The sequence below is a fragment of the Nocardiopsis algeriensis genome, from assembly GCF_014203695.1.
Taxonomy (GTDB): Bacteria; Actinomycetota; Actinomycetes; order Streptosporangiales; family Streptosporangiaceae; genus Nocardiopsis; species Nocardiopsis algeriensis.
In genome coordinates, this window is sequence record NZ_JACHJO010000005.1 from 282,058 (window position 1) to 337,825 (window position 55,768).

Genomic DNA, 55,768 nt, shown 5'->3' on the forward strand with positions numbered 1-55,768 from the left:
ACCCCGGTCGCGGTCGGCCACCAGCCCCAGGGTGCCGCGCGGATCGGTGGAGTGCGTCCAGGGCCGGGCCAGCACCTCGGGCAGGTCGACCTCGGCGGTGGCCGTGTCGATCCCCCGCTCCTGCGCCTGCCGGGCGGTCAGACCCACGCCGGCGGTCTCGGGGAAGGTGAAGAGCACCCGGGGCACCCCCGTGTAGTCGGCGGTGTGCGCGGCGCCCAGGATGTTGTCGGCCACCACCCGGCCCTGGTACTTGGCCACGTGCGTGAACATCGACACGCCGGTGACGTCGCCGACGCCCCACAGGCCCGGCCGCACCCGGCAGTGGCGGTCCACCGGCAGGGCGGCGCCCTCCAGCTCCACCCCGGCCTCCTCCAGTCCCAGGCCGTCGGCGCGGGGCCTGCGCCCGGTGGCCAGGACGAGCACGTCGGTCTCCACGCAGCCGCCGCTGTCCAGGGCGGCGACGACACCGCTGCCCTCGCGTTCCACCGAGGCGACCTCGGTGCCCAGGTGCACGGTGACACCGTCGCGTGCGAGCTGTTCTGCGACCAGCTCACCGAGGCGCGGTTCCTCCCGGTCGACCAGGTGCTCACCGCGCTGGACCACGGTGACGGCGCTGCCGGTCCGGGCCAGGAGCTGGGCCAGCTCCACGGCCACCGCGCCGCCTCCGACCACCAGGGTCCGCCGGGGGACGTCGGTGAGGGTGGCGGCCTCCCTGCTGGTCCACAGGGTGGAGGCGTCCAAGGTGTCCAGGCCCTCGATCGGCGGGCGCACCGGTTCGGAGCCGGTGGCGACCACCACGTGATCGGCGGTGCACTCCCGGCCGGCCACCTCCAGGCGCCAGGGGTCGCGGCCCGCGATCCGGGCCCGCCCGCGCAGCACCTGGGCCCCCCGGTCGCGGTAGCCCCGCTCCTGGGCAGAGTCGTCCAGGTGGCGGATCATCTCGTCCCGGTGGCCGCGCAGCTCCGGCCAGTCCAGGCGGGGGCGGTCGAGTCCGGGGGCAGTGGCCGCCTCCTCGCGCACCTCGGGAGACCGCAGCAGCGTCTTGGTGGGAATGCACGCGTAGTAGGCGCACTCTCCCCCGATGAGGTTCTCCTCGACCACCGCCACGCGCCGACCCGCCCGCAGCAGCCGGTCGGCGACCGTCTCGCCACCCGGTCCCATCCCGACGACGACCGCATCCAGGTGTTCCATGTCCACTCCGCTCCCCCGTGGTCCGCACACCCGATGGTCGCTCCTGCCCCGGGCGGCGGGGCGGCGACACGCGGTCGCGCCTCCGACCTCCTGTGCGCCGCACCACGGCCCCTGACGTGCTCCGGGCCGGGGGAACGTGATGGAATTGCGGGTCGTCACCCCCGTTCCGAGAGGAGACGCCGCACCGGCGCGCCATGTCCACGAAGACCCTGATCCTGGCCCTCGATCTGCTGGGGACCTTCGCCTTCGCCGTCGACGGCGCCCTCACCGCCATACGCACCGCACGGGTCGACATCGTCGGGGTCCTGGTCCTGGGCCTGATCACCGCCATCGGCGGCGGCGTCATCCGCGACGTCCTGCTCGGGGTGACCCCGGCGACCTTCCAGGACTGGCGCTACCTCACCACGGCCCTGGTGGGGGCGGGCGTCGCCTTCTTCCTCAGCCGGCAGCTCACCCACCTGGCCAAGCCGATCCTGGTCTTCGACGCGATCGGGCTCAGCCTCTTCGCGGTGATAGGGGCGACCAAGGCCCTGGCGGCGGGGTTCGGCCCGCTCCAGGCCGCACTGCTGGGCATGATCACGGGCGTGGGCGGCGGCACGATCCGCGACGTGCTGCTCAACCGTGTGCCCACGGTGTTCAGCGCCAACTCGCACCTGTACGCCGTCCCGGCGCTCCTGGGCGCGCTCCTGGTCGCGATCCCCCACACCTTCGGCCTCACGTGGGGGTGGATCGCGGTGGTCGGCGCACTCGTGTGCTTCGGCGTGCGCATCCTGGCCCTGCTCTACCGCTGGAGCGCGCCCGTACCGCCCGGCAGCCCTCCGCTGTAGGGGGCCAGCGCGCGTGCGGCGGCACGGCGCAGCAGCGCGACCACCGACCGGACCGGTTCCGAGGGCCGGCGGCGGTGGACCGCGTAGACCTCCCGTGCCAGGTCGGCGCCCCGCAGGGCTCCGGCGACCCAGCCGCCGCGGCAGGCGGTGCCCAGAACGCTCAGGGGGACCAGGGCCACGCCCCGGCCGGCGCCGATCAGGGCCAGGGCCACTTCGTAGTCGTGGGTCTCGTAGGTGACGTCGAGGCGCACCCCCGCCTTCTCGGCGGCGGCGTCCAGGGTGGTGCGGTCGTGGATGCCCGGGGGCCCGCAGATCCATTCCTCGTGCGCCAGGTCGGCCAGGGTGGGGCCGCGGCCCACGACGGGGTGCCCCGCGGGGGCGACCACCACGAGCGGATCGACCAGGACGCGCTCGCGGTGCAGTCCCGCGGCACGGGGCAGCGGGACCCCGGGATAGCGATGGGTGACGAGCAGGTCGAGTTCCCCGGAGGCCACCAGGCCGTGTCCGCCGGGCGGTTCGACGTCCGACAGCGACAGGCGTACCTGGGGGTGCTCGTCACCGAAGGCCGCGAGCACGCCGGGCAGCAGGGTCTTGGCCGCGCTGGCGAAGGATCCCAGGGACAGGCGCTCGGGCGGGCGCCCGGCATGGGCGCGCATCGCCGCCTCCGCGTCGCGCAGCTCCCCCAGGACGCGCTCCCCGTGTTCGAGCAGCAGCCGCCCGGCGTCGGTGAGGGTGGCCCCCGTACGGCCCCGCTCCACCAGGGTGCACCCGGTCTCGCGCTCCAGTTTGGTCAGCTGCTGGGACAGGGCGGGAGGGGTGAAGGAGAGGCGCTGCGCCGCAGCGGCGATCGAACCGGCGTGGGCGATCTCCACCAGCACGCGCAGACGGTTGGCATCCAGCACCGCGGCCCCCTCGAACACAACATGGTGCAAAGTTTTTCTTCACGTTCTTTAGCAGACCCAACTTTAAGTTAACCACCGGTAGGGGCAGCATGGGAGGCATGAGCCCCGAGACCGCACACGCGCTGCGCACGCCCACGGCCACCGACGTCCGTGCCGCGGCCGAACGCATCGCACCCCATGCCCGCCGCACACCCGTCCTGCGCACCGAGGTGGACGGCCGCCCGCTGACGCTGAAGCTGGAGCACCTCCAGCTCACGGGCGCCTTCAAACTCCGCGGGGCGCTCAACGCCCTGCTGGCCGGGGAGGGCACCGACCGGGTGATCACCGCCTCGGGCGGCAACCACGGGCTCGGCGTGGCCACCGCCGCACGCCTGCTGGGCGTGCACGCCACGGTGTACGTCCCCGAGACCGTCCCCCGCGCCAAGGCCGCCCCGCTGGCCGCGACCGGCGCCGAGATCGTCCGGATCGGCGACCACTACGCGCAGGCCGCCCTGGCCGCGCGCGAGCACGCCGAGCACGAAGGGGTGCGCTACCTGCACGCCTTCGACGACCCCCTCGTGGTGGCAGGCCAGGGCACCATCGGCCTGGAGATCGCGGCGGACGCCCCCGAGTGCGACACGATCGCCGTGGCGGTGGGCGGCGGAGGTCTCGTGGCCGGGGTCCGGCTGGGGGCCGGGGGCCGTACGGTCGTGGGGGTGGAACCCGAGGGCTGCCGGAGCCTGCACGCCGCCCTGGCCGCCGGGCAGCCCGTGGAGACACCGGTGGACTCGGTCGCCTCCTCCGCCCTGGGCGCCTCCACCCTGGGCCGGGTCCCCTTCGAGGTGCTGGAGGGCAACCCCGTCACCCCCGCCCTGGTGAGCGACACCGAGATCCTGCACGCGCAGGACCGGCTGTGGGAGGAGTTCCGCATCGCCACCGAACCGGCCGCCGCCGTGCCCTTCGCGGCCTGGCTGGCGGGACGCGTCCCGGGCGAGCACCCGTGCCTGGTGGTGTGCGGGGCCAACACCTCGTGGGAGCGCACCGGCTGACCCCTTTCCGGCAGGTCACCCCCCACCCCCGGGCGGGGAGTGACCTGAAGCACTTCCCCTCCGCCGCGTTCCTCGTTACCGGCCGGTCACCCCTACAGTTGGGGCTCGTACCGGGAAGCGGCGAGGGGAGAGCACATGTTCTACAGTGCGTTGCGGCAGGCGACATCACTCCTCGCCAGGGCCCTGTGCCGTCCCACCGTCGAGGGCCGCGACAACGTCCCCGCCACGGGACCCGTCCTGCTGGCCAGCAACCATCTGTCGTTCATCGACAGCGTCGCCATCCCCCTCTCGGTCACCCAGCGGCCGGTCCGCTTCCTGGCCAAGAGCGACTACTTCACGGGCACCGGGGTCAAAGGGCGCCTCACCAAGACACTCTTCACCTCCCTGGGCGCCGTCCCGGTGGAGCGCGGCAACGCCCGCGACGCCATGCTGTCGCTGGAGATGATGCTGGAGCGCCTGCGCAACGGCGAGGCCTGCGTGATCTATCCCGAGGGAACCCGTTCACGTGACGGCCGCCTCTACCGCGGCCGCACCGGCGTCGCCCTCCTGGCCCTGGAGTCCAAGGCGCCGGTGGTGCCGGTCGCCGTCTCGGGCACCCAGCACGTGCAGCCCGTCGGTACCTCCCTGCCCCGGCCCCACCCCTACACCGTGCGCTTCGGCGCACCGATGGACTTCTCCACCGGCTACGACCACCTCGCCCCCGGCAAGGCCCGCCGGATGATCACCGACGAGGTCATGGACGCCATCCACGCCCTCTCCGGCCAGGAGCGGGCCGACCACTACAACACCCTCGGCGCCTGACCGGGGCCGAGCGCGGGCACCCGCGGAGGGTGACCCCGGTCGGCGGCGTACCGCCGGTGGCGCCCTGCCTCCTACCCGGCGCGCGAACCGTCGGCGGAAGAGCCGGTGCGCTCCCCCGCACCCCGGCGCAGCGCCAGGGCGGCCGTCCCGGCCCCGGCCGCTGCCATGACCGCCCCCAACAGCACCCAGCCGAGAGTCCCCGCGGCCAGGATCAGCGGCAGCACCAGCGCCGAGCCCGTGATCCGCGCCAGGGAGCCGGCCATCCCGAACACCGCCTGGTACCTCCCCTGGAGATGTGAGGGGGCCTCGCGCAGGGCCAGGTGCCAGGCAGGCGGCCCGGCCGCGACCTCACCGACCGTCAGCAGTGCCACCGCCGCCAGGGCGGTCGCCGCCGCAGCGGCCGCACCTCCGAGGGAGGAGGCCGCCAGCAGCGCACAGGAGGCCAGGAGGGCGGCTCCCGCGACGGCGGCGGAGCAGGCGGCCGCGGCATGCGTGGTCACCCGCGCCGACCACGGTCCCTGCAGGGACAGGACCAGGACCGTGTTCAGCCCCAGGCAGGCCGCGGACACCCACAGCGGTGCACCGGTGCGCGTGCTCAGCCACAGGGGCAGGATCACCGACAGCACGGGCATGTACAGCTGCAGGAGGCAGGCCAGGGCGGTGACCGCCACCAGGCGGCGGTCGCGCAGCGCCACCGCCGCGCCCGCCCGGCCCTGCGGACCCCGTGCGCTGTCCAGGCCGCGCGGCAGTCCGGCCAGCAGCACCGCGCAGGCGAACACCGTCCCGGCCCCGGCCGTGTAGAGGAGGAGGAAGGCGGACTCCTCCCCGTACGCCAGCACCAGGGCACCGGCAACGGTCCCCGCGCCGATGCCCGCGTTGAGCAGCATGTGCATGTGCGACCGGGCCCGGACCCTCGCTCCGGGGGCGACCTGCGCCGCGACCAGGGCCTGCCGTACGGCGCCCAACCCCGCCTGGGCCACCACGAGGACGACCGTGGCCGCGGCGTACGGCCCCAGGCCGTCCGCCGCCAGGTAGCCCAGAAGGGCCCCGCACACCAGGAGCGTGTGGGCAACGGCGGCACGGCGGAGGCCGACCGCGTCGGCAAGCGCGCCCATCGGGGCCGAGAGGGCGAGGGCGCACATACTCGCGGCTGCCATGACCAGGCCTATCTCCTCCGCAGCCAGGCCCACCCGTGAGCTGAAGTAGAGGGCCGAGGTGGCCAGCACGGAACCGTCGACGACGGCCCCGACGAGCTGGGCGGTGTACACGCGGCGCACGGTCGAGGGCACCCGGCTGCGGAGGGTCTCTGCGGTCATGGGCCAAAGCTAGGGAGTGTCCTGCTCTGCCCTACAGTGCAATTCCATGTCGGGAACACGGGCCATTTCAGGAATCGACCTGCACGTCGATGTGTCGGGGACACGGGTGTCGAGATCGCTGGAGAAGGCCCTGCGCGAGGCTGTCACCGGTGGCCGTCTCCCGGCCGGGACCCGGCTGCCCTCCGCGCGTACGCTCGCCGCCGACCTGGGTATCGCTCGCAACAGCGTGGCCGAGGCCTACGGGCAGCTGGCGGCCGAGGGCCGGCTGGTGTCCCGGGTGGGGGCCGGGACGTGGGTGGCAGAGAGGCCGGGGAAAGCCGATCCGGCGCGGCTTCCCGAACCGGCGCCGGCGCCCGCCCTGGACCTGCGCGGCGGGATCCCCGACACCTCGGCCTTCCCCCGGGAGGCGTGGGCGGCCGCCGTGCGGCGGGCCCTGGCCCGGACCCCGTCCGCCGACCTGGGCTACGGCGGCCCGCAGGGCTCCCCCGTGCTGCGCGAGGCACTGGCCGGCTACCTGGCCCGCACCCGCGGCGTGCGTTCCGCCTCCGCCGGCATCCTGGTGGGAAACGGCTTCGGCGACCTGCTCGCCGCCACCTGCCGCCTCCTGTACGACACAGGGGTGCGCAGGATCGCGGTGGAGGAGTACGGACACGGGCTCCACCGCAGGATCGCCCGCGCCCAGGGGTTGGAGACCGTCGCAGTTCCCGTGGACGAGGAGGGCGCCGACGTGGGCCTCCTCGACCGGCTCGGGGCCGGAGCCGTCCTGCTCACCCCGGCGCACCAGTTCCCCACCGGGGCCGTGCTGTCGGCGGAGCGCCGCAGGGCCCTGGCCCGGTGGGCGTGTGAGACCGGGGGACTCGTGCTGGAGGACGACTACGACGGGGAGTTCCGCTACGACCGGCGCTCGGCGGGCGCGCTGCAGGCGCTGGCCCCCGACCGCGTGCTCTACTTCGGTACGGCGAGCAAGGCACTGGCGCCGGCGGTGGGGCTGGCGTGGGCGGCCGTGCCCCCGCACATGTGCGACGGGCTCGCCCTCCAGCGGGAGCTGTCGGGCGGCGGGCACAACCTGCTCGGCCAGCTCGCCCTGGCCGAGTTCCTCTCCTCCCACCAGTACGACCGGACCGTGCGGCGGCTCCGCGGCCGCTACCGGGCCCGCGGCCGGGCTGTGGCCTCCGCCGTCTCGTCCTTGGAGGGGTTCTCCGTCCGCGCCCCGGAGGCAGGCCTGCACTGCCTGGTCGTCCTCCCCCCGCGGGTGCGGGAGGAGGACGCCGTGGCCGAGGCCGCCCGCCGGGGCCTGCTCCTGGAGGGCCTGTCCTCCTTCGCCGACGGCGGCAGCGGACGGCACCGGGGCGCCGTCGTGGTCGGCCACGGCGCCTCGGCGCCCCACCTGTTCTCCCGGGCCCTGGAGGTGTTCTCCGCGGCGATGGCCGCCGCAGGGCGGGCCTGACGTCAGGGCCTTCTGCCCGTGAGGGCCAGGAGGCGGTCCTGGTCCCCGGCGCCGTCGCCGGGTTCGACCGGGGCGTCGAACATCGCACCGGGGCCGAACTCCTGGCCGCGCGCCCACACCAGCAGCTCCTTCGCCAGCTCCGGGTCGACACGGTCGTCGGTCCCCAGGGCACGGGCCAGGTCCCAGGCGTGCACGGCCAGGTCGAAGGTCATCTGCCACAGGTAGAGCTCGGCGGGAACCTCGCCGAAGGACAGGTGGACCGTGCCCTGCAGCGCCGAGGGGGCGAGCCAGGCGGCACGCGCCTCGCGGGAGGCCACCTCCCACGAGACGAGGGGCTCCTCCCCGAGGTTGTCCCCCTCCATGCGGTCCCCGACGTCCTCGACGCGGGCGCCACCCAGCAGGGACGGCACCCACAGCTGCTCGGTGGTCAGATGGTTGACCAGGTCGTGGACGTCCCAGTCCTCGCACGGCGTGGGCAGTGCCCAGTCGGTCATCCGCACCCGGCGGACCCTCCGGTCGAACTCCTCCATGGCCGTGCCGTGCAGATCGATCAGCTCTGGCATGGGTACCCCCTTGTCGCGTCCCCTCGGGCACTACCCGGCGGGGCCGGGCGCACACGAGGCCCCCGCCGGCAGTGCTCCTGCCGACGGGGGCCTCGTGCGGGTGCCCCTCCCGGGACGGGACGCGGATCAGTGCGCGGCCGGGGCTCCCACCGCGTTATCGGGGCGCCGGACGAAGAACGCCGCGGCGACGGTCACCAGAGACAGGACCGCGCCCACGAGGAAGGCGGTGTGGACACCGCCCGCCATCGCCTCGACCTCGGCGACCCCCTCGGCGACCAGCCCCGCGGTGGAGACCGACATGAGGGCGACGAACGCCGCGGTGCCCGCCGCACCCGCGACCTGCTGCACGGTCCCCACGACGGCACTGCCGTGCGAGTACAGCTCCGGGGTCAGCGATCCCAGCGCGCTGGTGAGCAGCGGCGTGAACAGGAAGGCCAGGCCGAGGCTGAGCACCAGGTGGGCGGCCACGATCATGCCCAGCGGTGTGTCGGCGTCGAACAGGGTCATCCCCCACAGCGCCGCGGAGACCACCATCGCACCGGGGACGACCAGCGGACGCGGCCCCAGGCGGTCGAACAGGCGGCCCACCACCGGGGCGAGCAGGCCCATCAGCAGACCGCCGGGCAGCAGCGTCAGCCCCGCGGCGAGCGTGTCGTGCCCGAGCACGTCCTGCATGTAGACCGGAAGCAGGATGATGGAGCCGAACATCGCCATGAAGCTCACGCAGACCATGGCGATGGCGATCGCGAACTGCCGGGAGGTGAACACGCGCAGGTCCAGCAGCGCCCGGTCCCCGCGCTGCAGGCGCAGCTGGCGCCACACGAACAGGGCCAGCGACAGGGCGCCGACGGCGACGGCCAGGGCCGGCGGCACCGGGGCGGACCCGCTGTCCCCGCCCATGCTGGAGAAACCGTAGACGAGACCGCCGAAGGCCAGCGCCGACAGCACCACCGACAGCATGTCGATGTCGGCCGGGCGCGGCCGGGTGACGTTGCGGATCATCAGCGCGCCCAGACCGAGTCCCAGCAGGGCGATGGGCAGGACCAGGCCGAACATCCAGCGCCAGTCGAGCACGCTGAGGATCAGGCCGGCCAGGGTGGGGCCGACGGCGGGCGCCACGGAGATGACCACGGAGATGTTGCCCATGGTGCGGCCGCGCCGCTCGGGCACGACCATGTTGAGCACGGTGGTCATCAGCAGCGGCATCATGATCGCCGTGCCGGCGGCCTGCACGATCCGGCCCAGCAGCAGGAACGTGAAACCGGGTGCCAGGAAGCACATCAGTGTTCCGACGCTGAAGAGCGTCATGGCGGTGACGAACACCGGCCGCACGTGGAAGCGCTGGAGCAGGAACCCGGTCACCGGGATCACCACGGCCATGACCAGCATGAAGGCCGACGTCAGCCACTGCCCCGTGGCCACGGAGATGCCCAGGTCGTGGTTGAGGGCGGGCAGTGCCACGCCCATGATCGTCTCGTTGAGGATGACCACGAACGCCGACACCAGGAGAAGGGGGATGACGAGACGGTCGGAGCTGCCTTCCTTGCCCTCCTTCCCGTCACCGTCTCGGGTCGCCGGCGCACCGCCGGGTTCAGGTGGTGTGGGTTGGCCTTTCAACAGGTGTCCTTGTCCTCGTGGAAACGGCGCTCCGGTCCGCGCCGGGGGCGGGCACGTCAGCGTCTTTACAGAGGTTCTCCAACCTTCCTCACGACACGGACATTCCCGGGAGCGGCGTCGTCCTCCTCACAGGAGACACGGACGGGCCGCCCCTCCGAGGGGCGGCCCGCAGGTGTGCCGGGTCAGCGGGGCAGGCGCTCGGCCAGCCAGGCCTCCACCTCGGCGGAGGAGCGGGGCAGCGCGGACGAGAGCACGCGGCGCCCGTCCTCGGTGACCAGGACGTCGTCCTCGATGCGCACACCGATGCCGCGCAGCTCCTCGGGGACGGTCAGGTCGTCGGGCTGGAAGTACAGGCCCGGCTCCACCGTGAGCACCATGCCCGGCTCCAGGTCGCCGTACAGGTGGACCTCCTGGCGCGAGACGGCGCAGTCGTGGACGTCCATGCCCAGCATGTGGCCGGTGCCGTGCAGGGTGTAGCGGCGCTGCAGACCCAGCTCCAGGACGCGCTCGACCGGGCCCTCCAGCAGGCCCCATTCCACCAGGCCCTCGGCCAGGACACGCTGGGCCGCCTCGTGGAAGTCCGTGAACGGCCGTCCCGGGGCGACGGCGGCGATGCCCGCCTCCTGGGCGGCGTACACCAGGTCGTAGACCTTGCGCTGCACGTCGGTGAAGGTGCCCGAGACCGGCATGGTGCGGGTGATGTCGGCGGTGTAGAGCGTCGTGGTCTCCACACCCGCGTCCAGCAGCAGCAGGTCGCCCTCGCGCACGGGCCCGTCGTTGCGGACCCAGTGAAGGGTGGTGGCGTTGGGGCCGGAGGCGGCGATGGTGCCGTAGCCGACGTCGTTGCCCTCCACGCGGGCGCGCAGGAAGAAGGTGCCCTCCACGTAGCGCTCGGAGGTGTCCTTGGCCTGCGGCAGGGCGCGCACGACGTCCTCGAACCCGCGGGCGGTGGCGTCGACGGCCTTCTGCAGCTGGGCGATCTCCCACTCGTCCTTGACCAGGCGCAGGTCGGCCAGGAAGATGCCCAGCTCCTCGTCCAGGCGTGCGGACTTGGCGCGGGCCTCCTCGTCGGCGTCGCCGCGCACCTGGTCGACCAGGGCGTCCAGCTCGGCGTCGTGGCCGCGTACGATGCGCACCGCGGTGTCGGTGGCGCGCAGCACGGTCGGCAGGGTGGTGACGTCGGCGGTGGCCAGGCCCAGCAGGTCGGCGGCCTCGCCCAGGCTGTTGCGGCGCCCGGTCCACAGCTCGCCGTAGGCGCCCAGCCAGAACTCGCCGTTCTCCCGGCTGGAGCGCGGCTTGAGGTGGAGGACGGCGTCGTGGCCGCCGCCGGCGCGGGGGGTGAGCACCAGGCAGCCGCCGTCGGAGGTGTCACCGGTGAGGTAGGCGTAGTTGGTGGCGGCCCGGAAGGGGTACTCGGTGTCGTTGGAGCGGGTGAGGAGCCGGCCGGCCGGGATCACCAGGCGTTCGCCGGGGAAGGCCGCGCTCAGGGCCTCGCGGCGCCGGGCGGTGTGGGCGGCCTGCTCGACGGGCTCCAGGTCGCGGCGCTCGGTGTCGGCCCACCCGGTGGTCATCCACGCGGCGAGCTCGTCGGAGACGGTCTGCACCTGGCCGTTCTTGCGCGGGGTGTGCACGAAGGTGCCCGACTCGGCCCCGGGGTCCTGCTGCTCGCTCACGTGGTGTCTCTCCTCGTCGCGTGGTGGACGGTCGCCTGCGGGCGACCGGACACGGCCGCTCGTGACGGCCGTCGCCGCCTATCGTACGGGTGGGTAACCCTGTACCGGCCCCGCATGGGCATAGCCTCCCCCATAACACACGGGAGGGACTCCTTATGCCCCGCGCCGCCGGTCAGAGGTCGTGGGCGAAGGGGATGGCCTTGGGGTAGGGCAGGTCCTCGACGGTGGCGGGGTCCACCCACCGGTAACCGATGCGCTCGTACAGGGCCACCGCCTCGGGCTGGCTGGGGCCGGTGAACAGGATGACGGAGCTGTAGCCCAGGTCGCGGGCGGCCTCCTCCAGCGCGGCCATGACCTTGCGCCCCAGGCCGCGGCGGCGGTGCCGGTCGGAGGTCCAGATGCGCTTGAACTCCGCGACGGCGGGCCGGTCGGCGCGGTAGGGGCGCAGCGCTCCCCCGGCGACGACCTCGCCGTCGATCTCGGCGAGCACGACGCGTCCGCGGGGCGCGGCGAACTCCGAGACGGGGTAGCGGCTCAGCTCGTCGGCCGCGCCGTCGGCCCCGTAGCGCACGGTGTACTCGGCCAGCAGTCCGGCCAGCAACCCCTCCACACGGGGATCGTCGTGGCGGACCCGCAGCATCCGCACCCGGTCGGTCGTCCGCTCCGTCCCGGTCCTTGTCACCGCTGCCCCCGCTCCGTGTCCGCCCGCCGGGCCTCTCGGCGCCCGGTTCCGCTGGAATGCTACCTGCCGTGTCCGGGGCACCGGGGGACTCCGGGGCGGGATGCCGACCGGTGGAACAGCGACCGGAGGAACTGCGGGACCTTCCGCGCCCACCTCCCGGCAGGGGTTGCGGGGGCCGCCGCCGCGCACGGCGGAGCGGACGGCGGTGCGGCCCTGTGACCGCTCCCTCTCCCAGGTCCGCCGGGGCGCCCGTCCCGTCAGGTCCCACGCAGGTAGGTGATCACGGCCCGCACCCGCCGGTGCACGTCCTGGTCGGGGGGCAGGTCGAGCTTGGCCAGGATGTTGCCCACGTGCTTTCCCACGGCGGCGTCACCGACCACCAGGAGCCGGGCGATCGCCGCGTTGGAGTGCCCCTCGGCCATCAGGGCCAGTACCTCGCGCTCGCGCGGGGTCAGCCGCCCCAGCGGGTCGGCACGGCGCCGCAGCAGCTGGCGCACCACCTCGGGGTCGACGAAGGTGGCGCCCCCCACCACCTGGCGCAGCACAGAGGCGAACTCCCGTACGTCGCCCACCCTCTGCTTGAGCAGATAGCCCACTCCCCGGCCGCCGTGGGAGTCGAGCAGGTCGGAGGCGTAGCTGAGCTCCACGTACTGGCTGAGCGCCACCACCGCCAGGTCCGGGTCGCGCCGGCGCAGTTCGACGGCGGCGCGCAGTCCCTCGTCCGTGAGACCGGGCGGCATCCGGATGTCGGTGACCACCAGGCGGGGGCGGTGCTCGGCCACGGCCTCGAGCAGCTCCTCGGCATCTCCCACGGAGGCGGCCACGGGGAAGCCGAAGCGTTCCAGCACCCCGACCAGGCCCTCCCTCAGCAGGACTCCGTCCTCGGCGAGCACGGTGGGCACAGGGGTCACTGCGCCGGAATCGGTCGGTGCGGCGTGCACGGGATCTCCACTCTGATCCGGGTAGGTCCGCCCTCGGGGCTGGACAGCTCCATCGTGCCACCCATCACGGCGACGCGGTCGCGCATACCGGTCAGGCCGCTGCCGCGGGAGGGGTCGGCTCCGCCGTCCCCCTCGTCGGTGACCTCCACGGTGAGGACGCCGTCCCCCTTCCCCTCCAGAGCGGCCCGGACCCGGGCCCCGCCGCCGGTGTGCTTGTAGACGTTGTTGAGCGCCTCGGCGACCACGAAGTAGGCCGTGCCCTCCACGTGCGCGGGCAGGCGCGGAACGTCGGCCGCGACGGCGACGTCCACCGGCGAGCGGTCGGCCAGCTCGGCCAGGGCCGGGGGCAGCCCGCGGTCGGTGAGCACCCTCGGGTGAATGCCGCGCACGAGTTCGCGGAGCTCGGTGATGAGCTCGTCGGCCCGACGCTGGGCCGAGGACACGAGGCGGTCGGCCTCCGTCCCCTCCTCCAGCTCGAGCCGGGCCATACCCAGGTCCATGCTCAGAGCCACCAGGCGCTGCTGGGCGCCGTCGTGCAGGTCGCGTTCGATGCGCCGCCGCTCGTACTCGAAGGCACCGACCAGGCGGGCACGCGAGCCGGCGACCTCGTCCAGTTCGGCACGCAGCTCCTCCTCGGGCAGGCCGCCCAGCAGGGCACGCCCCAGCGCGGTGTACCCCGCGCACACCAGCGCGCTCACGTAGACCACCAGGGCCAGGGCGAGCGGGGACAGCCCGGTCATGACCAGGGCCCCGCCCACAGTGTCGACCTCCACCGGCCCCATCACGATGCTCGACCCGGGCTCACCGACCAGCAGCGGCGCCGCCAGCATGACCAGGGCGAGCAGGAGCAGCACGAGGACGATCGTGTCGACGAGAAGGGTCGCGGCCAACAGGGCGAACAGACAGGCCACCTCTCTCCAGGTGGCGCTCTCGGTGTAGCGGGTACGCACCCACCCCCACAGCCCCGGCGGAGGGGTGCGGTGGCCGCTGCCGACCGGCTCCGGGGAGACGAGCCGGAGCCGGATCCGCTCCAGGGCGCCCACCGGGATCGCGAGCAGGGGCCCCAGGAGGGCGACCGCCGCCAGACCCGAAAGGAGCACCGCCCCGGTGAGCAGCCAGTACGAGGGACTGCTCCGTCCGGCGGCCTGGACGGACATGACCAGGGCCGCGGCCGGCAGCAGGAGGAGCGGTGCGGCCGCCACCGCGACCGTGTTGCCCACCACCAGGGTGGTGAAGGTGTGGGCGGTCGCCCTCAGGGACCAGCCGGAGACCAGGAAACGGGGCCTGGTCATGGCGGCCGCCAGGGTTCTCGGTGGTGCGTCTGCGCTCATGGCCCCAAACTAGGCAGATCCGGTTCCTCCCGGAATCGGCCGCACCCCCGTCCCGGGGGTGGGGCGCTCCCCACCCCGGCCGGCACCGGACCCGGCCGACCGCAGCGATAGGGTGGACCGACGTGAGTGCGAAACCGCTGATCCCCGATGTCCTGGCTGCCCGCTACGCGTCCGCGGAGCTGACCCGGCTGTGGTCCCCCGAGTACAAGGTGGTCGCCGAGCGGCGGCTGTGGCTGGCCGTGCTGCGCGCGCAGGCGCGCCTGGGCGTGCAGGTGCCCGACGGCGTCGTCGAGGACTACGAGAAGGTCCTGGAGCAGGTGGACCTGGCCTCCATCGCCGAACGCGAGCGCGTCACCCGCCACGACGTCAAGGCCAGGATCGAGGAGTTCAACGCCCTCGCCGGCCACGAGCACGTGCACAAGGGCATGACCTCGCGCGACCTGACCGAGAACGTCGAGCAGCTGCAGGTGCGCGACAGCCTCCTGCTGGTGCGCGACCGCACGGTGGCGCTGCTGGCGCGGCTGGGCCGGCTGGCCGCCGAGCACTCCGGGACGGTGATGGCGGGCCGCTCCCACAACGTCGCGGCGCAGGCCACCACGCTCGGCAAGCGGTTCGCCTCCGTCGCCGACGAGGTGCTGGTCGCCCACGGCCGCCTGGAGGAGCTCATCGCCCGCTACCCGCTGCGGGGCGTCAAGGGTCCGGTGGGCACCGCCCAGGACATGCTGGACCTGCTGGGAGGGGACCGCGGGGCGCTGGCCGCACTGGAGGACGAGGTCGCCTCCCACCTGGGCTTCGCCCGCCGTCTCACCAGTGTGGGCCAGGTCTATCCGCGCTCACTGGACTTCGAGGTGCTGACCGCACTGGTGCAGCTGGCCGCCGGCCCCTCCTCGCTGGCCAAGACGATCCGCCTGATGGCCGGCCACGAACTGGTCACCGAGGGCTTCGCCGAGGGCCAGGTGGGCTCCTCGGCGATGCCGCACAAGATGAACACCCGCTCGTGCGAGCGCGTCAACGGGCTGACCGTGGTCCTGCGCGGATACGCGTCGATGGCCGGCGAGCTGGCCGGAGACCAGTGGAACGAGGGCGACGTGTCCTGCTCGGTGGTGCGCCGCGTGGCGCTGCCGGACGCGTTCTTCGCCTTCGACGGCCTGGTGGAGACGATGCTGACGGTGCTCGACGAGTTCGGCGCCTTCCCCGCGGTGGTCTCGGCCGAGCTGGACCGCTACCTGCCCTTCCTCGCCACGACCAAGATGCTCATGGCCGCGGTGCGCGCGGGCGTGGGCCGCGAGACGGCGCACGAACTCATCAAGGAGCACGCGGTGGGCTCCGCCCTGGCGATGCGCCAGGAGGGCACGGGCAACCGGCTGCTGGAGCGCTTGGCCGACGACGAGCGCTTCCCGCTGGGACGCGCCGAGCTGGACGCGCTGCTGGCCGACCGGATCACCTTCACCGGCGCGGCGTCCGCCCAGGTCGAGGCCGTGGTGGCGCGCATCGGGGAGATCACCGCCGCGTACCCGCAGGCCGCGGCCTACACTCCGGGCGCCATCCTCTGACCCGAGGCTCCCGGGCCCTGTGGCGCACCTCACCCCGAACGGTGCCCGGCCCGGGAGCCGGTGCCCGCTACGGTGGCAGCCGAAAGCCCCGACCCGTGGAGGAAGCGTGACCGATCCCGAGTCCTTCAGCGGCGCCCTGTGGGCGGTCCTCCTCATCACCGGGATCGTCCTGGCCTTTGCCGTGGCGATCCCCGCCGACATGGCGCTGCGCCGCCGAGAGGACCGCGAGCAGGCCCGCAACCGGTACCGGAACCCGCACCGCGGGCACTGAGCGGCGGCTCTCAGCTCCGGGCCAGCAGGCGGGCCAGCAGCGCCGGATCGATGTTGCCGCCCGAGACCACGGCCACCGTGGCCTCGGGCCGGCCCGGCACGGTGCCCACCTTCCCGGCCAGGAGCGCGGCGGTGGCGAGCGCGCCGCTGGGCTCGGCGACGACGCGGGCCTCCAGTGCCAGGACCGCCACGGCCCGGGCGATCTCCTCCTCGGTCACGGTGACGATCTCGTCCAGGTTCTCGCGCAGGTGCGCGAAGGTCAGTTCCGACAGGCACACCCGCACCCCGTCGGCCATGGTGCGGTAGGTCCTCTCCTCGGGCCAGGTCACCAGGCGTCCGCTGCTCAGGCTCTCGGCGGCGTCGGCCGCCAGCTCCGGTTCCACCCCCACCACGCGGATCCGGCCGGGACGCACCCCTCGGGCCACCGTCGCCACCCCCGCCGCCAGGCCTCCTCCTCCCACGGGGACGACGACGGTGGTCACGTCCGGCGACTGCTCCAGGATCTCCAGGCCCACCGTGCCCTGCCCGGCGATGACGGCGCGGTCGTCGAAGGGCGGGACCAGGGCCAGCATCTCGGTGCGCTCCAGCTCGCGGGCGGCGGCCGCCCGCTCGGTCGGCGGCACCACGACCAGGCGCGCCCCGTGGGCGCGCATGCGCTCCACCTTCACCGGGGGCGCCCCCTCGGGCACCACCACCGTGCACGGCACACCCCGGCGGGCGGCCGCGCGGGCCAGGGCCTGCCCGTGGTTGCCCGAGGAGTGGGTGACCACGCCGCGGCGCCGCTGGGTGGGGTTGAGGAGGGCGACCGCGTTGGCGGCGCCGCGGATCTTGAAGGCGCCGACGGGTTGCAGGCTCTCGGGTTTCAACAGGAAGTGCGGCCCGCCCGCGGGGCCGGCGGTCAGGGGCGTGCGCACGACCTCGCCCTGGATACGGGTGGCCGCTGCGCACACGTCCTCGGGAGTGATGAGGTGCACGCGCACGCCCCTACCCCCGGGGTGCCGCTGCCACACCGGTGCGGCCGGGAGCGGCCATGTGGAAGGAATGGGGGACAATCGACGGCGTGCGTACCGCGTGGGCCGCCGGCGACCCGCCGAGCCGCGCCCTCCACAACGTGATGACCGCGGTGGTGCGTCCGCCCCGGACGGGGTGCGTTCTCCGAAGCGGGTTCCCCACTGTCCCTGACGGTCAGACGTCCAGTGGCCTCTCCGCGGCCGGGAGCAGAGCCAGGGCGCCCAGCACGGGCGCGGGGTCGCCGGTCCAGTCCATGGCGGCGACCTGCCCGGGGGTGCGCCGTCCCATGAGGGCGCGGTGGAGCTCGTAGGCGGTGCCGCGCCACTGCAGGCCGGTGCCCCCGCCCAGGGTCCAGGACCGGTCGAGGTCGGTGGCGGTCGCGGTGACCGAGGGCAGGTGCTCGGGCCACATGCGGGCTGCGCCGCTCAGGGCGAAGTCCAGGAGCTGGTCGGCGTCGCGGGTCTGGGCGGGTATGCCCAGGGCGCCGCGCAGGTCGTTCTCGTGGGTCCATACGTCGACCACGGGCAGCCGGTGGCGCATGCGTGTACCGGAATCGAGCAGCTCGAGCAGGGCGGGGGTGTTCGAGCGCCACTCCTGGCAGATCTGCTCGATGTCCTGTCCCTCGCGCTCGGCGACCTGCCGGGCGGTGATCTCGTCGGTGGCGGGCGGGGTGACGGTCCCGGCCACCACGTCGACGCAGATGCCCGCCAGGTGGGCGTAGGTCTGGCGGACGTTCCAGGCGGGAAGGGCCGGGACAGGGGTCTCCGCGGCCTCCCCGGCCGGCCCGGCGGCCAGGGCGAGCAGTCGCTCCTGGGCCTCGGCGTAGATTCGTGCGGCATCCATGCGCACACGTTACCGAACAGCGTTCGGCAGCGCGGTGCGGGCACCGTCCCGACCGGCCCTCGGGAATGGCGCACGGGTGCACGCTGTTCCCCCTGGTAGTTTTGTAAGAAAACTACTTCTCAAGAAGCTTTTTTCTAGGGGGGAAAGATGGCGACCCGCACACTGGTGACCGTATCTGCGGGGTTGAGCACCCCCTCCTCGACCCGCCTGCTCGCCGACAGGCTGACCGCTGCCGCGGAGGCATCGCTGCGCGAGCGCGGCGAGGAGGTCAGCACCCGCACCGTGGAACTGCGCGACGTGGCACACGACGTCGTCAACGCGATGATCACCCGGGTACCCACCGGCGGACTGCGCCCGGTCCTGGACGACATCGCCGAGGCCGACGGGATCATCGCGGTGACTCCCGTCTTCAACGCCTCCTACAGCGGCCTGTTCAAGTCGTTCTTCGACGTGGTGGACCCCGAGGACCTGGACGGTACGCCGGTGCTGATCGGCGCGACCGGCGGCAGCCCCCGGCACTCACTGGTGCTCGAGCACGCCCTGCGGCCGATGTTCGCCCACACCCGCTCGGTGGTCGCCCCCACCGGTGTGTACGCGGCCTCGGAGGACTGGGGTGCGGGCGGGAGCGGCGGCCGGGAACTGGCGCAGCGCATCGAGCGCGCCGGACGCCAGCTCGCGGTGCTGGCCGCCGACCGCTCCCCTGCCGCCGCGGACCCCTACGAGGAGCCGGTTCCGTTCGCCGACCTGATGTCGGGGCTGGGCACCTGAGCCTTCCCGCGCACGGGCCGGCGGCTCCGCGGACGTTTGGGCGGAGCCGCACGCGGCTATGTCGCCCAGGACGCGGGAAAGAGCCGCCGGAAGACGGAGCCCGACCTTGAGACGACAGTTCGTCAACGACCCCGGTGACGTGGTGGCCGAGGCACTGGAGGGGTTCGCCGCGGCCTGGCCCGGTCACGTGCGCCTCAACGCCGACCCCGCCTACGTCGTACGTGCCCGCCCGGCCTCCGGCAAGGTGGCCGTGGTCTCCGGCGGCGGCTCAGGCCACGAGCCCCTGCACGTGGGCTTCGTGGGTACCGGCATGCTCGACGCCGCCGTACCCGGGGCCGTCTTCACCTCGCCCACCGCCGTGCAGATCCGCGCCGCCTCCCGGGCGGTCGACACCGGGCGGGGCGTGCTGCACGTGGTCAAGAACTACACCGGCGACGTGCTCAACTTCCGTATCGCCGGCGAGCTGCTGGCCGACGAGGGCGTGGAGAGCGGGATCGTCCTGGTCGACGACGACCTGGCGACGGACACCGACGACGGCCCCGGCCGCAGGGGCACGGCGGCGGCCGTGGTGGTGGAGAAGGTCTGCGGCGCCGCGGCCGAGCGGGGCGCGGACCTGGCGGAACTGACCGCGCTCGGCCGCAGGGTCGCCGCCGGCAGCCGCACCCTGTCCGTCGCGCTGGCCGCGGGCGCCCACCCGGGGCAGTCCCGGCCGTCCTTCGAGCTGCCCGGGGACGAGGTCGAGTTCGGTGTGGGCATCCACGGTGAGCGGGCCCGGCAGAGGCGGGCGTTCGGGCCCTCGCGCGAGATCGTGCCCCAGATGGTGTCACCACTGGCCGAGGCACTGGGGCTCGGACGCGGCTCGCGGGTGCTGGCCGTCGTCAACGGCCTGGGCGCCACCTCCGACCTGGAGCTGTACGGGGTCTTCCGGGAGGCGCGGCGCGTGCTCAAGGATGCGGGGGTCGACGTGGTCCGCTCGCTGGTGGGAACCTACGTGACCTCCCTCGACATGGCGGGCTGCTCCCTCACCCTGGTACGGGCCGACGACGAGGTGCTGGAGCTGTGGGACGCCCCGGTCGCCACCCCCGCGCTCACCTGGTAGAGCCACCGCAGTCCACACGGGAGCACCGACATGGCAGAGCAGCTCGACATCGCCGACGTGGAACGATGGGTCCTCGCCTTCGCCGACGCGGTCGAGGAGGAGGCTGGGTACCTCACCGACCTGGACCGCCGCAGTGGCGACGGCGACTTCGGCTCCAACATGGCCGCCGCGCTGCGCCGCTCACGGGAAGCCGTGGCCGCTGCCGGGTCGACGGCGGCGGGAGACCCGTTCCAGGTGCTGGGCGAGACCTTCCTGGGCCACAGCGGGGGCACCAGCGGGCCCCTGTTCGGCATGTGGTTCCGCGAGTTCGGCAAGGCGGGCGCCGGGGCGGAGGCGTTCACCCTGGAGATGCTGGCCGGGGCCACAGCGAACGGATGGGCCACCGTCGCCAGACTGGGATCGGCCCGGGTCGGTGACCGCACCATGGTCGACGCCATCGCCCCGGCCTCGGAGGCCCTGGCCGAGGCGGTCGAGGGCGGCCTGAGCCTGTCCGAAGGGCTGCGCTCGGCGGCGGAGGCGGCGCGCGTCGGCGCCGACGGCACCAGCGGACTGCTCGGCCGCAGGGGGCGCACCAGTTACGTGGGCGAGGCCGCCCTGGGCAGCCCGGACCCCGGAGCGGTGGCTGTCGCCCTGTTCTACGGGGCCGCGCGGGAGGTGGCCGGCGCCTGAACCGCCGACGGCCGGACACGGCCCCGGTCCCGTTGTCCGGGCCGCGGAGGCCCCCGCCTTCCGCGGCCCGGAGCGGGTGTCTACCCCTGGTCGGACGCGGTGCCCGCGCTCCGCCGGGCGGCCAGGAGCGAGGCATGGGTGGGCGCGTCGGGGACGTGGGCGGGGCGCCCCGCGGCGAACTCCTTGCGCAGCACGGGGACGACCTCCTCGCCCAGCAGGTCGAGCTGCTCCAGGACGGTCTTGAGCGGCAGGCCCGCGTGGTCCATGAGGAACAGCTGGCGCTGGTAGTCGCCGAACATCTCGCGGAAGGTCAGGGTGCGGTCGATGACCTGCTGCGGGCTGCCGACGGTCAGCGGCGTCTCGCGGGTGAACTCCTCCAGGGAGGGGCCGCCTCCGTAGACCGGGGCGTTGTCGAAGTAGGGCCGGAACTCGCGGACGGCGTCCTGGGAGTTCTTGCGCATGAAGACCTGCCCGCCCAGGCCCACGATCGCCTGTTCCGCCTTGCCGTGGCCGTAGTGCTCGTAGCGGCGGCGGTAGAGCGCGATCATCTTCTTGGTGTGGCTGGGCGGCCAGAAGATGTTGTTGTGGAAGAAGCCGTCGCCGTAGTAGGCGGCCTGTTCGGCGATCTCGGGGCTGCGGATGGAGCCGTGCCAGACGAAGGGCGGCACGCCGTCCAGCGGCCTGGGCGTGGAGGTGAAGCCCTGCAGCGGGGTGCGGAACTTGCCCTCCCAGTCCACCACGTCCTCGCGCCAGAGGCGGTGCAGCAGGTTGTAGTGCTCCAGCGCCAGCGGGATGCCCTGGCGGATGTCGTAGCCGAACCAGGGGTAGACGGGGCCGGTGTTGCCGCGGCCCATCATCAGGTCCACCCGGCCGTCGGCGATGTGCTGGAGGTAGGCGTAGTCCTCGGCGATCTTGACCGGATCGTTGGTGGTGATCAGGGTCGTGGCGGTGGACAGGACGATGCGTTCGGTCCTGGCCGCCACGTAGCCGAGCATGGTGGTGGGTGAGGAGGGCACGAACGGCGGGTTGTGGTGCTCGCCGGTGGCGAAGACGTCCAGGCCCACCTCCTCGGCCTTGAGCGCGATGGCGATCATGGCCTTGATCCGCTCGTGCTCTGTCGGTGTGCGCCCTGTCGTGGGGTCGGTGGTCACGTCCCCGACCGAGAAGACTCCGAACTGCATGATCGGCTCCAAAATGCTTTCCAAAGAAATATTTTCCAACGAAGCTACCATGGACAACGGAGAAGTTCGCCCCTGCTATTCCTGATGCCCGATTCCTCGGCGAGGGACCCCGTTCGTCCACAGGCACGCTCCGTGTTCGCGCAATGTCCCCCGCACGTGCTAAGCCTGGTGAGGCCGGTACCGGTCGCCGCGCCTCGGCCACACGAGGCGGGCACACACGAGAAGGAGGAGGGCGCATCCCGGCCCGCGCCCGCACGAACCCATGGCCGCATTCCCCGAGACCCGGCCCCTTCCCCTCCAGCGACCCTCCGACCACGACCGCGCCGAACACGAGGCCGCACGTGAGCCGGTCGTCCTGGCCGACGCTCTCGCCGACGTGGTGGCGACCCTCAGCAGCCTGGATCCCGACCTGTCCCCGCCCCCGCGGCCATGAGACCGCTCACATCTCCCTGCGCCCCGGCGGCGTGAAAGTCCCTGCCCACCAGGGGCTTAGGGATTCCGTGGCACGGTTGGCACCCGCTTTTTACGGTGATGCCCGAAAATCAGCGCTCTCACGGGGAACACCACCTACACGAGAGGCGTTGGGACAGATACAAGCGCTCCGGAACAGACCCCGACCCCGATCCCGATCCCGAAGCCACTCCACTCGAGATCCCGCAGAGCGCACACCACAATCCATGCGCGGACGTACGCGCTCGTGTCGGTAATGGGGGTTTCCGACACGACATCACACGCTACGTTCGCCTTCCCAGCGGCCATCGCACTCAGTGCGTGTCGGCCGCGTCCGCCGGGGCCTGCGTTGGGGGACGCGGGCCCCGGCCTGTGTCCGGGCCCATCGGGCACGGACACCGGGGGCCGGAGCGCCGCAAGGCGCTCCGGCCCCTCCGTACTTCTCAGGCGCGAGGCGCCAGGGTGCGGCTGCGGCCGCGGAACTCGGCCACGACCTCCCCGTCCCGGCGCACCGTCACGTCGTAGAGACCGCTGCGCCCGTAGAGCGTGCGCTCCTGCGCGGTGGCCACCAGGACATCGCCCTCGCGGGCGGCGGCAACGAAGGTGACATCGGCCCCCGCGGCCACCGTCACCCCTCCCCCGTCCGTGTTGCAGGCGCAGGCGAAGGCGGTGTCGGCCAGCGTGAACACGAAACCGCCGTGGGCGATCCCGTGCCCGTTGACCATCAGGGGACCCACCGTCATCTCCACCACGGCCGTGCCGTGGTCGGCGCGTACCAGCCGCATCCCCAGGTTCTTGGACGCCCGGTCGTTCTCGAACATCCGCCAGGCGGTCTCGTTGCGCGCGCTCATGCGTCGAAGTCCACGGTCACGGCGTCGGTCTCGGGCAGCGCCTGGCACGAGAGCGCATACCCCGCCTCGACCTCGGCGTCGGTCAGCGCGTAGTTGCGCAGCATGCGCACCTCGCCGCCGCACACCTTGACCCGGCAGGTCCCGCACACCCCGCCCTTGCACGCGAAGGGCAGGTCGGGCCGGTAGCGCTGGGCCGAGTCCAGCACCGGAACCCCGCGCGGCAGGGTCAGGGTGCTGGTGCGCCCGTCCAGGACGACGGTGACCTCGCTGGCGGGGCCCTCCACCTCCGGGTCCTCGTGGCGGGCCTGGGGCGGGGGCTCGGCGCCCTCGACGAAGAACAGCTCCTGGTGGACCCTCTCCCCGGGCACCCCGCGCCCGGCCAGCACCTCGCGGGCGTCGGTGACCATTCCGTAGGGCCCGCACAGCCACCAGTGGTCGACGGCATCGGCGGCCACCACGGTGTCCAGCAGGGCCTCCAGCTTGGCGGCGTCCAGCCGGCCGGTGAACAGCTCGGCCTCGCGCGGCTCGCGTGAGAGCACGTGCACCAGTTCCAGCCGGGGGCCGTAGGCGTCCTTGAGATCGGCCAGCTCGTCGGCGAACATCACCGTGTCGCTGCGCCGGTTGCCGTACAGCAGCGTGACGTCGGAGCCGGTGCGGGCCAGCAGCGAGGCAGCCATGGACAGCACCGGGGTGATGCCCGAGCCGGCGGCGATCATCACGTGGCGCTCCGCGCGGTCCAGTCCGGGGCAGAACCGCCCGGTGGGCGGGCCGACCTCGATCTCGTCCCCGGGGCGGACCTGTTCGACCAGCCAGCTGGAGAACAGGCCGCCCCTGACCAGGCGCACGCCCACGCGCGGGGCGGAGCCCACCGGCGCGCAGATGGAGTAGCTGCGCCGCTCCTCCACCCCGTCGACAACCCGGCGCAGGGTGAGCGACTGCCCGGGCGAGAACGCGTACACCTCGGCCAGCTCGTCGGGCACGTCGAAGGTGACGGCGACGGCGTCGTCGCACAGGCGCTCCACAGCGGCCACCCGCAGCTTGTGGAAGGCCGCCCCGCGGCGGGCGGCCGGAGGCGTCTCGGTGATGGTCACTGTCAGATCTCCTTGACGTGCTCGAACGGTTCCAGGCAGGTGCGGCACCGGTGCAGCGACTTGCAGGAGGTCGCGCCGAAGCGGGAGAGCTCCTCGGTGTCGGCCGCACCGCACCGGGGGCAGCGCGGCACCGTCCGGGTGGGCGACAGGATCAGCGGTACCGGCCCGGCCTGGCGCCGGGGTGCCGAGCCGGGCGGGGAGATGCCGTGCTCGGCGAGCTTGCGCCGGCCCTCGGCGGTGATCCAGTCGGTGGTCCAGGGCGGGGAGAGCTCGGTACGCACCTCCACCCGGTCGAAGCCGGCCGCACGCACGGCGCGGTCGACGTCCGCGCGCATCTCGGCCAGGGCGGGGCAGCCCGAGTAGGTGGGGGTGATCCACACCCGGGCGGTGCCGTCCTCGACCTCGACCCTGCGCAGGATCCCCAGGTCGGCCAGGGTGAGCATGGGCAGCTCGGGGTCGGTGACGGCGGAGGCCGCGGCCAGCGCCTGCGCACGGGTGAGCTGCCCGGTGCTCACCACGTCGCCCCCGGGTGCTCCCGGGCCACCTTCTGCATCTCCTCGACCAGAGGTGCGAGCTCGGCGCCGTGGCGGCCCTCCCGTCCGGCCAGGACGGGTTCGGGGAAGGGGCCGGGCCCCTCCAGTCGGGCCTCGGCCAGTACCTGGGCCAGGACGCCGTGGACCTCCTCGCGCACCTGGGCGGGGTCCACGGCCACGCCCTGCCCGGCCAGGCGCGCCTCCACGGGGTGGCAGGCGAACAGTTCGCCGGTGAGCGGCCACACGTCGGCCAGGGCGGCCCGCATGCGCTCGCGCGAGTAGTCGGTGCCGTCGCCCAGGCGCACCGCCCAGGAGGCGGCGTAGTCGCGGTGGTAGGCCAGCTCGTGGACGGCCTTGGCGGCGACGGCGGCCAGGACGGGGTCGCGGCTGTCGGCCAGGCGGGCGAAGACGGCCAGGCGGGCGCTGGACAGGACCAGCAGGGTCACCACCGCGCGGGCGAAGTCGCCGCGGGGTGCCGCGGCCAGGCGCACGTTGCGGAACTCGGCGGGGTCGCGCCAGTAGGCGTAGGCGTCCTCGTCGCGCCCGGTCCCGTCGGCCTGTCCGGCGCGGGCCAGCAGCAGCCGCGCCTGGCCGATGAGGTCCAGGGCGATGTTGGCCAGCGCCATCTCCTCCTCGAGCTCGGGCGCGTCGGTGACCCACTCGGTGAGCCGCTGGGCCTGGACCAGGGCGTCGTCGCCGAGCATCTGGCAGTACAGGGCCAGGTCCTGGCCGTCCACCCCGTCGGGCAGGTCGGTGTCCACGCCCGCCAGGGCGTCGGTGAAGCCGGTGCCGAAGGCCCAGCGGGCGTCGCCGCCGTGCTCCTCGGTCAGCGCGGCGAAGATGTTGTCGCCACTCATGCGTCTCCTTGAAGCCTCGTGTTCCCCGGGTCGGGTGCCGCGCGCCGGGCGCGGCGCGTCCTACATGTGGGGGACGTCCTCGGGGATGGGGTAGAAGGTGGGGTGGCGGTAGACCTTGTCCCCGCTGGGCGAGAAGAAGGGGTCCTTCTCGTCGGGGCTGGAGGCGCTGATGTGCTCGGCGCGCACCACCCAGATGCTCACACCCTCGTTGCGGCGGGTGTAGAGGTTGCGGGCGTTGTGCAGGGCCATGGTGTCGTCGGGGGCGTGCAGGGAGCCCACGTGCACGTGGTTGAGGCCGCGCTTGCCGCGGACGAAGACCTCGTAGAGAGGCCACTCGGGGCGGGCGGGCCCGCTGCTGTTCTCACTCATACGGCAGCCTCCTCGGTGTTGTGCTTCCTCGCGTGGGCGGCGGCGGCCTCGCGGACCCAGGCGCCCTTCTCGTGGGCGGCCCGGCGCCGGGCGATGCGCTCGGCGTTGCAGGGACCCGCCCCGGAGACGACCTGCTTGAACTCGTTCCAGTCGGGGTCGCCGAAGTCGTAGTGGCCGCGCTCGTCGTTCCAGACCAGTTCGGGGTCGGGCAGGGTGACACCGAGCTTGTCGGCCTGGGGGACGGTCATGTCGACGAACTTCTGGCGCAGTTCGTCGTTGGTGTTGCGCTTGATGCCCCAGGCCATGGAGCGGGCGGTGTTGGGGGACTCGTCGTCGGGCGGGCCGAACATCATCAGCGAGGGCCACCACCAGCGGTCCACCGCGTCCTGGACCATGGCCCGCTGGCCCTCGGTGCCCTCCATCATGCGCATGAGCAGCTCGTAGCCCTGGCGCTGGTGGAAGGACTCCTCCTTGCAGATGCGCACCATCGCCCGGGCGTAGGGGCCGAAGGAGCTGCGGCACAGGGGGACCTGGTTGCAGATGGCGGCGCCGTCGACGAGCCAGCCGATGACGCCGACGTCGGCGAAGGTCAGGGAGGGGTAGTTGAAGATCGAGGAGTACTTCTGGCGGCCGTCGACGAGGCGCTGGGTCAGGTCGGCGCGGTCCACGCCCAGGGTCTCGGCGGCGGCGTACAGGTACAGGCCGTGGCCGGCCTCGTCCTGGACCTTGGCCAGCAGGATGGCCTTGCGGCGCAGGCTGGGCGCGGAGGCGATCCAGTCCCCCTCGGGCTGCATGCCGATGATCTCCGAGTGGGCGTGCTGGGAGACCTGGCGCACGAGGGTCTTGCGGTAGCCCTCGGGCATCCAGTCGCGCGGCTCGATGCGCCGGTCCGCGGCGATGGCGGCGTCGAAGTGCGCCTGGTGGGCGCTGTCGGGCGCCTCCTGCGTCACGGTCATTCTCTCTCCAGATTCATAACCGAACGTTCGGTCAGTAATTAGTATCCCGTGTTCCCCCCGCGCGGGCAAGCCCCCGCGCGGGGGAAGGACAAGGGCAGATCAGCTCACGGACGGCCGCCCGAGGTCCTCACCTGCCGCGGAAGACCGGCCTCCGCTTGGCCGTGAAGGCCTCGACCGCGCCGACGTGGTCGTCGGTCGCCCCGAGCCGGACCTGATCCCCCGCCTCCTCCTCCAGCAGCTCGGGCAGCCCGCGCCCGCCCACCGCGGCCGAGCGCACCTGCCGCTTGGCCGCGGCGTAGGCGGCGGTGGGCCCGGCCGCCAGCTCACGGGCGACCTCCTCGGCGCGCTCCGCCCAGGCGTCGTCGTCGACGACCTCCGTGACCAGCCCCAGGTCCAGGGCCCGCTCCGCGCCGAAGACCGTGCCCAGCAGCATCAGCTCCATCGCACGGGCCTGGCCCAGGCAGCGCACCAGACGCGCGGCCAACCCCGAGTCCGAGGCCAGCCCGATCCCGGTGAAGGCGGTGCCGAACCTGGCGCGGCGCGCCGCCACCCGCACGTCCCCCGCCAGGGCCAGACCCAGCCCCGCGCCCACGGCCGCACCGCCGATGCCGACCACGACCGGAACCCCGATGTCCTCCAGCGCCAGCACGATCGGGTTGTAGTGCTCGCGCACGGTCTCCAGCGCCCCCTCCCGGTCCTCGGCCAGGGCGCGGGCGTGCTCGGCCAGGTCCTGACCCACGCAGAAGGCCTTGTCCGAACCCAGCAGCAGGACCGCTCGCGCGGTCCGCGACGCGGCCGCACGGCGCAGAGCCGCCAGCAGCTCCTCCTTGGCCTGCCGGTCCAGCGCCGGCCGGTGCAGGCGCACGACGGCCAGGCCGTCCTCCTCGGCGAATTCCGCCGCGGTGTTCTCGCTCAACGCTCTACTCCTCGTCCCAGGTGTGGAAACCCTGCCCGCTCTTGCGGCCCAGCCTGCCCTCGGCGACCATGCGGCGCAGCAGCTGCGGCGGCTCGAACCGCTCCCCCAGTTCGGCCGCCAGGTACTCGGCGATGGCCAGGCGCACGTCCAGACCCACCAGGTCGGTCAGGCGCAGCGGCCCCATGGGATGGCGGTAGCCCAGCTCCATGGCGGTGTCGATGTCGGCGGGCGAGGCCACCTCCTCCTCCACCATCCGGATGGCCTCCAGCCCCAGCGCCACACCCAGGCGGCTGGTGGCGAAACCCGGCGCGTCGCGCACCACGACCTCGGTCTTGCCCAGGGCGCGGGCCCAGCCGCGCGCGGCCTCCACCACCTCCGGGTCGGTCTCGGGCGCCCGTACGATCTCCACCAGTTTGGAGGCGGGCACGGGGTTGAAGAAGTGCATGCCCAGGAAGCGGCCCGGGCGGGACAGGACCGCGGCCAGCTCGGACACCGACAGCGAACTGGTGTTGGTGGCCAGCACCGCGCCCTGGCCCACCGCCCTCTCCGCGGCGGCCAGCACCGCGGCCTTCAGATCGGCCCGCTCGGGGACGGCCTCGACCACCAGGCCCGCCGCGGCGGGGATCTGCGCGGCGTCGAGGACCGTGACCAGCCGTTCCAGGCAGTCGGCCGGTTCGACGGCGAGCTTGCCGAGCTCGCGGGCGCGGGCCAGGCCGGCGGCCACGCGCTCGCGCCCGGCCCGGGCCGCCTCCTCGGTGGCCTCCACCAGTACGGCGGAGGAACCGCAGGCCAGGAACTGCTGGACGATCCCGGCGCCCATCGTGCCGCCGCCGATGACGGCGACGGTCTCCGGGAGCGCGGGGGACAACGTGGCGCTCAACGCTTCTTCCTCTCCAGGAAACGGGTCATCCGGTCGTGCTTGTCGGCGCTCTCGAACAGCACCGCCTGCGTCAGGTCGTCGGCCAGCGGATGCGGCCCCTCGGCGTCCAGCACCATCTTGGTCATGCGCAGCGCCAGTGCCGAGGAGGCCGCCATCCGGTCCACAAGGGCGTGCGCGCGCTCCATCAACTCCTCGGGCGGCACGATCTCGGCGACCAGGCCGTGGCGCAGCGCGGCCTCGGCGTCCAACCGGTAGCCGCCCAGCAGCACCTGCTTGGCCACCGACAGGCCCACCAGCTCGCGCAGCCGCCAGCAGGCCCCGGCCCCGGCGATGATGCCCAGACCCGGCTCGGGCTGGGCGAAGACCGCGGAGGGGGTGGCGATGCGGATGTCACAGGCGTAGGACAACTCCGCTCCGCCGCCCAGCGCCCAGCCGTCGACGGCCGCCACGGTGGGCACCCGCAGGCGGTGCAGCCGCTCGAACAGGCGGCTGTTGATCCCCGCCAGTGCCTCCTCGCGGCCCCGCTCGCGCAGCTCGGCGATGTCGGCACCACCTGCGAACACACCCCCGCCCCCGGTGAGCACCAGCGGCCGCGGTTCGGCCTCCACCCGGGCGCACACCTCGTGCAGCTCGGCGATCATCGCGCCGTTGAGGGCGTTGCGCGCCTCCGGCCGGTCCAGCTCGACCACCACGCGGTCGGCGCGCCAGTCCACGGACAGCGTCCGCATCTCCCTGGCCTCTCCCCCGCTCACAGGCGCTCCACCAGCAGGGAGACGCCCTGTCCCACGCCCACGCACAAGGTGGCCAGGCCGCGGTCGGCGCCCTCGCGCTCCATGCGGTTGACCAGGGTGACCAGGATGCGCGCGCCCGAACTGCCCAGCGGGTGTCCCAGGGCGATCGCACCGCCGTCGGCGTTGACGCGCTCCTCGTCCAGGCCGAGCTGCCGGAGCACACCCAGAGACTGGGCCGCGAAGGCCTCGTTGAGCTCGACCGAGCCGACGTCCTCCAGCTTCCACCCGGCGCGTTCGAGGACCTTGCGCGTGGCCGGGACCGGGCCCAGACCCATGAGCTGGGGAGGAACGCCGGCCGAGGCCGAGGCCACGATCCGGGCGCGCGGGGTCAGGCCGTGGCGCTCCACGGCCTCGGCGCCGGCCAGGACCAGGGCGCTGGCGCCGTCGGACAGCGAGGAGGAGTTGCCGGCGGTGACGACGCCGCCCTCACGGAAGACCGGGCGCAGCCCGGCCAGCTTCTCGGCATCGGTGTCGGGGCGCGGACCCTCGTCGGCCGTGACCTGGTGGGTGGCGCCCTTGCGCCCGGTGACGGTGACGGGGACGATCTCGCCCTCGAAGCGGCCGGCCTCCGCGGCGGCGACCGCGCGCCGGTGGCTGCGCAGCGCGAAGGCGTCGCACTCGGCGCGTGTGATGCCTTCCAGGGCCGCGACCTCCTCCGCGGTCTCGCCCATGGACAGGGTGTAGCGCAGCTCCTCGGGAGAGGCGCCGGCGGGCGCCTTCGCGTCGTGGGCGGAGAAGCGGGGGTTGGTGAAGCGCCAGCCCAGGGAGGTGTCGGCGACCTCGCCCGGCTTGGCCCAGGGGGTTCCCGGCTTGGCCATGACCCAGGGGGCGCGCGTCATCGACTCCACGCCGCCGGCCACGACCACATCGGCCTCCCCGGCCCGGATGGCCTGGGCCGCCGAGGCCACGGCGGTCAGTCCGCTGGCACACAGCCGGTTGACCGTGTAGCCGGGCACCGAGGGGTCCAGCCCGGCCAGGAGTGCGGCCATGCGGGCCACGTTGCGGTTGTCCTCGCCGGCCTGGTTGGCGGCGCCGAGGACGACCTCGTCGACGGCCTCGGCGGGTATCCCGGCGCGCCGCACCGCCTCGGACACGGCCGCGGCGGCCAGGTCGTCGGGGCGTACGGCGGCCAGGGCGCCCCCGTACCGGCCCTGGGGGGTGCGCACCCCCTCGACCACGTAGACGTCGCTCACGTGCGGCCTCCCATGCTACCGGCGGTGGCGGGCGCCACCGACCTGTGTGAACTCATCGACACTTCTCCTTGACACGGCTGCCCGGAGGCTGCCTTAATGCATTAGTAACCGACCGTTCGGTCAGTAAGCAAGTCGGTTCGCCCCCTTGACGAACCACCCCACCACCACTACGCGCACCCCGCGAACCGCCGCGCGACGAACGCTGCGCACCTTTTCCGGAGAGGCCCATGGCAAGCCACGACACCCTTTCTCAGCCGACCGGTGCCCGCACCCGTCTCGGACAGGCTCCCGAGCCCGAACTCCTGGACCCGGCCGAGCGTATGAGTGTCGACGAGCTGCGCGCCCTGCAGCTCGAGCGCCTGCGCTGGACACTGGAGCACGCCTACACCAACGTGCCCCTGTACCGCAGGAAGTTCGACGAGGCCGGGGTGCGGCCCGAGGACCTGCGCGAACTCGAGGACCTTCGCCACTTCCCGCACACCACCAAGGCCGACCTGCGCGACAGCTACCCCTTCGGCATGTTCGCCGTGCCCCAGGACCGGGTCAGCCGCATCCACGCCTCCAGCGGCACCACCGGCCGGCCCACCGTCGTCGGCTACACCCGCGAGGACATCGACACCTGGGCCACCGTGGTCGCCCGCTCCATCCGCGCCGCGGGCGGCCGCCCCGGCCACAAGGTCCACGTCTCCTACGGCTACGGCCTGTTCACCGGCGGCCTGGGCGCCCACTACGGCGCCGAGAAGCTCGGCTGCACCGTCATCCCCGCCTCCGGAGGCCAGACCGCCAAGCAGGTCCAGCTGATCCAGGACTTCGAGCCCGAGATCATCATGGTCACGCCCAGCTACATGCTCACCATGCTCGACGAGTTCGAGCGCCAGGGCATCGACCCCCGCAGCACCTCGCTCAAGATCGGCATCTTCGGCGCCGAGCCCTGGACCGAGAAGATGCGCCTGGAGATCGAGAGCCGCCTGGACATCCACGCCGTCGACATCTACGGCCTCTCCGAGGTCATGGGCCCGGGCGTGGCCAACGAGTGCGTGGAGACCAAGGACGGCCTGCACATCTGGGAGGACCACTTCTACCCCGAGGTGCTCGACCCGGTCGACGGCCGGGTGCTGCCCGACGGCGACAACGGCGAACTCGTCTTCACCTCGCTGACCAAGCAGGCCATGCCGGTCATCCGCTACCGCACACGCGACCTGACCACCCTGCGCCCGGGCACCGCCCGCCCCATGCGCCGCATGGACAAGGTCACCGGGCGCAGCGACGACATGATCATCCTGCGCGGGGTCAACGTCTTCCCCACCCAGATCGAGGAGATCGTCCTGGGCCTGGACGGGCTCGCCCCGCACTTCCAGCTCGTCCTGACCAAGGAGGGCCGCCTGGACCGCATGGCGGTGCGTGTGGAGGCCGCCCCCGACTGCACCGCCGACCGCCGCCTGGCCCTGGAGCGCGAGATCTGCGCCACGGTCAAGGACCGCGTCGGGATCAGCGTGACCGTCGACGTCGTCGACCCCGAGAGGATCGAGCGCTCCGTCGGCAAGTTCCGCCGCATCATCGACCAGCGCCCCCGGGACTGACCGGCCGCGCTGCGGCCGGCCGGGCAGGACCCGGCCGGCCGCCGCACCGTCACCTCTTACGGGCCACGCCGCCGTACTCGGCGACCGGCCGGATCTCCTCGGCCCCGTCCTCGGGCCGCCACAGCGCGCAGGAGACCACGCCCGGCTCCAACAGCTCCAGACCCTCGAACAGCGACTCGATGGCCGCGGCCGAGCGGACGGTGAGCTTGGGGGTACCGCGCTCGTTCCACGCCGCGGCCACCTGGTGGGCGCGCTCGTGGTCGATGTCGTCGGTGGGGTGGGTGACCACCAGGAAACTGCCCGGGGCCAGACCGCCCAGCAGCTCGTCCATGATCGAGCGGACCTCGGCGTCGTCCTCCACGAAGCAGATCACGCCCAGCAGGATCAGGCCCACCGGACGGGAGAGGTCCAGCGTCTCGGCCGCCTGCTCCAGGATCGCCCGTGGGTCGCGCAGGTCGGCGTCGATGTAGTCGGTGGCCCCCTGGTCGGTACCGGTCAGCAGGGCGCGGGCGTGCGCCAGCACCAGCGGGTCGTTGTCGACGTAGACCACGCGTGCCTCGGGCGCCACCGACTGGGCGACCTCGTGCGTGTTGTTCTGCGTGGGCAGGCCCGTGCCGATGTCCAGGAACTGGCGGATGCCCTCCTCCCGCGCCAGGTGGGTGACCGCGCGGACGAGAAAGGCCCGGTCGGCGAGCGCGTTGTCCACGATCTCGGGGAAGAACGAGCGGATCTGCTCGCCCATCTCCCGGTCCACCGGGTAGTTGTCCTTGCCGCCCAACCAGTAGTTCCAGATACGGGCGTTGTGGGGGATGGATGTGTCGATCTTGGGGGTCTCGGTGGACAACGTTCCTGCTTTCCTGTCCTGGCTCACTGACGCGGAACACGCGGTTACGCGGACCAGTAAACGATTCCCAGGACCGCCAGGCAAGTACCGAACTGCCCGATTCACCTCGTCGGCACGACTTTCACCACCAAGGGTGTCCACAACCCAGCGAAAGGGACAAAAATCCGAGCGGCGCCCCTCCCCCGACCACTATCTTGCACGGGACGGAAGGAGACGCCGGTGAAACACTCCACCCCCGAATTCGCGCACATCGCCGCACACGGCACCGTCCTGCGCTGCCAGGTCGGGTCGGGCGTCCACGGCCTCGCACTCCCGGGCCAGGGCGACCGCGACGAGATGGGCATCTGCGTCGAACCGCCCGAGTACGTCATCGGCCTGCGCACCTTCGAGCAGTACATCCACCGCACCCGGCCCGAGCACACCCGCTCCGGCTCCGGCGACCTGGACCTGACCGTGTACTCACTGCGCAAGTGGATGCGCCTGGCCCTGGACGGAAACCCCACCGTCCTGCTGCCCCTGTTCGCCCCCGACCACGAGCTCACCGACACCAACGACATCGGACACGACCTGCGCGCCAACACCCACCGCATCGTCTCCCGCCGCACCGGCGAACGCTTCCTGGGCTACCTGCGCGCCCAGCGCGACCGCATGGCGGACCTGCGCGGCGGCAGACACACCAACCGGCCCGAACTCGTCGCCGAACACGGCTTCGACACCAAGTACGCCTACCACATGGTCCGCCTGGGCCTCCAGGGCGTGGAACTGATGGAGACCGGCCGCCTCACCCTGCCCCTGCCCGAACCCGACCGCACCTGGCTGATGGACCTGCGCCGCGGCCGCCGCACCCGCGACGAGGCCCTCGAACGCACCTCCGAACTGGAGGAGCGCCTCCTCGCCCTGTGCCGCACCTCCCCCCTGCCCGCCGAACCCGACCGCGCCTGGGCCGACCGATGGCTGGTCGAGGCCTACCGCCGTTCCTGGGACCGGAACCGCGCAGGTCACAACGGGACCCGACGAGACCCCGCCCCGAAGGGGGGATAAGGTGAACCCGCCCGGCAGTACACGCCGGCGAGCCCGGCACCAACGAACGTGAGGAACCCACCATGCTCGGAACCATCGCCTTCGTCATGATGTGCGTGAGCCTGTCGCTCATGTTCATCGCCGGCGTCATCGCGATGCTGGTCAAGACCCACTGACCACAGGGTTCGCACGGGTGCGTCCGTACCGGCCGCACCCGTCCTCCCTCACTCGGTCGCAGCCGTCTCCACCAGGTCGTGGCGCGCCATCACCGCTCCGTCCCCACCGGTGACGACGACCTGCCCGTCGGCGATCTCGTAACCGGTCTGTCCCGACCGCGCCGTGTAGCCGCTCTCGGTCCGCTCCGCCGGCACGAGCATCGGCTCTCCGCTGCCGTCGAGGAACTCCCCGAAGTAGTACAGCTGTTCCGACCCGTCGGCGCACAGCACGATCCGGTGCCGGCCCGTCTCGTAGGCCTCCACCAGCGTCCCCTCCCCGCCGGGGACCATCTCCGACACACGCGCCGGGCACGGACGCTCCTTCACCGCCTGCGACACCGCACGCGGGGTCTCCTCCCCGCCGAGCGCCGCCCACCGCCAGGCCACCACCGCAACGACGGTCGCACCGGCAAGCGCGACCACCCCCGCCAGGCAGAGTCCCGCCCACAGCGGCACCTTCCGCCTGCGCTCCCGCGCCACCGCCAGCGGCTCGGTCACCGCGTCACCGGAGCGCACCGATCCGGTGCGCACGGAACCGGACCTCGTCCTCCCCGGGCCGTCCCCGGGCGCGCCCGCACCGGCGTCCAGGAACTCCTCCAGGGCCATGGCCGGAAGTTCCCACTCGAGAGCCATCGTGTCGTCGAGCCCTCCTTCGGCCCCGGGTCCGAGGGGCGCCCCGGTCTCGGCCCTCTCCTCCCTCCAGAGCGGTGGCGGGCCTCCCCGGCCGGGGCCGTGCACGGTCGACGCACGCGCGTTCCCGCACCCACCGCACACCGGCTCCGAAGACCCGTTGCGTGCGGTGCACACCGCGCACCGCCAGTTCTCCTCTGCCATGCATCCCCCACCGACACCTGCGAACCGAACACGTCCCGTCCGAGCACACACAGTACGGCGCCTCTCCCACAGCGTCAGGGAAACCGCGAAACCGGGGCGGCGACCGTCCCCGTGCACCGGAAATCCCTTTCCGGACCAACCCGAAATCGGTAGCATGACCTGCGGCGGAACGCGGCCGAGAGCACTTCCGCCGATCGGCACGTAGCTCAAGAGCAGAGCACCCGGCTCCGGCCTGGAGGGTGCGGGGGCAGGACCCGCCGTGCCGGCATGGACACCCCCGTTTCCACCGACTACGTCCGCACCCAGCTGGCCAGGGCCCTGGCCACGGCCCACAACCACACCGACCCCGCGGTCCGCAAGGCCGCCGAGCGCCGCGCCCACTCCTGGAAGCGGGTCCGGAAGGGCATGGAGAAGGGCACCCTCGCCATCGGCTCCCGCACCCCCGTCCGCCACCTGCCCGCCTGGGTCACTCCCGAGGTGATCCACGGCGGCTTCGCCACCGGCCTGCCCGCCGCCGGCGGGCCCCTGCGCCCCCACGAGGAGGAACTGGCCCGCCGCCACGGCCTGCCCGCCGACCGCAGCGCCCTCTACACCCACCACCTCACTGAGGAGGGCATCGCCGCACTCACCCGCCTGCTCGACAGCGGCGACTACGCCCTCGACCAGCCCGAGCAGGCGGCCCTGCTCGCCGTGGCCTGGCTCCTGCGCGCCGGCGACACCGCGGGGGCCCTGGACCTGATCGCCGAGCTGGACAGGTTCGCTCCCGCCCTCTGCCTCACCCCCCGCCCCGAACCGCACCACGCGCTGCCCCCCGGCACGGTCCACCGCAGGACGGTCGCCGAGGTGCGGACCGCACTGGACGAGCGCGCGCAGCGCACCGGGCAGCCCCACGCCCTGAGGGAGGCCCTCACGGTCTGGAACCCGTTCGCCGATCGCGTGCTGGCCCACTGGTTGGAGACCGCCGATGACAGCGGCCCCGACGCCCACCGCCCTCAGGGATGGTCCGAGCGCGGCGCCGCGCTGCTGGCGGAGTACGAGCGCCTGGCCGCCGAGCACACCCTGTGCACCAAGCACCGCAAGCCGGGCAGGAACCTCGCGATCCTGCTCGCCGCCCTGCGGGAGGCCCTCTCGGGGGAGCTCTCCCCCCGCCTGCGGGGCCTGCTGCGCCACGCGGCCGACTCCATGGTCGCCAAGCGCGGCCGCCCCGGCTCCGAACGGCACATCCTCCTGCGGGCCCGCCAGGCCGCCCAGGCCGCCCTGCCCACGCACGACATGTCGGCCCGCCTGCTCTCGGCCCGCCTGGAGCCGCTGCCGCAGAGCTCGGGGGTCCCCGGCATCGACCGCCTCCTGAGCCCCGTGACGGCCGAGGAGGCTCGGCGCTTCGGGATGCCCGAGGGGCACCCTCTCCCCGGCGGCCTGCGTACGATCGCGGCCAGGGCCGCAGCGGCTCCTCTCGGGGAGCTCGTCGAGCGCGGCGTGGTCCCCTCCGCCGAGGTCCTGGCCGAGCTCGTCCCCGCACTGGCGGCACAGACCGAAGCCGGCTCCAGCACGGACCCGGCCCTGGCCCGGCTGCTGTCCGCCCACCGCGCGGCCTTCTCCCGAAGGCGCTCCCTGCTCCTGCTGAACCTCGAACACCAGGTACGCGCGCACGAACTGCCCTGGATCCGAGCGCTGGAACGGCACCGGGACGCCGCCGAGACCAGGCGGAGGGCTGCCCGCGAGCTGATCCTCCACCTGGGGAACGCGGTGCTCACGCACTTCCCCGGCACCATCGTGCCCAATCCCCTGGTGCGCGAGCTGGACAGCCTCGCCCGTGCCGCCGAGCTGGACGTGCCGTTCGTGGAGGAACTCGCCGCCGACATCTTCACAGGCCGCTTCACCCCCAAGTTCGCCCGTGCCGCCGAGCTGGCCGCCCGGCAGGTGCGGGGCAGCCTGTACGCCCGCTACTACGGCCTCGCCCCTGAGAAGACGTACGCTCCGAAGACGTTCGCGGCACTGTGCCACTCGCGCGCGGACAACACCCGGGGCCGCCCCCTCGTCTCTCCCGCCCGCAACGGCACGGTGATCGAGCAGGCCCAGATCCTCACCACCCACAACCTGGCCGCCCTGGTGGAACTGGGCGCCCGGCCCGCAGGCGGATGGGCGGAGGCGGCCCGGCGCTCCCTGGCCTCGGCGGTGCACATGGTGGCGGCCGTGCCTCGCGAGGGCGGGTACGCGGACCTGCCCCGGATCAAGAACGCGGCGTTCGCCTGGCGCCAGGGCGTGTTCTTCCTGTCCCGCTGCTCCCCGGGCGAGCAGCGGGAGGAACTCGCGGAGACGGAGCGGCGGGTCGCCGACCTTCCCGAGGTCGCACAGGAGCGCCTGCGCCCTGCCCTGGGCGGCCTGCGCGCCGCCCAGGAGGGCCGCCCCGCGGAGCGAGGAGTTCTCTTCCTGGGCTGGTCGGTCGGACCGCACCGGATGCTGCGTATCGGCCGATGACCGGGGTTCCGGCGCCGGCCCGCGTCCGCCCTTCGGGCGTGGCCGGCGCCGGAACGGTACGGGGAGCGGCGGACCGGACATCCGTCCATACTGCCCGGAACCGGCCTGTGCACCCCGTACCTGGACAACACCCTACGGAACCCGGGCCGCTCCCGGTGCGGGCTCCGGGGGTGTCCCTGCGGGACACCGGGCGTGGAAGGTGTTTTTTCTTCATCGGAGCCGACTCCGCAAGCGTCGCCTTTACATCGTAGATTCGCATTCTGGCGCAGGGACGACCCCCCGCACCTCTTCGCCCGCAGCCGATACCGGGCCCGGAGAGCGCGAACATTCCGGACAGTTGGCCGGTTCCGGACACGGACACGGCCCGTGAACGAGCGTGTGGCCACCGCCACCCGGTGATATCAATGGGATGTCGGCCGGCCGTGGAGAGACGGCGCACGAGCGGAACCGGACGGCCCCGGGGCGGTGTCCTCCCGTACCGGTCCTGCCTGCCGCTCCGGCCCGTAGTGAGGGTGAAGCATGTCGATCTGGTCTCGCGGAGACCGCAAAGGAAGGGTCGAGGAGGCCCTCCTGATGCTGCAGGGGCAGGGCATCGTCGACGGCTTGGAAATCCTCCCCCGCGAGGAGAAGCCCTACCGCGTCCTGCTGCCCGCCGGAATCGTGCACATGGACGAGGACGAGGCCTCGATGTTCGCCCTGGGCGCGGTCGTGGGCGCCTTCGGCGGCGCGGCCCGCCGCAGCACCGTCTAGGTGCCATGACCGCAGAGGTCGGGAACAGCCCGGCCGCGATGTGGCAGCAGGAGAGGACCTCCGACACAGGTGCGGACCGCCTGGATCGACACCCGAAGAAGGCCAGGAGGCCCTCGACCGCCCACATCACCCACGTCGGCGTCCGCCTCGCACCCGCCGAACGCTTCCGGGTCGCGGTCACCACCGCCCAACGACGGGCCGACCGCCACCGCACCCCGGACGGAGCCGGAAGGAGCGCGGCGGGGGACGTGTCCCGGGGCGCGTGCTCACCCGGCGCGCTTCAGGACGCGGCCGTCCCCCGTCCCGGTTCCCCGCGCATCCGGCGGGCCCGATGGCCGGTGAGGAAGTCGCGGTACCAGTGGAAGCTGTCCTTGGGGTGGCGCTCCAGGAGCTCGTAGTCCACGCGCACCAGACCGAAGCGGCGGTCGTAGCCGAAGGCCCATTCGAAGTTGTCCAGCAGCGACCACACGAAGTATCCGCGCACGTCCACCCCGGCCTCGATCGCCCGGCCCAGGGCGGCCAGGTGGTCGCGCAGGTACTCGATGCGCCCGGTGTCGCGGACCCGGCCCGAGGCGTCGGGCCGGTCGTCCTCCGCCGAGCCGTTCTCGGTGATGAGGATGGGCGGCAGACCGGGATAGCGCCGATCGAGGTCGACGAGCAGGTCCGCGAAGGTCTGGGGAACGACCGGCCAGCCCATGGTGGTGTGCCGCACCCCTTCGAAGGCCACCTGTTCGGTGCCGATGTCCACGGCGGTGCGCGCGGCCGGGTCGGGCTCGGTGTGCGGAGCGTCGCGCAGCATGATGGGCCGGTAGTAGTTGACCCCGAGGAAGTCCAGGGGCTGGCCGATGATGTCCAGGTCGCCGTCCCGGCGGTAGGAGCCGTCGGCAAGCGGCCCCCAGACCTCCTTCTCGTTGTCGGGATAGGCACCGGTGAACAGAGGGTCCAGCCACACGCGGTTGTGCAGGGTGCGGGCCCGCTCCACCGCGGCCAGGTCGGCCTCGGACCCGGTGGCGGGGACCAGGTGGTCGGGGTTGAGGGTGATGCCCACCTCCCCGGCGGCGGCCGCGCGCAGTTCGCCGGTGGCCATTCCGTGGGCGAGCAGCAGGTGGTGGGCGACGGCCAGGGCCGGCCTGCCCTCCTGCGTCCCGGGGGCGTGCCGTCCGACGGCGTGGCCCACGAACGCGGTGCAGAACGGCTCGTTCAGGGTGATCCACCGGTTGACACGGTCACCGAGGCGGTCGGCGACGATGCTCGCGTACTCGGCGAAGCGGTAGGCGGTGTCTCGCACGCGCCAGCCGCCCTCGTCCTCCAGCGCCTGGGGCAGGTCCCAGTGGTAGAGGGTGAGGACGGGTTCGACGCCGGCCCCGAGGACGGAGTCCACGAGGCGGTCGTAGAAGGCCAGCCCCTCCGCGTTCGGTTTCCCCCTGCCGGTGGGCTGCACACGCGGCCAGGCGACGGAGAAGCGGTACAGGTCGACGCCGAGTTCGGCCAGCAGCGCGGTGTCCTCCCCGTAGCGGTGGTAGTGGTCGCAGGCCACGTCGCCGCTCTCCCCCCGGGCGACCTTCCCGGGGGTTCGGCAGTAGGTGTCCCAGATGGACGGGCCCCGCCCGCCCTCGTGGACACCGCCCTCGACCTGGTAGGCCGCCGTTGCGGTGCCGAACAGCAGGTCGGCGGGGAGCTCGGGGACGTCCGAGGTGTTCGCGGGGAGACTCATCACAGGGCCCTTCCGGTTTGGGAGCGCTCCCATACTAGGTGTACGTGACGCGCGGCACCACCCCCGGACCCGGGCTGTCCTGCCTCTTCGAGAAGATCGACCATCCGCCCGATCTCGGTGGGCCTTCCACCGGAAGAAGGAGAAGAGCCATGGGCCTGTTCACAAGGAAGCTGCGGCTGCTCAGCGATCCCCAGGGGGTGTTCCAGGGGCCGCCGGCACACGCCTTCGCCTGCGGGGCGCACATGCCCGTCGCCGGCCGCGGGGTGTGGAACGCTCTGCATTCGGCGTGCGCGTGCTGCGACGCCGACGACAACCGCGCCAAGCTGCGCGACTCCTGGGGCATCACCGACACTCCCGGGTGGGAACAGGCCCTGAGTTCCCTCGTCTCCGACGACCGCTCCCCCGACCCTCTCGCACTCGTCCTGGACCTGCGCGCGCGGGAGGCGGCGCGCCTGCCGGGCGCACCCTTCGACGCCGGTTCCTGGCCCGAGTTGATCGGCCGCTGGTGCTGGGCGCAGGGGGCGGATCCGTCGGTGTACCCGTCGCTTGTGGACACCGCCGCGCGGGTGTGGGAGTACGAGGAGCGCATGGCCGAGGACGGGGTACTGCCCCGGGGCACCCTCGTGCGGACGGTGCGCGCCTACGACCTCGGACGCGCCGTCAACCTCGCACGCTGGGGTGTGAGCGCGGGCCACGGCGACCCGGAGACGGCACTGCGGTACGTTCTCCGGGCAGGAGCGGCGTCGATGCGCCACTACGGTTCCTGGGAGGAGATGTCGGCCGGGTTCGTCCTGGGGCGGGCGATGGCGTTCGACGAGGGAAGGTTCGGCCCCTACTACACGGACTCCGTGGCGGCGCACCGGGTACTGACCACCGACCCGCTGAGCCCGTGGCGCAACCTGCCCTGGCACATGTGAGCCGGGGGCCGGACCTGGATGCACCAGCCTCTCAGGTCGGTGCACCCGGGCCGTGTTCTTCGGATGCTCTCGCCGCATCGGCGGAGCCGATCCCCCGCGGGAGCATCCGAGAAACAGGCTCTAGAGCCACCCCCGGCGGCGGAAAACCGTGTACAGGGCGAGGCTGGACAGTACCATCAGCGCCAGGGCGGCGGGCCAGCTGAACAGCCATTCGAACCCCGGCCGGGGGTCCATGTTCATGCCGTACACCGAGGCGATCAGGGTCGGCACGACGAGGATGCCGCCCCAGGAGGAGACCTTCTTCATCGCCTCGTTCTGCGCCTGGTCGATGAGGGCGCTGTTGACGGCCATGATGTTCTGCAGCAGCTGCCGGAAACCGTCGACGCGTTCGCGTACGGTCGTGGCGTGGTCGGCGACGTCGCGCAGGAAGCTGTACAGCAGCTCGGCGTCGGCGACCTGGGCACGCAGCGGTCGCCCGGGAGCCCCCGCGCCTTCCAGAGGTGCCATGAGCGCGCGCAGGACCCCGTCGAGGGGGTCGACCGCCCGCTGGAGCATGATGACCTGGCGGGCAAGGCGGTAGGTGCGGCGGGAGGCGCCCGGGTCACCGCCGAACACCTGGCTCTCGACCTCGTCGATGTCGGCCTGCAGCGCCGACACCACGGGCGCATATCCGTCGACCACGCCGTCCAGGACGGCGTGGAGCACGGCGAGCGGGCCGTGCTCCAGGAGGCCCTCCTGCCTCTCCACCCGCTCGCGGATCCGGTCGAGGTCCACCGTCCCCTCGGGGCCCGGGTGGTGGACGGTGGCGACGACCCGGTCGCGGACGAAGACGTGGACCTCCCCCACCTCCACCTCCTCGCGGACCTCGTCGTAGCGGGCCGGGCGCAGGACCAGGAGGAGGACGTCGCCGTGGACCTCGACCTTGGGACGCTGGTGGGCGACGACGGCGTCCTCCCGGGCCAGGTCGGGCAGGTCCAGGGCCTCGGCGAGCTCGTCGAGCTGGGCACGGCCGGGTGAGGCCAGCGCGGTCCAGGCCATGAGGTCGGTGTCGCCTTCCAGGGCCTGGCAGGCCTGGGCCGGGCCGTCGGCGTCCGCCTCGGGACGGCCGCCACGGTAGAGCCGGGTCCACTGCGGTCCGCGGCCCGCCCTTCCCGGCGGGGCGTCGCTGTGGCCGAGGTCCATGGTGCGTTCCGGTGCGGGATCGGAGGCAGTCACGCGGGGGCTCCCTTTCTGGCGTCGGCTGCATCCGATCCTGTCCGCCGACCCGCGCGTCCCGCTCGGCGACACGCCCGCGCCGCCGAGGTGTGAGGCACACCCCGGCGGCACGGGCCGTACCGCCGAGCGGTCAGCGGCGCATGAGGTCGCGGATGTTGACCACGAGCAGGAGCAGCACGAGGGCCCCCAGGGGGACGGCGACGGCCACACGCCAGTTGATGACGAACGCGGCCACGATCCCGACCAGGAGCGCGCCCAGGAGGGCGAGAGCCGCCAGGCCGGTGATGAACTGGCCGAACCTGCGGCGGGCGACGGAGTCGATCGCGGCGAAGAGCATGATGACGCCGACCATCGCGTAGAAGGTGAACTGCCCGTCCAGCAGGAACATCGGCAGGGCCAGCGAGACGAGCAGCAGCGGGGTGCTCAGGGCCACCCACAGGTGCAGGAAGCGGGTGGTGCGCTGCTTGCCCGACGTGTAGGGCAGGTGGGGTGCCTTGAGGTGCTCGGTGGGGCCGGGCACCAGAGGGACGTCGCTCGCCAGGGCCTTCAGGTGGCTGTCGCGCTCGTCGGCGGTCAGGACGCGTTCCTCGTAGACCTCCGCGATCTCCAGCTCCAGGGCGCCGATCCGTTCGGCGTACTCCCGGGCGCGCGGGCGGGTGTCGGCCTCCCGGGCCAGGACCATGCGTGCGGAGTCGAGCCGGCGCAGTTCGTCGCGGCGGCGGAGGATCTCGGCATCGAGCTCCCGGAGGCGCTCGTCGAGCCGCTCCACGTGGGAACGCAGCCCTGCGCGGGCGGCGGCCTCGGTCGGGGCGGTCTTCTGCAGGCCCACCCACGACAGGGGGTCGTCCCAGGAGCGGCGGACGGTGCCGTCGCGCTCGTAGCGGGGGCCGCTGGGGGCGCGCTCGCCGTCGAAGAAGTCGCGGGTGTCGCGGCCCCACAGGCCTCGGAAGCCGTTGATCCAGGGGGTGTCGTCGCTGATGAGGACGGCGTTCCACTCGCGGTCGCCTCCCGGGCCCAGGCGCATGCCGTCGCCGCGGGCGTAGTCGACGAAGGGGACGCCGATACCGTGGCGGTTGATGGCGCTGTCGGCGCGGAAGACGCGGTGGGTGATCCATTTCCAGGCGTTGATCACCCCGCGCAGGACCGCGGGGTCGACCTGGATGAGGTAGTCGCCGGGGAGCATCTGGTGGGAGTGCGAACCGGCGCCGACGTAGACGACGGGATGGTCGCCGTCCTTGTGCAGGTCGGGGTCGTCCCAGGAGCGGCGCAGGTCGTCGCCGGTGTACTCGTGCGACGAGGCGCCCACCCAGACGGGGCGGGTGGTGCCGTCGGCGTTCTCGACGGCGTAGACGGTGACACGCTCCCAGTCGGCCTCGTGGTCGTTGACGCCCCCGTAGATGGTCCGCCAGTCGTTCATCGCGTAGAAGAACCAGTACTGGAGGATGACGTAGCCGCCCTCGCGGGTGACCCGGCCGTAGTAGGTGGCGCGGCCGTCGTCGACGCGCTCGCGGTAACGGGTCACCGCCGCGAAGGTGACGCCTCCGGGCACCGCTCCGCGGATGAGGAGCGAGAGTTTCATGAGGATGTCGAGGACGCGACCCAGGACGCCGACGGCGGCCAGGCGGCCGCTCTTGGGGATGACGGTGCGCGCCATGCCCTTGAAGCGGCGGGCCTCCTCGCGCAGGCTCTCCTCTTGGACGAAGCGCAGGTGCTTGTGGCGCGCGGGCCACTCCTCCTCCGCGGTGGCCAGGCGGTCGAGGGTGAGTTCACCGGCGGGGACGAGGAGGCGTTCACCGCTCTTCTCCTCGATCCACAGGCTGCAGTTGCGGACGTAGGCTTCCACGTCGGTCGGGTGGAACAACTCCCCCTTGGTGAGCATGAGCACGGGCTCGTAGGCACGGAGGAGTTCGAGATCGGTTTTGGCGGCCATGATGCGCTCACGCTAGTGCATCGCGACCGGTGGCCGGTCCCGGGGCAGCACCGTGGACGGCGGCCGCCTCTCTCCTTCCTGCATGGAAATCACTTGCCAAGTTGGAAAGTAAGTGCGAAGCTGGAAACACACAAGGGAATCCGGAAGGAGCCGTACATGGACGTCGGACGCGAGGAGGCCCTCGGCGCGCTCGAACAGGCCGAGGCGATGGACGCACACACCCGCGGCCGGGGGCGCTGGTACGCGGGGTACGCCACCGTCTACGCGGCGGCGAGCTGCGGGCTGCTGCTCGCACTGGGGCTGATGCCCTCGCCGGTGACCGTGGCCTGGGCGACACCGCTCTTCCTCGTCGTGATCGCCGGACTCACCGCCTTCGCGCTCAGCCGCCCCGTGCAGCCGCGCGGGTACAAGGCCCTGCACGGGGGCATGATCGCCGCATGGTCGGGCATCTACACCCTCACCGTGGTGGTGGGGGCGACCGCTTTCCCCGGCGAGATGCTCTGGTGGGGCCCCGGCGCCCTCGCGAGCGCGGTTCCGCCGCTGGTGGTCGCCTACGTGGCCCTGCGGCGCGGTCGGAGCACGCGGTGAGTCACCCCCGCAGCAGGCTGGACGAGGTGATCCACTCCCCCGTGCGCTTCTCGGTCGTGGCGGCGCTGGCCGCCGCCGACCGGGTGGAGTTCCGCTTCGTGCGCGACACCGTGGAGGTCTCCGACTCCGCGCTGTCCAAGCAGGTGTCGGTGCTGGAGGAGGCCGGCTACGTGAAGGTGCACAAGACCGCGGTGGGCCGGCGCACGCGCACCTCGCTGTCGTTGACCAGGGAGGGACGCGACGCCTTCGCCCGGCACGTGGAGGCTCTGAGGGACATCGCCGCCGGGCGCCTCGCCGACGGCGCCGAGCAAGTGTGACCGGTCCTTCGTGCGCGGGCCGCGCCCCCCGGGGCGGGGCCCGCGCGGACGTTCCTCTCAGGCTTCTCGCGCCACCGCCTCCCGGGCGGAGCCGGACCGCCCGGGGTCGGCGGACCGCACCCCGCCTCCGCTCCCCCGCGGAGGCCCGCCGCGCCCCGGGGCCGCCGGGCGGCGGCCGCGGTCGCCGCGTGCGGCGCCGATGCCGGCGACCACCACCAGGGCCATACCCGCCACCTGCACCGCGGCCGGCGCCTGGCCGATGAGGACCGTCCCCATGAGCAGGGCCACTCCCGGCTCCAGGCTGGAGAAGGTGCTGTAGGCGGTGCGGCCCATCCGCTGCAGCGCCACCATCTCCAGCAGGAACGGCACCATGGGGAAGAGCAGCGCGATGAGCAGTGTGAACAGGACCAGGTCGAGGCTGGGCGCGGCAATCAGCCCGGGGGCGCCCAGCGGTGCCAGGACGATCGAGCCCACACCCATGGCCAGCGCCAGCCCGTGCACGGCGCCGAAGCCCGCGCCCACGCGCTGGGTCAGCACGATGTAGAAGACGACGCAGGCCGCGCCCGCCAGCGCGAAGCCGACACCGACCAGGTCGAGACCGCCCTGCCAGGGGCGGGTCAGGCACAGCACTCCGACCACCGCGGCCGCGATCCACACCAGTTCGCGGCGCCGCCGCATGGCGGCGACCGCGACGACAAGGGTGCCGATGAACTCGATGGCGGTGGCGGTGCCGAGCTCGATGCGCGCCGTCGCCTCGGAGTAGAACACCATCATCCCCGCGCTCGCTGTGCCCAGGATCACCACGGAGCCGCGCTCGCGCCAGGACGCCTCGCGTACGGCGCGCCACAGGGAGCGGCCGCTGAAGGCCAGCAGGAGGAGCGCGGCCCACGTCAGGCGCAGCCAGGTGACGGTGGCCGGGCTGCCGTGGTCGAAGGCGAGCACGGCCAGGGCGCTGCCCGTGTGCAGGGTGAACATGCCGACGAGCAACATGAGGGGAGCCGGCACCCGGCGGTCCTGAAAACGGGCACGGCGAAGCGAGGGAGCAAGAGAGCGGATCACCCGACCATTGGACCGGTGCCATTCGTTTCTGTCCACGAACCGATGGTTGACGAACCATGTAGTTTTGGTGGATGGATTTCACGCGCCTGCGCCTGCTGGTGGAGCTGGAGCGTCTGGGCACGATGGCCGCCGTCTCCGAGGTGACGGGCATGAGCACCTCGGCGGTCTCCAAGCACCTGGCGATCCTGGAACGCGAGACCGGGGTGCCCCTGCTGGTGCCCGAGGGCCGGCGCGTGCGCCTGACCCCGGCGGGGCGGCGTCTGGCGGAGCACGCGGTGGACATCCTGGCGCGCGTGGAGGCGGCCAGGGCGGAGTTCACCGGGGAGGGCGAGCCGGCGGGCCGTGTCGACCTCGTGATGTACACGAGTGCGGCGCCGATCGTGCTGCCCGCGGTGCGCCGCCTGCGCCGCGACCACCCGGGCATCGACATCCACCTGGTCGAGCACGAGTCGGAGCAGGCCCTGGAGCTGCTGCAGAACGGCGGCGCCGACCTGGGCGTGGTCTACCAGTACAGCCTTCTTCCCCGAGTTTTCCCGGGAACACTGACGGTGCATCCGGTGGGCACGGAGGACCTCCTGCTGTCGCAGCCCTCGAAGGGCGCCGACAGCCGGACCCTCACCCGCAGGCGGCTGCGGGAGCTGGCCGATGCCGCGTGGATCGCCAGCCCCTACCGGGGCGACGAGGAGGCCCTGGTGCAGCGCATGTGCGCGGACGCCGGGTTCACGCCCCGCATCGTGCACCGCATCGACACCCTGGGGCTGTTCGAGGAGCTCGTCGCCGCGGGCGCCGGGGTGGGCGTGGTGCCCCGCCTGTCCGCGGTGACGCGTCGGGGCGTGGCCCACGCCCCGCTGGGCGAGCTCGGCGGGGTCCGGCAGGTCTACCTGGCCGGGCGCACCGGCGAGTGGGCCTGGCGCCCCGTGCGGGTGGTGGCCCGCTACCTGCACCGGTCCGCGCGGGAGGTGCTCGACGGCGTCCCGGAGCTGCCCGGGTTCGACCGCGCCGGGCAGAGGGTCAGCTGATGAGGGCGAAGGGCGGCCCCATCGAGGGCACCGGAACCTTGTTGGAGGCCTCGCGCACGGCGGTGAGCAGCGGTTCGGGGTCGGCCCCGGCCCGCGAGAGCATGACGATGTGCCGTTTGGCGGTTCCGCGCACCCCGCGCACCACGAGGTGGGGCGTGTTCAGTCCGGCCCAGGCCAGGCGCGGCATGAGCGTAATGCCCAACCCCGCCTGGACGAGGGCGAAGACGGCGCTGAGGTCGTCGGCGGTGTGGGCCACGCGCGGCTGGAAGCCGGCCTGGTGCGTGGCCGCGGTCACGCACCCGTGCCAGGCGGTGCCCGGCGCGGAGAGGATCCAGTCCTCGTCGCGCAGGTCCTCGGCCAGGTGCAGGCCGGGGCGGGAGGCCAGCGGATGCTGGTAGGGCAGGACCGCGTCGAACAGCTCCACCATGATCGGGTCGGCACGGAAGTCGGGGTCGCCGCTGGGAGGCAGGTGGGCCGTGGACATGGTCAGCGCGACATCGAGGTGGCCGGTGCGCACCATCTCGGCGCTCTCCTCCGGCTCGGCCTGGAGCACCTCGAAGTGCCAGCCGGGGTGGCTGATGCGCAGCTTCGCCAGGGCCGGGGCGATGAGGTCGCTGATGCCGGTGGCGAAGGAACCCACGCGCACGACACCCCGCTCACCCTTGCTGTAGGCGGCGAGATCGGCGCTGGCGCGCTCCATCTCGGCAAAGATGGTCGGGGCCCGTTCGAGCAGGACCCGGGCGGCCCCGGTGAGGACGAAGCGCCGGCCCTGGCGTTCGACGAGGGGAACGCCCTCCTCCCTGGCCAGTGCGGCAAGCTGCTGGGAGACCGCCGAAGAGGTGACGTTGAGCGCCTCCGCCGTGGCGGCCACCGTCCGGTGGTGTGCCAGGGCGTGAAGAAGCTGCAACCGTCGGAGGTCGATCATGCCTCCCAATCTAGGCCAGCACTCTGGTGTTTCAGGGTGGTTTCAACCTTGTTGTCCCGGGTCAGAGGGTGATTCCGTACACACCTTTACCTGGCGCACCACTTCAACCCGTGAGGAAAGATCCTCAATTTTTCTTTTTGTGAGATCTCATCCAGGTTTTTCCTCGCGCCACGCGCGCCTCCCCCCTTGCCGACACGTACAGTCGGATCCACAGCTCAGCCAAGGGTCCCCAGCCACGGACCCGGGGGAAACAGCACCCAATGCTGGTGAGAACGGGTGAGAAGAAAATGCAAACTTCGCTGATGGCCAAGCCTCGACCGACCGACACCGGCGTTCTCAGCTTCCGCTACCTCGGTGTGCAGGACGTGGAGGAGCTCGAGGACCTGTGGGGCGCCCTCCACCAGCAGCACACCCTGAGCGCCTCGCACCTGTCCGACATGATCGGCACCACGAGCCTGGATGAGTCCTGGCGCCGCCGCCGGGCCCAGTACCTGCGCTGGCTGGCCGACCCCGAGACCATGGCGATCCTCGCGGAGCACCGCGGCGACCTGGCCGGGTACGCGATGGTCACCATCCGCGACAACCCGCAGGGCACCTGGGACCGGGGCGCCCGCGTCGCGGTGGTGCAGACCTTCGCGATCGACCCCGAGTACATCGGCACCCACGTCGGTTCCAAGCTGCTCGAGGAGATCCGCCACCAGCTCGCCGCCACGGGCATCCGCGACATCGAGTTCTCCGCTCTGGCCACGGCCTCCGAGGACATCAGCTTCCTGGAGCGAGAGGGCTTCCGGCCCTTCGTGACCACCATGGTCTGCCGCGTCGACGGCTTCGGCGCCCACGACTGACCCTGCCCCGGCTCCCGCCCCCGTGCCCTCCGCGGCACGGGGGCGCCGCCTTTCCCGGCACAGGGGCGACACACCCCGGCGGCCCGGGACGGGGAAGCGCTACGCTCGGCCCCGTGGCGACCTCCGACTCCAACACCTGCAACTTCCCCGGCTGCGACCTCCCGGTGCCCCGGGCCTCCACCCCGGGGCGTCCGCCCCAGTACTGCGGCCTGCCCGAGCACACCCGCTGGCGGGCGTGGAAGGAGCGCCAGCGCCAGGCCCAGGAGTCCGAGCGCAGGGAGGCCGAGGCCCGGGCCGCGGCGCAGGAACCGGAGGCAGCGGCGCCGGCGGCGGTGTTCGGGGCCGCGGAGCCGGTGACCGCCGCACGCCTGCGCGCCGACGACCTGCTCACCCGTTTCGCGGTGCAGAGCGAGCAGCTCGCCGCCACCCTCGAGGCCGCCGCCGAGGCGTTCGCCACCATGACCGACCCGGCCGCCGCGGAGGCCCAGGTGGAGGCCGCCCGGCTGGCGGGGGCCCGCCGGGCGGCGGAGGCCGACGCCGCCCGGTTGGAGGCGGAGAACCGCAGGCGCGAGGCCGAGGCCGCCCGCCGTTCCGCCGAGGACGCCGCCGCGGCCGCCGTCGCCGCGACCCAGGAGGCCGAGCGGATGGCGGAGGAGGCCCTGGCCCGGCGGGACGCCGCCGAGGAGGCCTGCGAGCAGGCCGGGGAGTCCGCCGAGCGGGCCAGGGCCGAGCGCGACGCCGCGGTGGCCGAGGCCAACGCGGGCCTGGCCGCCGCCGAGCGCCGGATCACCGAGATCTCCGAGCGGGCCAGGGCCGAACTGGAGCACGAACGGACCGAGGCGGCACACAGGATCGGACAGCTCCGGGCCGAGGCCGACGCACTGCGCACGGAGGCGGCCGAGCACGCCCGGCGGTGTGACGAGGCCGTGGTGGCCGAGCGCGGCGCCCGGGAGCGGGCCGGACACGCGGAGGAGCGCGCCCGCAGGGCGGAGGAGGCCCTGGCCGCCGAGCGCGAGCGCTTCCACGGCGAACTGACGCGGCTCCAGAGGCAGTTGGAGGACGATCGCGCCGCGGCCGGGCGCGAACGCGAACGCCTCTCCTCGGAACTGGAGAGGCTGGCGGCCGACCGCGACCGTCTGACCGCCGAGCTGGAGACCCAGCGCAGGAACGCGGAGATCACCCTGGCCGAGTCGCGCGAGGCCGCGGCCGCCCGCCTGGCCGCGGTCCAGGAGGCGCGCGACCGCGCCCTGGAGAGGGCGGAGCGGGCCGAGGCCGAACGGGACACCGCCCTCGCCCGGGTGGCGGGGGACTGAGCCGGCCGGCGGCACGGCCGGCACCGCAGGCCGGGACGGCCTCCCGGGAAGTCCGACGACAGTACCTAGGATGGACAGCGTGCGAGACCAGGCAAGCACCGGGAGCACCGGACCTCTCGACGCGGGAGGTTCCTCGCACAAGGGAGCGGAGCGCGCCGCCGTCGCCGCCCGCCCCCGGCCCCGGATGGACCTGAGCGCCCTCTTCGGGCTGGAGTCGGGCCGCTGGGCGTGGACCACCGGCGCCAAGGCCACGATCGCGATGACCTCGTCGTTCGCCCTGGCCTCCTGGCTGTTCGGGCCCGACACGGCGGGCCTGGCCGCCCTGGGGTCGATGTCGGTCCTGTACGAGAAGAAGACCCCCTACGCCTACCGGGCCGGTGCGCTGTCCCTGATCGGTCTGGGGTTCGTCGTCAGCGTGGCCTTCGGTTCCCTGGCCGCGGCGCTGTCCCCGTGGGCCTCGGTGGCGGCCATCGGGCTCACCGCGGGGATCGCCACATGGGTGTGCGCCGCCTGGCGTGTGGACAAGCCCGGCCCCATGTTCTTCGTCCTGGTCTGCGCCATCTCCACCGTCTTCCCGGGAGACGTGTCGCAGGTGCCCCTGCACGCCCTGATCGCCGCACTCGGTGCGGCGATCGGTTGGGCGGTGTCGATGTCGGGGGCCCTGACGCGGGCCCGCCACCCCGAGCAGCAGGCGGTCGCGGCCGCCTACCGGAAGCTGGCCGATCTCCTGCGCGCGGTGGGCACCCCCGACCTCGACCACGCCCTGCACGACGCCTCGGTGGCGGTCGCCGACGCCTGGCGGATCCTGCTGCTGGCCCAGACCCGCGGCTACCGCGCCAGCCCCGAGGCGGCACGGCTGCGGTCCCTCCTGCGCTGGGTCTCCGACATCCATCTGGCCGCCACGCAGGTGTGCATGGTCCGCCTCACCTCGATGCCCGAGGAGGCCGCGGCGTTCGCCGATCGCCTGGCCGACGCCGTGGCCGATCCCGCGCTCGCCCCGGACCCGGACGGGCTCGACGAGCTGCGCCGCGGTATGCGCCCCAAGTCCCTGGAGGCGCGCCTGTACGGCAGGATGGCCCGGGCCGCGCACGTCGTTCGGCGTGTCGGCGAGGAGGATCCCGACGAGAGCGGGCGCACGCTGGACGACAGCCGCTACCCGGCACTGGCGGAGGCCCTGAGGACGAGTCTGAGCAGCGACTCCCTCGTGCGCCCCACCGCCCTGCGCATGTGGATCACGATCACCGCGGCCGGTGCGTTCGCGCTGGCTCTGGGCCTGGAGAACTCCTACTGGGTGGGGATCACCGCCGCCTCCGTCCTGCAGGGCGGCAGCATGGTGCTCACCCTCAACCGCTCGGTCCAGCGCTCCCTCGGCACCCTCGTGGGGGTCGCCCTGGGCGCTCTCCTGCTCCTGCTGAACCCGCCGTTCGCCGTGGTGGTGGTGCTGGCCGGCCTGTTCCAGGGCCTGACCCAGGTGGTGATCGGCCGCAACTTCTTCATCGGGTCCGTGGTGATGACCCCGATGGCGCTGCTGCTGGCCTACACGGCCGCACCCGGGCCCATCCTCGACATCGCGGGGATCCGCGTGCTGGACACCGTGCTCGGCTCCCTGATCGGCATGGCCGGTGCCATGCTGCTGTGGCGCAGGGCCTCGGCGACCCGCCTCCCCCAGGCCATCACGGACGTGCTGGAGGACGCCCGGCAGTGTGTGCTGGAAGCCCTGGACCTGGACACCCCGATGACCCCCGCACGCCGCTACGAACTGCGGCGGGACATGCGGGCGTCCCTGGTGAACCTGCGCGGTGTCTACGACAGCGCCATCGGCGACGTGCCGCGGGCCGATGCCACCCGGCCGCTGTGGCCGGTGGTGGTGGCCACCCAGCGCACCGGTTACCTGGCCCTGTCGGCGCTGGCGCTGGAGCGGCCAGACCCGGTCGGCACGATCACCCTGCAGCGCGTGGACCTGGCCTTCAGGGAGCTCATCTCCTCGATGGAGGAGCGGCGCACCCCGAGACTGGGCGCGCTGCCGCGCCTGCCCTCCTACCCGCGGATCAACATGGAGCTGCGGGCCCTGTCCAGCGCCATGGCGAGTGCGGTCGCCGAGGACGAGCGCGCCGCGCGGCTGGAGGACGAGCGCAGGGCCCAGAAGGAGCAGCGCCGGGCCCAGCGCGACCTGGACGCCGACCTCTAGAAAGGTGCGAGGCACGCGGGAGGGCCGCTGATCGCGGTGTGGAACCGGTGGTGGCCGTCGTGGTGCGGCCACCCCGGCGTGAACGCCTCCGCCTTCCGTTCCTCCCGCCGGCCGGCGGGAGTCCGCCCGGCCCCGCTACCCGGCATCCCCTTCGGCCTGCCGGGCGGGACCGCTGCGGCCGGCAGCGCGTCAGTCGGCGACCGCGAAGGCCCGCACGGGGAAAGCGGACATGCCGCGGACCTTGGCGGGAACGGCATGGAAGGTGAAACCGTCGGCGGGCACCTGGTCGAGCAGGCACAGGTGCGACACGACCGGGATGCCGGCCGCCAGCAGGGCGGCCAGTGCGGGCCGGGCCCCCTCGGTGGCAGGGGAGGTGTCGTCCACGCCCACGGAGTCGATGCCGACCAGGACCGCGCCCGACTCCACGAGGACCTTGGCGGCGGCCTCGGTCAGGTGGGGGTGGTCGAAACCTCCGTAGGAGTCGGTGCGCCAGTGGCGGTCCCAGCCCGTGCGCACCAGCACCGCGCGGCCGCGCAGGTCCAGGCCGGAGAAGGCCTCGGGGCCGATCTGGCGGGTCCCGGTGGCGTCGACGACGGTTCCGGGCAGGGCCGCCACCCGCTCCAGGTCCAGGTCGGCGAGGTCGGCCCCGTCCCGGTAGCGGTGTGCGGGCATCTCCACGTAGGTCCCCGTGGTCCCGGCCATGGTGACGCGGCCACCGCTGTGGCCGGCCGTACCGGGCGCCGACGTGCTCTCCTCGACACTCGGTTCGGGCAGGCCCGGGAAGGTGGTCATCCCGTCGGTGATCTGGTGGCTGACGTCGACCAGTTTCGGCATGGCTGTTTCCTCGCTTCACGAGCGCGTCCGGGGCGGACCCCTGACCTGCGCCAGAGGTCTAGACCATCACCCTAGCGCGTGTGGCCCACGCCACGGCAGTGGTTCGAGGACACCGTTCCCGTGTTTCGGCCTCCCGACCCGGGCCCTCCGGCCCTGTGCGGCCGACCTGCCCCGGAGCCCGATATGGTCTTAGGGAGCGCGACGGGAGACCCGTGGGTCTCCTGGTTCCGCGCGCCCACCCGCCCCATCCCGGAGAAGGTCCCCATGGTGTCACTGTACGGAGCGGCCAAGGCCGTCGTCGCGCCCGCGACCCGCATGGTGTGGCCCGTGAGGACGGAGGGCTCCCACCACGTGCCCCGCAGCGGCCCGGTGATCCTGGCCGCCAACCACCTGGCGCTCATCGACCCGCTGTTCATCGGCGTGGCCTGTCCGCGCCCCGTGCGCTTCATCGCCAAGCAGGAGCTCTTCGACGAGGGCACCCTGCCCAAGCGGGCCTTCGCCCGGCTCCTGCGCGCGCTGGGGCAGCTGTCGGTGGACCGGCGCCCCGGCCAGAGCGCGCAGGCGGCGATGGACAACAGCCTGGCGGTGCTCAACGGCGGCGAGGTCTTCGGCATCTTCCCCGAGGGCACGCGCTCGCCCGACGGGCGCCTGTACCGGGGACAGACCGGACTGGCGTGGCTGGCTCTGACCACCGGCGCCCCCGTGGTACCGGTCGCACTGGCCGGAACCGAGCGCATCCTGCCGCCCGGGCGCAAGATCCCGTCGCTCAACCGGGTGGGCGTGCGCTTCGGCGAACAGGTGGACCTGTCCCCCTGGGCGGGGCAGGCGCACAGGGCCCGGCCGCGCAGGGAGGCCACGGACGCGATCATGGACGCCATCGCCAAGCTCTCGGGGCAGGAGCAGGTGGCCAGGTTCGCCGCGTCCGTCAAGGCGGAACTGGAACAGGGCGGGCCGCGGAGGTGACTTTCCCCACAGCAGACCCGGGGCTGATCGGGACCTGACCGAACGTTGGTCCTTCAGCGGGGGCCCTTCGGCCCTGTGCGCGCGCCCTTCGCCCCCCCTCACCTGGGGCCCGGCACCTCCAGGCGCCCCGCGCCTCCGGGTGCGGCACGCGTTCCCCGGCTCCTCGGGCGGAATTCCCCACCAGTAGGGTAGGGATTCCGGCTTCGGCGCCGGGTATATTAGGCAAGCCTTACCTTTTCAATGGCGTCCGACTCTGGCGCGAAGACTTGGAGCTGTGCGATGACGCGACCACTGCGAGTGGGAATCGTGGGTGCGGGGCCTGCGGGCATCTATGCCGCCGACCTGCTCACCAAGGACGAGACCCTGTCCGCGTGCGGCACGTCCGTCAGCATCGACATCCTCGACAAGCTGCCCTCCCCCTACGGCCTGGTCCGCTACGGCGTCGCCCCGGACCACCCGCGGATCAAGCAGATCCAAGGGGCCCTGCACAAGATCCTGGACAAGCCCCAGATCACCTTCTACGGCAACGTCGAGTACGGCGTGGACCTCAAGCTGGAGGACCTGCGCCGCCACTACGACGCGGTCATCTTCTCCACCGGCAGCGACCGCGACCGCCCCTTGGACATCCCCGGCATCGACCTGCCCGGAAGCCACGGCGCCGCCGACTTCGTCTTCTGGTACGACTCCCACCCCGACGTCTCCCCGTCCTGGCACGTCGACGGCACCAGCGTCGCCGTGATCGGCGCGGGCAACGTCGCCGTCGACGTGGCCCGCATCCTGGCCAAGAACGCCGACGACCTGCTCGAGACCGACATCACCGACAACGTGCACGAGGGGCTGCGCGCCAAGCGGATCACCGACGTGCACGTCTTCGCCCGGCGCGGCATCGCCCAGTGCAAGGCCACCCCGATGGAGCTGCGCGAGCTCGACAAGCAGCCCGGGGTCGAGGTCGTGGTCTACCCCGAGGACTTCGACATGGACGAGGGCAGCCTCCAGGCCTGCGAGGAGTCCAACCAGGTCAAGACCAACGTCAAGATCCTGCAGAACTGGGCGATACGCGACCCGCGCGGCGACGACATCCGTCTGCACCTGCACTTCCTGCACAGCCCCGTCGCCGTCCTGGGCGAGGACAGGGTCACGGGCTTCCGCACCGAGCGCATGGAGCTCACCGGCGACGGCAACGTCCGCGGCACCGGCGAGTACGTCGACCACGAGGTGCAGGCCGTCTACCGCGCCATCGGCTACCTGGGCTCACCCCTGGCCGACCTGCCCTTCGACGAGGAGCGCGGCGTCGTCCCCAACGAGGGCGGCCGTGTCCTGGACCTGGACGAGAAGCCGATCGACGGCGTGTACGCGACCGGTTGGATCAAGCGCGGCCCGGTCGGCCTGATCGGCCACACCAAGGGCGATGCCCTGGAGACGGTGGGCAACCTGGTGGCCGACCGCGCGTCGTTCACCCCCGCCACCGAGCCCGACCCGGGCGCGTTCCGCGCTCTGCTGGAGGAGCGCGGAGTGCGCTACACCACGTGGGAGGGCTGGCAGCGGATCGAGGCCCGCGAGGAGGAGCTGGGGGCCGAGCGCGGCCGCAAGCGCCTCAAGCTGCTCACCCGCGAGGAGATG

The 55,768-nt window shown here is 73.0% G+C and carries 53 protein-coding genes (2 of these 53 running past the window's edge); 23 read left to right on the forward strand and 30 right to left on the reverse strand.

Annotation, left to right across the window (positions count from 1 at the left end; genetic code table 11):
• Positions 1–1,191: the 5' portion of a dihydrolipoyl dehydrogenase family protein gene (locus FHS13_RS10005; RefSeq protein ID WP_184290740.1), read on the reverse strand. 168 nt of this gene lie to the left of the window's left edge; only the first 1,191 of its 1,359 coding nucleotides appear in the window; it begins with the start codon at positions 1,189–1,191; the stop codon falls past the left edge of the window.
• 194 nt (positions 1,192–1,385) lie between these two features.
• Here FHS13_RS10005 and FHS13_RS10010 point away from each other — a divergent pair, with 194 nt between their 5' ends.
• Positions 1,386–2,018, forward strand: a complete 633-nt coding sequence (locus FHS13_RS10010) for a trimeric intracellular cation channel family protein (protein WP_184290742.1) — start codon at positions 1,386–1,388, stop codon at positions 2,016–2,018.
• Here FHS13_RS10010 and FHS13_RS10015 read toward each other — a convergent pair.
• Positions 1,973–2,920: a LysR substrate-binding domain-containing protein gene (locus tag FHS13_RS10015; RefSeq protein WP_184290997.1), complete on the reverse strand. Its 948-nt coding sequence runs from the start codon at positions 2,918–2,920 to the stop codon at positions 1,973–1,975. The genes FHS13_RS10010 and FHS13_RS10015 overlap by 46 nt on opposite strands.
• A gap of 98 nt (positions 2,921–3,018) precedes the next feature.
• Here FHS13_RS10015 and FHS13_RS10020 point away from each other — a divergent pair, with 98 nt between their 5' ends.
• Both FHS13_RS10020 and FHS13_RS10025 read left to right on the forward strand, forming a co-directional pair.
• Entirely contained in the window at positions 3,019–3,948 is a 930-nt protein-coding gene (locus FHS13_RS10020) for a threonine/serine dehydratase (protein ID WP_184290744.1), read from the forward strand.
• A 135-nt stretch (positions 3,949–4,083) separates the two neighbouring features.
• The gene (locus FHS13_RS10025) at positions 4,084–4,749 is read left to right on the forward strand and encodes a lysophospholipid acyltransferase family protein (RefSeq protein ID WP_184290746.1); all 666 of its coding nucleotides are present in this window, start codon (positions 4,084–4,086) and stop codon (positions 4,747–4,749) included.
• A gap of 71 nt (positions 4,750–4,820) precedes the next feature.
• Here FHS13_RS10025 and FHS13_RS10030 read toward each other — a convergent pair whose 3' ends face one another.
• On the reverse strand, positions 4,821–6,065 hold the full coding sequence (locus FHS13_RS10030; protein ID WP_184290748.1) for an MFS transporter: 1,245 nt from the start codon (positions 6,063–6,065) through the stop codon (positions 4,821–4,823).
• Positions 6,066–6,111: 46 nt separating this feature from the next.
• On the opposite strand from FHS13_RS10030, the gene pdxR reads away from it, so the two are divergent.
• Positions 6,112–7,512: a MocR-like pyridoxine biosynthesis transcription factor PdxR gene (gene pdxR / locus FHS13_RS10035; protein ID WP_184290750.1), complete on the forward strand. Its 1,401-nt coding sequence runs from the start codon at positions 6,112–6,114 to the stop codon at positions 7,510–7,512.
• Between the two features lie 2 nt (positions 7,513–7,514).
• Here pdxR and FHS13_RS10040 read toward each other — a convergent pair whose 3' ends face one another.
• The 6 genes from FHS13_RS10040 to FHS13_RS10065 form a co-directional block, all read right to left on the reverse strand.
• Complete coding sequence (locus FHS13_RS10040; RefSeq protein ID WP_184290752.1) at positions 7,515–8,075, reverse strand: TIGR03086 family metal-binding protein; 561 nt, start codon at positions 8,073–8,075, stop codon at positions 7,515–7,517.
• Positions 8,076–8,201: 126 nt separating this feature from the next.
• Positions 8,202–9,692, reverse strand: a complete 1,491-nt coding sequence (locus tag FHS13_RS10045) for an MDR family MFS transporter (RefSeq protein WP_184290754.1) — start codon at positions 9,690–9,692, stop codon at positions 8,202–8,204.
• Positions 9,693–9,874: 182 nt separating this feature from the next.
• The gene (locus FHS13_RS10050; RefSeq protein WP_184290756.1) at positions 9,875–11,365 is read right to left on the reverse strand and encodes an aminopeptidase P N-terminal domain-containing protein; all 1,491 of its coding nucleotides are present in this window, start codon (positions 11,363–11,365) and stop codon (positions 9,875–9,877) included.
• 172 nt (positions 11,366–11,537) lie between these two features.
• A complete protein-coding gene (locus tag FHS13_RS10055; protein ID WP_184290999.1) occupies positions 11,538–12,005 on the reverse strand; it encodes a GNAT family N-acetyltransferase in 468 nt (155 codons plus the stop codon).
• 299 nt (positions 12,006–12,304) lie between these two features.
• Positions 12,305–12,988 (reverse strand): response regulator, encoded by a 684-nt coding sequence (locus FHS13_RS10060; protein ID WP_343064972.1) that lies wholly within the window; start codon positions 12,986–12,988, stop codon positions 12,305–12,307.
• Entirely contained in the window at positions 12,955–14,319 is a 1,365-nt protein-coding gene (locus FHS13_RS10065; protein WP_246405035.1) for a sensor histidine kinase, read from the reverse strand. Before FHS13_RS10065 ends, FHS13_RS10060 begins: the two co-directional genes overlap by 34 nt.
• A gap of 122 nt (positions 14,320–14,441) precedes the next feature.
• On the opposite strand from FHS13_RS10065, the gene purB reads away from it, so the two are divergent.
• Both purB and FHS13_RS10075 read left to right on the forward strand, forming a co-directional pair.
• Positions 14,442–15,872, forward strand: coding sequence for an adenylosuccinate lyase (gene purB, locus FHS13_RS10070; protein ID WP_184290758.1), 1,431 nt, complete (start codon positions 14,442–14,444; stop codon positions 15,870–15,872).
• Positions 15,873–15,978: 106 nt separating this feature from the next.
• Positions 15,979–16,143, forward strand: coding sequence for a hypothetical protein (locus FHS13_RS10075; RefSeq protein ID WP_184290760.1), 165 nt, complete (start codon positions 15,979–15,981; stop codon positions 16,141–16,143).
• 10 nt (positions 16,144–16,153) lie between these two features.
• Here the strand turns inward: FHS13_RS10075 and FHS13_RS10080 are convergent, their stop codons facing one another.
• Together FHS13_RS10080 and FHS13_RS10085 are read right to left on the reverse strand one after the other, a co-directional pair.
• Complete coding sequence (locus tag FHS13_RS10080) at positions 16,154–17,116, reverse strand: pyridoxal-phosphate dependent enzyme (protein WP_184291005.1); 963 nt, start codon at positions 17,114–17,116, stop codon at positions 16,154–16,156.
• 211 nt (positions 17,117–17,327) lie between these two features.
• Positions 17,328–17,996 (reverse strand): maleylpyruvate isomerase N-terminal domain-containing protein, encoded by a 669-nt coding sequence (locus tag FHS13_RS10085; RefSeq protein ID WP_184290762.1) that lies wholly within the window; start codon positions 17,994–17,996, stop codon positions 17,328–17,330.
• Positions 17,997–18,143: 147 nt separating this feature from the next.
• On the opposite strand from FHS13_RS10085, the gene FHS13_RS10090 reads away from it, so the two are divergent.
• The 3 genes from FHS13_RS10090 to FHS13_RS10100 all read left to right on the forward strand — a co-directional run bounded on the left by FHS13_RS10090 (position 18,144) and on the right by FHS13_RS10100 (position 20,532).
• Positions 18,144–18,764 (forward strand): FMN reductase, encoded by a 621-nt coding sequence (locus FHS13_RS10090; RefSeq protein WP_184290764.1) that lies wholly within the window; start codon positions 18,144–18,146, stop codon positions 18,762–18,764.
• Between the two features lie 106 nt (positions 18,765–18,870).
• Positions 18,871–19,863, forward strand: coding sequence for a dihydroxyacetone kinase subunit DhaK (locus FHS13_RS10095; protein ID WP_184290766.1), 993 nt, complete (start codon positions 18,871–18,873; stop codon positions 19,861–19,863).
• Between the two features lie 30 nt (positions 19,864–19,893).
• Entirely contained in the window at positions 19,894–20,532 is a 639-nt protein-coding gene (locus FHS13_RS10100) for a DAK2 domain-containing protein (RefSeq protein ID WP_184290768.1), read from the forward strand.
• An 80-nt stretch (positions 20,533–20,612) separates the two neighbouring features.
• Here FHS13_RS10100 and FHS13_RS10105 read toward each other — a convergent pair whose 3' ends face one another.
• Positions 20,613–21,713 (reverse strand): LLM class flavin-dependent oxidoreductase, encoded by a 1,101-nt coding sequence (locus tag FHS13_RS10105; protein ID WP_184291007.1) that lies wholly within the window; start codon positions 21,711–21,713, stop codon positions 20,613–20,615.
• 262 nt (positions 21,714–21,975) lie between these two features.
• Here FHS13_RS10105 and FHS13_RS10110 point away from each other — a divergent pair, with 262 nt between their 5' ends.
• Positions 21,976–22,146 carry a hypothetical protein gene (locus tag FHS13_RS10110; protein ID WP_184290770.1) on the forward strand — a complete coding sequence of 57 codons (171 nt, stop codon included), beginning with the start codon at positions 21,976–21,978 and terminating at the stop codon, positions 22,144–22,146.
• Between the two features lie 460 nt (positions 22,147–22,606).
• On the opposite strand, the gene paaI is transcribed toward FHS13_RS10110, so the two are convergent.
• The 10 genes from paaI to FHS13_RS10160 all read right to left on the reverse strand — a co-directional run bounded on the left by paaI (position 22,607) and on the right by FHS13_RS10160 (position 30,600).
• A complete protein-coding gene (gene paaI / locus FHS13_RS10115; RefSeq protein WP_184290772.1) occupies positions 22,607–23,014 on the reverse strand; it encodes a hydroxyphenylacetyl-CoA thioesterase PaaI in 408 nt (135 codons plus the stop codon).
• The gene (paaE, locus tag FHS13_RS10120; protein WP_184291009.1) at positions 23,011–24,111 is read right to left on the reverse strand and encodes a 1,2-phenylacetyl-CoA epoxidase subunit PaaE; all 1,101 of its coding nucleotides are present in this window, start codon (positions 24,109–24,111) and stop codon (positions 23,011–23,013) included. Before paaE ends, paaI begins: the two co-directional genes overlap by 4 nt.
• Entirely contained in the window at positions 24,108–24,620 is a 513-nt protein-coding gene (gene paaD, locus FHS13_RS10125; protein WP_425491168.1) for a 1,2-phenylacetyl-CoA epoxidase subunit PaaD, read from the reverse strand. The genes paaE and paaD overlap by 4 nt, the downstream gene beginning before the upstream one ends.
• Positions 24,617–25,495, reverse strand: a complete 879-nt coding sequence (gene paaC / locus FHS13_RS10130) for a 1,2-phenylacetyl-CoA epoxidase subunit PaaC (protein WP_184290785.1) — start codon at positions 25,493–25,495, stop codon at positions 24,617–24,619. The genes paaD and paaC overlap by 4 nt, the downstream gene beginning before the upstream one ends.
• 60 nt (positions 25,496–25,555) lie before the next feature.
• The gene (paaB, locus tag FHS13_RS10135) at positions 25,556–25,864 is read right to left on the reverse strand and encodes a 1,2-phenylacetyl-CoA epoxidase subunit PaaB (RefSeq protein ID WP_184290787.1); all 309 of its coding nucleotides are present in this window, start codon (positions 25,862–25,864) and stop codon (positions 25,556–25,558) included.
• Positions 25,861–26,820: a 1,2-phenylacetyl-CoA epoxidase subunit PaaA gene (gene paaA, locus FHS13_RS10140; protein WP_184290789.1), complete on the reverse strand. Its 960-nt coding sequence runs from the start codon at positions 26,818–26,820 to the stop codon at positions 25,861–25,863. The genes paaB and paaA overlap by 4 nt, the downstream gene beginning before the upstream one ends.
• A 127-nt stretch (positions 26,821–26,947) precedes the next feature.
• Positions 26,948–27,736 carry an enoyl-CoA hydratase/isomerase family protein gene (locus FHS13_RS10145; protein WP_184290791.1) on the reverse strand — a complete coding sequence of 263 codons (789 nt, stop codon included), beginning with the start codon at positions 27,734–27,736 and terminating at the stop codon, positions 26,948–26,950.
• Positions 27,737–27,740: 4 nt separating this feature from the next.
• Positions 27,741–28,616 carry a 3-hydroxyacyl-CoA dehydrogenase family protein gene (locus FHS13_RS10150; protein ID WP_184290792.1) on the reverse strand — a complete coding sequence of 292 codons (876 nt, stop codon included), beginning with the start codon at positions 28,614–28,616 and terminating at the stop codon, positions 27,741–27,743.
• A complete protein-coding gene (locus FHS13_RS10155) occupies positions 28,613–29,344 on the reverse strand; it encodes an enoyl-CoA hydratase/isomerase family protein (RefSeq protein ID WP_184291011.1) in 732 nt (243 codons plus the stop codon). The genes FHS13_RS10150 and FHS13_RS10155 overlap by 4 nt, the downstream gene beginning before the upstream one ends.
• Positions 29,345–29,364: 20 nt before the next feature.
• Complete coding sequence (locus FHS13_RS10160; RefSeq protein WP_184290794.1) at positions 29,365–30,600, reverse strand: acetyl-CoA C-acyltransferase; 1,236 nt, start codon at positions 30,598–30,600, stop codon at positions 29,365–29,367.
• 227 nt (positions 30,601–30,827) lie between these two features.
• Between FHS13_RS10160 and paaK the strand changes: the two genes are divergently transcribed.
• Positions 30,828–32,180 (forward strand): phenylacetate--CoA ligase PaaK, encoded by a 1,353-nt coding sequence (paaK, locus tag FHS13_RS10165; RefSeq protein ID WP_184290796.1) that lies wholly within the window; start codon positions 30,828–30,830, stop codon positions 32,178–32,180.
• A gap of 49 nt (positions 32,181–32,229) precedes the next feature.
• On the opposite strand, the gene FHS13_RS10170 is transcribed toward paaK, so the two are convergent.
• Positions 32,230–33,024 (reverse strand): SAM-dependent methyltransferase, encoded by a 795-nt coding sequence (locus tag FHS13_RS10170; RefSeq protein ID WP_184290798.1) that lies wholly within the window; start codon positions 33,022–33,024, stop codon positions 32,230–32,232.
• Between the two features lie 219 nt (positions 33,025–33,243).
• Here FHS13_RS10170 and FHS13_RS10175 point away from each other — a divergent pair, with 219 nt between their 5' ends.
• A complete protein-coding gene (locus FHS13_RS10175; RefSeq protein WP_184290800.1) occupies positions 33,244–34,065 on the forward strand; it encodes a DNA polymerase beta superfamily protein in 822 nt (273 codons plus the stop codon).
• A 203-nt stretch (positions 34,066–34,268) separates the two neighbouring features.
• Here FHS13_RS10175 and FHS13_RS10180 read toward each other — a convergent pair whose 3' ends face one another.
• Positions 34,269–34,892, reverse strand: a complete 624-nt coding sequence (locus tag FHS13_RS10180; protein ID WP_184290802.1) for a hypothetical protein — start codon at positions 34,890–34,892, stop codon at positions 34,269–34,271.
• A 468-nt stretch (positions 34,893–35,360) separates the two neighbouring features.
• On the opposite strand from FHS13_RS10180, the gene FHS13_RS10185 reads away from it, so the two are divergent.
• Both FHS13_RS10185 and FHS13_RS10190 read left to right on the forward strand, forming a co-directional pair.
• Entirely contained in the window at positions 35,361–37,571 is a 2,211-nt protein-coding gene (locus FHS13_RS10185) for a transcriptional regulator (RefSeq protein WP_184290804.1), read from the forward strand.
• Positions 37,572–38,090: 519 nt separating this feature from the next.
• Positions 38,091–38,321, forward strand: coding sequence for a hypothetical protein (locus FHS13_RS10190; RefSeq protein WP_184290806.1), 231 nt, complete (start codon positions 38,091–38,093; stop codon positions 38,319–38,321).
• Between the two features lie 280 nt (positions 38,322–38,601).
• Here FHS13_RS10190 and FHS13_RS10195 read toward each other — a convergent pair whose 3' ends face one another.
• A complete protein-coding gene (locus FHS13_RS10195) occupies positions 38,602–40,035 on the reverse strand; it encodes a GH1 family beta-glucosidase (protein ID WP_184290808.1) in 1,434 nt (477 codons plus the stop codon).
• A 149-nt stretch (positions 40,036–40,184) separates the two neighbouring features.
• On the opposite strand from FHS13_RS10195, the gene FHS13_RS10200 reads away from it, so the two are divergent.
• Positions 40,185–40,952 carry a DUF1266 domain-containing protein gene (locus FHS13_RS10200; protein WP_184290810.1) on the forward strand — a complete coding sequence of 256 codons (768 nt, stop codon included), beginning with the start codon at positions 40,185–40,187 and terminating at the stop codon, positions 40,950–40,952.
• Between the two features lie 120 nt (positions 40,953–41,072).
• Here FHS13_RS10200 and FHS13_RS10205 read toward each other — a convergent pair whose 3' ends face one another.
• Together FHS13_RS10205 and FHS13_RS10210 are read right to left on the reverse strand one after the other, a co-directional pair.
• Positions 41,073–42,134: a magnesium and cobalt transport protein CorA gene (locus FHS13_RS10205; protein WP_184291013.1), complete on the reverse strand. Its 1,062-nt coding sequence runs from the start codon at positions 42,132–42,134 to the stop codon at positions 41,073–41,075.
• Between the two features lie 163 nt (positions 42,135–42,297).
• A complete protein-coding gene (locus tag FHS13_RS10210; RefSeq protein WP_184290812.1) occupies positions 42,298–44,097 on the reverse strand; it encodes a hypothetical protein in 1,800 nt (599 codons plus the stop codon).
• A gap of 156 nt (positions 44,098–44,253) precedes the next feature.
• On the opposite strand from FHS13_RS10210, the gene FHS13_RS21420 reads away from it, so the two are divergent.
• Both FHS13_RS21420 and FHS13_RS21425 read left to right on the forward strand, forming a co-directional pair.
• Positions 44,254–44,685, forward strand: a complete 432-nt coding sequence (locus FHS13_RS21420; protein ID WP_184290814.1) for a hypothetical protein — start codon at positions 44,254–44,256, stop codon at positions 44,683–44,685.
• Positions 44,682–45,002, forward strand: coding sequence for a transcriptional regulator (locus FHS13_RS21425; RefSeq protein ID WP_184290816.1), 321 nt, complete (start codon positions 44,682–44,684; stop codon positions 45,000–45,002). Before FHS13_RS21420 ends, FHS13_RS21425 begins: the two co-directional genes overlap by 4 nt.
• Before the next feature lie 57 nt (positions 45,003–45,059).
• Here FHS13_RS21425 and FHS13_RS10225 read toward each other — a convergent pair whose 3' ends face one another.
• A complete protein-coding gene (locus FHS13_RS10225) occupies positions 45,060–46,061 on the reverse strand; it encodes an EamA family transporter (RefSeq protein WP_184290818.1) in 1,002 nt (333 codons plus the stop codon).
• A gap of 71 nt (positions 46,062–46,132) precedes the next feature.
• On the opposite strand from FHS13_RS10225, the gene FHS13_RS10230 reads away from it, so the two are divergent.
• A complete protein-coding gene (locus FHS13_RS10230) occupies positions 46,133–47,080 on the forward strand; it encodes a LysR family transcriptional regulator (RefSeq protein WP_184290820.1) in 948 nt (315 codons plus the stop codon).
• On the opposite strand, the gene FHS13_RS10235 is transcribed toward FHS13_RS10230, so the two are convergent.
• Positions 47,073–48,005, reverse strand: coding sequence for a LysR family transcriptional regulator (locus tag FHS13_RS10235; RefSeq protein WP_184290822.1), 933 nt, complete (start codon positions 48,003–48,005; stop codon positions 47,073–47,075). The genes FHS13_RS10230 and FHS13_RS10235 overlap by 8 nt on opposite strands.
• Positions 48,006–48,307: 302 nt before the next feature.
• Between FHS13_RS10235 and FHS13_RS10240 the strand changes: the two genes are divergently transcribed.
• The 3 genes from FHS13_RS10240 (at position 48,308) to FHS13_RS10250 (ending at position 52,351) form a co-directional block, all read left to right on the forward strand.
• Positions 48,308–48,850 carry a GNAT family N-acetyltransferase gene (locus FHS13_RS10240; RefSeq protein WP_184290824.1) on the forward strand — a complete coding sequence of 181 codons (543 nt, stop codon included), beginning with the start codon at positions 48,308–48,310 and terminating at the stop codon, positions 48,848–48,850.
• A 113-nt stretch (positions 48,851–48,963) separates the two neighbouring features.
• Complete coding sequence (locus tag FHS13_RS10245) at positions 48,964–50,163, forward strand: coiled-coil domain-containing protein (RefSeq protein ID WP_184290826.1); 1,200 nt, start codon at positions 48,964–48,966, stop codon at positions 50,161–50,163.
• A gap of 70 nt (positions 50,164–50,233) precedes the next feature.
• Positions 50,234–52,351, forward strand: coding sequence for an FUSC family protein (locus FHS13_RS10250; protein WP_184290828.1), 2,118 nt, complete (start codon positions 50,234–50,236; stop codon positions 52,349–52,351).
• A 189-nt stretch (positions 52,352–52,540) separates the two neighbouring features.
• Here FHS13_RS10250 and FHS13_RS10255 read toward each other — a convergent pair whose 3' ends face one another.
• Positions 52,541–53,185, reverse strand: coding sequence for a cyclase family protein (locus FHS13_RS10255; RefSeq protein ID WP_184290830.1), 645 nt, complete (start codon positions 53,183–53,185; stop codon positions 52,541–52,543).
• A 267-nt stretch (positions 53,186–53,452) separates the two neighbouring features.
• Here FHS13_RS10255 and FHS13_RS10260 point away from each other — a divergent pair, with 267 nt between their 5' ends.
• Positions 53,453–54,148, forward strand: a complete 696-nt coding sequence (locus tag FHS13_RS10260; RefSeq protein ID WP_184291015.1) for a 1-acyl-sn-glycerol-3-phosphate acyltransferase — start codon at positions 53,453–53,455, stop codon at positions 54,146–54,148.
• A gap of 297 nt (positions 54,149–54,445) precedes the next feature.
• Positions 54,446–55,768, forward strand: the 5' portion of a protein-coding gene (locus FHS13_RS10265) for an FAD-dependent oxidoreductase (protein ID WP_184291017.1). The gene runs 24 nt beyond the window's last position; the window shows 1,323 of its 1,347 coding nt (coding positions 1–1,323); the start codon lies at positions 54,446–54,448; the stop codon falls past the right edge of the window.

What these genes read in the sequence shown, in the direction of transcription:
- paaI (WP_184290772.1), bottom strand. Translation starts at nt 23,014, where the DNA reads ATGAGCGCGCGCAACGAGACCGCCTGGCGGATGTTCGAGAACGACCGG.
- paaK (WP_184290796.1), top strand. Translation starts at nt 30,828, where the DNA reads ATGGCAAGCCACGACACCCTTTCTCAGCCGACCGGTGCCCGCACCCGT.
- FHS13_RS10205 (WP_184291013.1), bottom strand. Translation starts at nt 42,134, where the DNA reads ATGGACCTCGGCCACAGCGACGCCCCGCCGGGAAGGGCGGGCCGCGGA.
- FHS13_RS10180 (WP_184290802.1), bottom strand. Translation starts at nt 34,892, where the DNA reads ATGGCTCTCGAGTGGGAACTTCCGGCCATGGCCCTGGAGGAGTTCCTG.
- FHS13_RS10240 (WP_184290824.1), top strand. Translation starts at nt 48,308, where the DNA reads ATGGCCAAGCCTCGACCGACCGACACCGGCGTTCTCAGCTTCCGCTAC.
- FHS13_RS10065 (WP_246405035.1), bottom strand. Translation starts at nt 14,319, where the DNA reads ATGAGCGCAGACGCACCACCGAGAACCCTGGCGGCCGCCATGACCAGG.
- FHS13_RS10090 (WP_184290764.1), top strand. Translation starts at nt 18,144, where the DNA reads ATGGCGACCCGCACACTGGTGACCGTATCTGCGGGGTTGAGCACCCCC.
- FHS13_RS10025 (WP_184290746.1), top strand. Translation starts at nt 4,084, where the DNA reads ATGTTCTACAGTGCGTTGCGGCAGGCGACATCACTCCTCGCCAGGGCC.
- FHS13_RS10085 (WP_184290762.1), bottom strand. Translation starts at nt 17,996, where the DNA reads ATGGATGCCGCACGAATCTACGCCGAGGCCCAGGAGCGACTGCTCGCC.
- paaC (WP_184290785.1), bottom strand. Translation starts at nt 25,495, where the DNA reads ATGAGTGGCGACAACATCTTCGCCGCGCTGACCGAGGAGCACGGCGGC.
- FHS13_RS10195 (WP_184290808.1), bottom strand. Translation starts at nt 40,035, where the DNA reads ATGAGTCTCCCCGCGAACACCTCGGACGTCCCCGAGCTCCCCGCCGAC.
- FHS13_RS10185 (WP_184290804.1), top strand. Translation starts at nt 35,361, where the DNA reads ATGGACACCCCCGTTTCCACCGACTACGTCCGCACCCAGCTGGCCAGG.
- FHS13_RS10040 (WP_184290752.1), bottom strand. Translation starts at nt 8,075, where the DNA reads ATGCCAGAGCTGATCGATCTGCACGGCACGGCCATGGAGGAGTTCGAC.
- FHS13_RS10190 (WP_184290806.1), top strand. Translation starts at nt 38,091, where the DNA reads ATGTCGATCTGGTCTCGCGGAGACCGCAAAGGAAGGGTCGAGGAGGCC.
- FHS13_RS10230 (WP_184290820.1), top strand. Translation starts at nt 46,133, where the DNA reads ATGGATTTCACGCGCCTGCGCCTGCTGGTGGAGCTGGAGCGTCTGGGC.
- FHS13_RS10155 (WP_184291011.1), bottom strand. Translation starts at nt 29,344, where the DNA reads ATGCGGACGCTGTCCGTGGACTGGCGCGCCGACCGCGTGGTGGTCGAG.
- FHS13_RS10010 (WP_184290742.1), top strand. Translation starts at nt 1,386, where the DNA reads ATGTCCACGAAGACCCTGATCCTGGCCCTCGATCTGCTGGGGACCTTC.
- FHS13_RS10105 (WP_184291007.1), bottom strand. Translation starts at nt 21,713, where the DNA reads ATGCAGTTCGGAGTCTTCTCGGTCGGGGACGTGACCACCGACCCCACG.
- pdxR (WP_184290750.1), top strand. Translation starts at nt 6,112, where the DNA reads ATGTCGGGAACACGGGCCATTTCAGGAATCGACCTGCACGTCGATGTG.
- FHS13_RS10100 (WP_184290768.1), top strand. Translation starts at nt 19,894, where the DNA reads ATGGCAGAGCAGCTCGACATCGCCGACGTGGAACGATGGGTCCTCGCC.
- FHS13_RS10250 (WP_184290828.1), top strand. Translation starts at nt 50,234, where the DNA reads ATGGACAGCGTGCGAGACCAGGCAAGCACCGGGAGCACCGGACCTCTC.
- FHS13_RS10200 (WP_184290810.1), top strand. Translation starts at nt 40,185, where the DNA reads ATGGGCCTGTTCACAAGGAAGCTGCGGCTGCTCAGCGATCCCCAGGGG.
- FHS13_RS10020 (WP_184290744.1), top strand. Translation starts at nt 3,019, where the DNA reads ATGAGCCCCGAGACCGCACACGCGCTGCGCACGCCCACGGCCACCGAC.
- FHS13_RS10235 (WP_184290822.1), bottom strand. Translation starts at nt 48,005, where the DNA reads ATGATCGACCTCCGACGGTTGCAGCTTCTTCACGCCCTGGCACACCAC.
- FHS13_RS10110 (WP_184290770.1), top strand. Translation starts at nt 21,976, where the DNA reads ATGGCCGCATTCCCCGAGACCCGGCCCCTTCCCCTCCAGCGACCCTCC.
- FHS13_RS10030 (WP_184290748.1), bottom strand. Translation starts at nt 6,065, where the DNA reads ATGACCGCAGAGACCCTCCGCAGCCGGGTGCCCTCGACCGTGCGCCGC.
- FHS13_RS10255 (WP_184290830.1), bottom strand. Translation starts at nt 53,185, where the DNA reads ATGCCGAAACTGGTCGACGTCAGCCACCAGATCACCGACGGGATGACC.
- paaA (WP_184290789.1), bottom strand. Translation starts at nt 26,820, where the DNA reads ATGACCGTGACGCAGGAGGCGCCCGACAGCGCCCACCAGGCGCACTTC.
- FHS13_RS10055 (WP_184290999.1), bottom strand. Translation starts at nt 12,005, where the DNA reads ATGCTGCGGGTCCGCCACGACGATCCCCGTGTGGAGGGGTTGCTGGCC.
- FHS13_RS21420 (WP_184290814.1), top strand. Translation starts at nt 44,254, where the DNA reads ATGGACGTCGGACGCGAGGAGGCCCTCGGCGCGCTCGAACAGGCCGAG.
- FHS13_RS10210 (WP_184290812.1), bottom strand. Translation starts at nt 44,097, where the DNA reads ATGGCCGCCAAAACCGATCTCGAACTCCTCCGTGCCTACGAGCCCGTG.
- paaB (WP_184290787.1), bottom strand. Translation starts at nt 25,864, where the DNA reads ATGAGTGAGAACAGCAGCGGGCCCGCCCGCCCCGAGTGGCCTCTCTAC.